49 protein-coding genes and 1 riboswitch (1 of these 50 running past the window's edge) are annotated in these 49,873 nt (G+C 59.5%); of the genes, 24 read left to right on the forward strand and 25 right to left on the reverse strand.

Translation table 11 applies throughout. The features are described 5' to 3' along the window. The 8 genes from N4A58_RS12985 to N4A58_RS13020 form a co-directional block, all read right to left on the reverse strand. Positions 1-280: the 5' portion of a GNAT family N-acetyltransferase gene (locus tag N4A58_RS12985; RefSeq protein WP_293710242.1), read on the reverse strand. It extends 245 nt beyond the left edge of the window; only the first 280 of its 525 coding nucleotides appear in the window; it begins with the start codon at positions 278-280; the stop codon falls past the left edge of the window. Positions 281-314: 34 nt separating this feature from the next. Next, positions 315-902 carry an XRE family transcriptional regulator gene (locus tag N4A58_RS12990; protein WP_293710244.1) on the reverse strand — a complete coding sequence of 196 codons (588 nt, stop codon included), beginning with the start codon at positions 900-902 and terminating at the stop codon, positions 315-317. Positions 903-947: 45 nt separating this feature from the next. Continuing rightward, on the reverse strand, positions 948-1,895 hold the full coding sequence (locus tag N4A58_RS12995) for a D-2-hydroxyacid dehydrogenase family protein (RefSeq protein ID WP_293710245.1): 948 nt from the start codon (positions 1,893-1,895) through the stop codon (positions 948-950). A 141-nt stretch (positions 1,896-2,036) separates the two neighbouring features. Further along, positions 2,037-4,826: a bifunctional aconitate hydratase 2/2-methylisocitrate dehydratase gene (locus N4A58_RS13000; protein ID WP_293710247.1), complete on the reverse strand. Its 2,790-nt coding sequence runs from the start codon at positions 4,824-4,826 to the stop codon at positions 2,037-2,039. A gap of 325 nt (positions 4,827-5,151) precedes the next feature. Then, a complete protein-coding gene (locus N4A58_RS13005) occupies positions 5,152-5,838 on the reverse strand; it encodes a GntR family transcriptional regulator (protein ID WP_293710249.1) in 687 nt (228 codons plus the stop codon). Next, entirely contained in the window at positions 5,835-6,278 is a 444-nt protein-coding gene (locus tag N4A58_RS13010; RefSeq protein WP_293710251.1) for a MaoC family dehydratase, read from the reverse strand. The genes N4A58_RS13005 and N4A58_RS13010 overlap by 4 nt, the downstream gene beginning before the upstream one ends. After that, positions 6,275-7,417, reverse strand: a complete 1,143-nt coding sequence (locus N4A58_RS13015; protein WP_293710253.1) for an acyl-CoA dehydrogenase family protein — start codon at positions 7,415-7,417, stop codon at positions 6,275-6,277. The genes N4A58_RS13010 and N4A58_RS13015 overlap by 4 nt, the downstream gene beginning before the upstream one ends. Positions 7,418-7,482: 65 nt before the next feature. Further along, on the reverse strand, positions 7,483-7,848 hold the full coding sequence (locus N4A58_RS13020; RefSeq protein ID WP_293710255.1) for a hypothetical protein: 366 nt from the start codon (positions 7,846-7,848) through the stop codon (positions 7,483-7,485). Positions 7,849-7,985: 137 nt separating this feature from the next. Here N4A58_RS13020 and dapA point away from each other — a divergent pair, with 137 nt between their 5' ends. The 14 genes from dapA to N4A58_RS13090 all read left to right on the forward strand — a co-directional run bounded on the left by dapA (position 7,986) and on the right by N4A58_RS13090 (position 20,243). After that, positions 7,986-8,858 carry a 4-hydroxy-tetrahydrodipicolinate synthase gene (gene dapA / locus N4A58_RS13025; protein ID WP_293710256.1) on the forward strand — a complete coding sequence of 291 codons (873 nt, stop codon included), beginning with the start codon at positions 7,986-7,988 and terminating at the stop codon, positions 8,856-8,858. A 70-nt stretch (positions 8,859-8,928) separates the two neighbouring features. Beyond that, entirely contained in the window at positions 8,929-9,906 is a 978-nt protein-coding gene (locus tag N4A58_RS13030) for a TRAP transporter substrate-binding protein (RefSeq protein WP_293710257.1), read from the forward strand. 79 nt (positions 9,907-9,985) lie between these two features. Continuing rightward, positions 9,986-10,504: a TRAP transporter small permease gene (locus N4A58_RS13035; RefSeq protein WP_293710259.1), complete on the forward strand. Its 519-nt coding sequence runs from the start codon at positions 9,986-9,988 to the stop codon at positions 10,502-10,504. After that, on the forward strand, positions 10,504-11,790 hold the full coding sequence (locus N4A58_RS13040; RefSeq protein ID WP_293710261.1) for a TRAP transporter large permease: 1,287 nt from the start codon (positions 10,504-10,506) through the stop codon (positions 11,788-11,790). Before N4A58_RS13035 ends, N4A58_RS13040 begins: the two co-directional genes overlap by 1 nt. A gap of 18 nt (positions 11,791-11,808) precedes the next feature. Beyond that, positions 11,809-12,219, forward strand: a complete 411-nt coding sequence (locus tag N4A58_RS13045; RefSeq protein ID WP_293710263.1) for a DUF3830 family protein — start codon at positions 11,809-11,811, stop codon at positions 12,217-12,219. An 18-nt stretch (positions 12,220-12,237) separates the two neighbouring features. Then, the gene (locus tag N4A58_RS13050) at positions 12,238-13,737 is read left to right on the forward strand and encodes a class I adenylate-forming enzyme family protein (RefSeq protein WP_293710265.1); all 1,500 of its coding nucleotides are present in this window, start codon (positions 12,238-12,240) and stop codon (positions 13,735-13,737) included. Positions 13,738-13,912: 175 nt separating this feature from the next. Continuing rightward, entirely contained in the window at positions 13,913-15,115 is a 1,203-nt protein-coding gene (locus N4A58_RS13055) for a CoA transferase (RefSeq protein WP_293710267.1), read from the forward strand. Between the two features lie 27 nt (positions 15,116-15,142). Next, positions 15,143-16,306 (forward strand): acyl-CoA dehydrogenase family protein, encoded by a 1,164-nt coding sequence (locus N4A58_RS13060; protein ID WP_293710269.1) that lies wholly within the window; start codon positions 15,143-15,145, stop codon positions 16,304-16,306. A 15-nt stretch (positions 16,307-16,321) separates the two neighbouring features. Then, positions 16,322-16,717, forward strand: coding sequence for a hypothetical protein (locus N4A58_RS13065; RefSeq protein ID WP_293710271.1), 396 nt, complete (start codon positions 16,322-16,324; stop codon positions 16,715-16,717). 3 nt (positions 16,718-16,720) lie between these two features. Then, the gene (locus N4A58_RS13070) at positions 16,721-17,155 is read left to right on the forward strand and encodes a MaoC/PaaZ C-terminal domain-containing protein (RefSeq protein WP_293710273.1); all 435 of its coding nucleotides are present in this window, start codon (positions 16,721-16,723) and stop codon (positions 17,153-17,155) included. After that, positions 17,152-18,081 carry a dihydrodipicolinate synthase family protein gene (locus tag N4A58_RS13075; RefSeq protein ID WP_293710275.1) on the forward strand — a complete coding sequence of 310 codons (930 nt, stop codon included), beginning with the start codon at positions 17,152-17,154 and terminating at the stop codon, positions 18,079-18,081. Before N4A58_RS13070 ends, N4A58_RS13075 begins: the two co-directional genes overlap by 4 nt. Continuing rightward, positions 18,081-19,004 (forward strand): dihydrodipicolinate synthase family protein, encoded by a 924-nt coding sequence (locus tag N4A58_RS13080; RefSeq protein ID WP_293710277.1) that lies wholly within the window; start codon positions 18,081-18,083, stop codon positions 19,002-19,004. Before N4A58_RS13075 ends, N4A58_RS13080 begins: the two co-directional genes overlap by 1 nt. After that, the gene (locus tag N4A58_RS13085) at positions 19,001-19,288 is read left to right on the forward strand and encodes a DUF4286 family protein (protein WP_177158348.1); all 288 of its coding nucleotides are present in this window, start codon (positions 19,001-19,003) and stop codon (positions 19,286-19,288) included. Before N4A58_RS13080 ends, N4A58_RS13085 begins: the two co-directional genes overlap by 4 nt. A 46-nt stretch (positions 19,289-19,334) precedes the next feature. Continuing rightward, positions 19,335-20,243, forward strand: a complete 909-nt coding sequence (locus tag N4A58_RS13090) for a LysR substrate-binding domain-containing protein (RefSeq protein ID WP_293710280.1) — start codon at positions 19,335-19,337, stop codon at positions 20,241-20,243. On the opposite strand, the gene N4A58_RS13095 is transcribed toward N4A58_RS13090, so the two are convergent. Beyond that, the gene (locus N4A58_RS13095) at positions 20,233-20,937 is read right to left on the reverse strand and encodes an aldolase/citrate lyase family protein (protein WP_293710282.1); all 705 of its coding nucleotides are present in this window, start codon (positions 20,935-20,937) and stop codon (positions 20,233-20,235) included. The genes N4A58_RS13090 and N4A58_RS13095 overlap by 11 nt on opposite strands. 297 nt (positions 20,938-21,234) lie before the next feature. Here N4A58_RS13095 and N4A58_RS13100 point away from each other — a divergent pair, with 297 nt between their 5' ends. The 4 genes from N4A58_RS13100 (at position 21,235) to hydA (ending at position 25,572) form a co-directional block, all read left to right on the forward strand. Beyond that, positions 21,235-21,804 carry a TRAP transporter small permease gene (locus tag N4A58_RS13100; RefSeq protein WP_293710284.1) on the forward strand — a complete coding sequence of 190 codons (570 nt, stop codon included), beginning with the start codon at positions 21,235-21,237 and terminating at the stop codon, positions 21,802-21,804. Continuing rightward, a complete protein-coding gene (locus tag N4A58_RS13105) occupies positions 21,801-23,078 on the forward strand; it encodes a TRAP transporter large permease (protein ID WP_293710286.1) in 1,278 nt (425 codons plus the stop codon). The genes N4A58_RS13100 and N4A58_RS13105 overlap by 4 nt, the downstream gene beginning before the upstream one ends. 50 nt (positions 23,079-23,128) lie before the next feature. Next, on the forward strand, positions 23,129-24,091 hold the full coding sequence (locus N4A58_RS13110; RefSeq protein ID WP_293710288.1) for a TRAP transporter substrate-binding protein: 963 nt from the start codon (positions 23,129-23,131) through the stop codon (positions 24,089-24,091). A 71-nt stretch (positions 24,092-24,162) separates the two neighbouring features. Next, positions 24,163-25,572 (forward strand): dihydropyrimidinase, encoded by a 1,410-nt coding sequence (gene hydA / locus N4A58_RS13115; RefSeq protein WP_293710290.1) that lies wholly within the window; start codon positions 24,163-24,165, stop codon positions 25,570-25,572. Between the two features lie 41 nt (positions 25,573-25,613). On the opposite strand, the gene N4A58_RS13120 is transcribed toward hydA, so the two are convergent. Further along, a complete protein-coding gene (locus N4A58_RS13120) occupies positions 25,614-28,133 on the reverse strand; it encodes a cation:proton antiporter (protein WP_293710292.1) in 2,520 nt (839 codons plus the stop codon). Between the two features lie 210 nt (positions 28,134-28,343). Here N4A58_RS13120 and N4A58_RS13125 point away from each other — a divergent pair, with 210 nt between their 5' ends. Continuing rightward, a complete protein-coding gene (locus tag N4A58_RS13125) occupies positions 28,344-28,694 on the forward strand; it encodes an MbcA/ParS/Xre antitoxin family protein (RefSeq protein ID WP_072703040.1) in 351 nt (116 codons plus the stop codon). Next, positions 28,694-29,197, forward strand: a complete 504-nt coding sequence (locus N4A58_RS13130) for an RES family NAD+ phosphorylase (protein ID WP_293710294.1) — start codon at positions 28,694-28,696, stop codon at positions 29,195-29,197. The genes N4A58_RS13125 and N4A58_RS13130 overlap by 1 nt, the downstream gene beginning before the upstream one ends. A 5-nt stretch (positions 29,198-29,202) precedes the next feature. Here N4A58_RS13130 and N4A58_RS13135 read toward each other — a convergent pair whose 3' ends face one another. The 4 genes from N4A58_RS13135 to N4A58_RS13150 all read right to left on the reverse strand — a co-directional run bounded on the left by N4A58_RS13135 (position 29,203) and on the right by N4A58_RS13150 (position 32,269). Then, positions 29,203-29,625 carry a DUF3299 domain-containing protein gene (locus N4A58_RS13135; protein ID WP_245780485.1) on the reverse strand — a complete coding sequence of 141 codons (423 nt, stop codon included), beginning with the start codon at positions 29,623-29,625 and terminating at the stop codon, positions 29,203-29,205. Between the two features lie 126 nt (positions 29,626-29,751). Further along, positions 29,752-30,999, reverse strand: coding sequence for an ABC transporter permease (locus N4A58_RS13140; RefSeq protein ID WP_293710295.1), 1,248 nt, complete (start codon positions 30,997-30,999; stop codon positions 29,752-29,754). After that, positions 30,996-31,694, reverse strand: a complete 699-nt coding sequence (locus N4A58_RS13145) for an ABC transporter ATP-binding protein (protein WP_092464744.1) — start codon at positions 31,692-31,694, stop codon at positions 30,996-30,998. The genes N4A58_RS13140 and N4A58_RS13145 overlap by 4 nt, the downstream gene beginning before the upstream one ends. Beyond that, complete coding sequence (locus N4A58_RS13150; RefSeq protein ID WP_293710299.1) at positions 31,691-32,269, reverse strand: DUF2796 domain-containing protein; 579 nt, start codon at positions 32,267-32,269, stop codon at positions 31,691-31,693. The genes N4A58_RS13145 and N4A58_RS13150 overlap by 4 nt, the downstream gene beginning before the upstream one ends. Before the next feature lie 293 nt (positions 32,270-32,562). On the opposite strand from N4A58_RS13150, the gene N4A58_RS13155 reads away from it, so the two are divergent. The 4 genes from N4A58_RS13155 to N4A58_RS13170 are packed head-to-tail and all read left to right on the forward strand — an operon-like array spanning position 32,563 to position 36,091. Next, the gene (locus N4A58_RS13155) at positions 32,563-33,456 is read left to right on the forward strand and encodes a metal ABC transporter substrate-binding protein (RefSeq protein ID WP_293710328.1); all 894 of its coding nucleotides are present in this window, start codon (positions 32,563-32,565) and stop codon (positions 33,454-33,456) included. 57 nt (positions 33,457-33,513) lie between these two features. Next, positions 33,514-34,401 (forward strand): manganese/iron ABC transporter ATP-binding protein, encoded by an 888-nt coding sequence (locus N4A58_RS13160; RefSeq protein ID WP_293710330.1) that lies wholly within the window; start codon positions 33,514-33,516, stop codon positions 34,399-34,401. Next, the gene (locus N4A58_RS13165) at positions 34,398-35,258 is read left to right on the forward strand and encodes a metal ABC transporter permease (RefSeq protein WP_293710301.1); all 861 of its coding nucleotides are present in this window, start codon (positions 34,398-34,400) and stop codon (positions 35,256-35,258) included. Before N4A58_RS13160 ends, N4A58_RS13165 begins: the two co-directional genes overlap by 4 nt. After that, complete coding sequence (locus tag N4A58_RS13170) at positions 35,258-36,091, forward strand: metal ABC transporter permease (protein ID WP_293710303.1); 834 nt, start codon at positions 35,258-35,260, stop codon at positions 36,089-36,091. Before N4A58_RS13165 ends, N4A58_RS13170 begins: the two co-directional genes overlap by 1 nt. A gap of 2 nt (positions 36,092-36,093) precedes the next feature. Here N4A58_RS13170 and N4A58_RS13175 read toward each other — a convergent pair whose 3' ends face one another. From N4A58_RS13175 to N4A58_RS13225, 11 genes are all read right to left on the reverse strand, one after another. Next, a complete protein-coding gene (locus N4A58_RS13175; protein ID WP_293710305.1) occupies positions 36,094-36,750 on the reverse strand; it encodes an energy-coupling factor ABC transporter ATP-binding protein in 657 nt (218 codons plus the stop codon). After that, on the reverse strand, positions 36,737-37,528 hold the full coding sequence (gene cbiQ / locus N4A58_RS13180) for a cobalt ECF transporter T component CbiQ (protein WP_293710307.1): 792 nt from the start codon (positions 37,526-37,528) through the stop codon (positions 36,737-36,739). The genes N4A58_RS13175 and cbiQ overlap by 14 nt, the downstream gene beginning before the upstream one ends. Positions 37,529-37,531: 3 nt before the next feature. After that, positions 37,532-38,122 (reverse strand): cobalt ABC transporter permease, encoded by a 591-nt coding sequence (locus tag N4A58_RS13185; protein WP_367177024.1) that lies wholly within the window; start codon positions 38,120-38,122, stop codon positions 37,532-37,534. After that, the gene (gene cbiM / locus N4A58_RS13190) at positions 38,119-38,736 is read right to left on the reverse strand and encodes a cobalt transporter CbiM (protein WP_293710309.1); all 618 of its coding nucleotides are present in this window, start codon (positions 38,734-38,736) and stop codon (positions 38,119-38,121) included. The genes N4A58_RS13185 and cbiM overlap by 4 nt, the downstream gene beginning before the upstream one ends. A gap of 3 nt (positions 38,737-38,739) precedes the next feature. Further along, positions 38,740-39,525, reverse strand: a complete 786-nt coding sequence (locus N4A58_RS13195; RefSeq protein ID WP_293710310.1) for a DUF4198 domain-containing protein — start codon at positions 39,523-39,525, stop codon at positions 38,740-38,742. Between the two features lie 123 nt (positions 39,526-39,648). Beyond that, a riboswitch (cobalamin riboswitch) is annotated at positions 39,649-39,866 on the reverse strand. 177 nt (positions 39,867-40,043) lie between these two features. Further along, a complete protein-coding gene (locus N4A58_RS13200) occupies positions 40,044-40,496 on the reverse strand; it encodes a hypothetical protein (RefSeq protein WP_293710312.1) in 453 nt (150 codons plus the stop codon). A gap of 12 nt (positions 40,497-40,508) precedes the next feature. Beyond that, the gene (locus tag N4A58_RS13205) at positions 40,509-41,474 is read right to left on the reverse strand and encodes a YVTN family beta-propeller repeat protein (RefSeq protein ID WP_293710314.1); all 966 of its coding nucleotides are present in this window, start codon (positions 41,472-41,474) and stop codon (positions 40,509-40,511) included. A gap of 2 nt (positions 41,475-41,476) precedes the next feature. Next, a complete protein-coding gene (locus tag N4A58_RS13210) occupies positions 41,477-42,649 on the reverse strand; it encodes an ABC transporter substrate-binding protein (protein ID WP_293710316.1) in 1,173 nt (390 codons plus the stop codon). Between the two features lie 127 nt (positions 42,650-42,776). Then, the gene (metH, locus tag N4A58_RS13215) at positions 42,777-45,500 is read right to left on the reverse strand and encodes a methionine synthase (RefSeq protein WP_293710318.1); all 2,724 of its coding nucleotides are present in this window, start codon (positions 45,498-45,500) and stop codon (positions 42,777-42,779) included. Continuing rightward, a complete protein-coding gene (locus N4A58_RS13220; RefSeq protein ID WP_293710320.1) occupies positions 45,493-46,551 on the reverse strand; it encodes a homocysteine S-methyltransferase family protein in 1,059 nt (352 codons plus the stop codon). Before N4A58_RS13220 ends, metH begins: the two co-directional genes overlap by 8 nt. 156 nt (positions 46,552-46,707) lie before the next feature. Further along, the coding region (locus tag N4A58_RS13225; protein ID WP_293710322.1) for an SdrD B-like domain-containing protein at positions 46,708-49,873 on the reverse strand (3,166 nt) is incomplete at its 5' end.

Genomic DNA, 49,873 nt, shown 5'->3' on the forward strand with positions numbered 1-49,873 from the left:
GGCCGTGTTGGTCCACACGGACATAAATCGAATGCTCGACTGTGTGGCGAAACCCGTCAAATGCGCGCCAGTCCCCGAAGGACGCGTAGCCCAAAACGTCAGAGCCATTCGTAGCGACGAGGATTGGATAGCCTGCAGCGGCGCGGTCATTGAACCACGTGCGGCGGTTTTCCAGATCGACTTCGCGCTCGTTCCAGATGGCAGTCGTGTGGGCGACGGCATGATTGTAGATGTCCGTAATCCCTTGGAGGTCACTTTCCAAAGCGTCTCTGATCTGCATGGCCCGACTCCTGCTGAGATGAGAAGAGTGTTTACTATTGTGGATTTTGCGTCAATGGCGGTGGGCGGCGCAAAACGATCACGGCGTAGGTGCAGGGCGCTTCACCCGCATTCTCAAAAATGCAATCAGTGGGCGGTCCAAGGTGCAGGCAATCGCCGACTTCTAGGGCGTGACGCACATCGCCTTCGTGGAACACAAGGCTGCCCTCTATGACCCAGATGAGATGCTCTGAAAAAGCATAGGCCGCAGCGGGTATCGGCACGCGAGCGCCAGCGGGCAAGGTCACTTCGACGAGGTCCAGTGGCAGCTGGGTCTGCGGCGACACATGTCGGCGTATATATCCGGTCTCAGGGTCGGTCCAAACGGACTGGTCCTGCCGCCGTAAGAGCTGGCCACCATCAGCCTCGGCGCGTGCCATCAGGGTGGACATGGTCATCTGAAGCGCGCCCGAGAGCTTGCTGAGAAGCTTGGCGGTTGGGCTGCTGCCGCCCCGTTCGATCTTGTGGATCATCGCCCGAGAGACACCGGCCCGCTCCGCCAGATCGGTCAGCGACCAGTTCCGGCTTTCGCGCTCGGTCTTGATCCGCGCGCCAATTTTCTGATCCAGGTCATCTTGCTGCATCGTGATAGTATAGTGGACTGATCCCTCATGCAGCAACCGCTGAAATCAAAGCGTTCGGATCGGGGTGCCTGCCACGAAGTGCTCGATCGCGTCGACAGTGTCTTCGTAGAAGAGGCGCCACGTGGCTTCGGTGACGTAGCCAAGATGCGGGGTTAGCAGCAGTCGTTGGCCGAACTCTGCACTCGCTTTGCGCCACGGGTCATCCGCGCTCAGCGGTTCGTCTTCGAAGACGTCTATGCCCGCCATCGCAGGTTTGCCTTGGCGAAGTCCTTCGAAAAGGGCAGCGCGATCGACGAGCCCTGCGCGCGAAGTGTTCAAAAATATTGCGCCGTCGGGCAAGGCTTCGAACGCGTCGGAGCCGATCAGGCCTTGGGTCGTCTTGGACAGGACCATATGCACAGTTAGTACGTCAGACGTCTGCGCCAGTTCGGGGAGTGTCGCAGCAAAGGTAACCCCTGCCTCTGCTGCGCGCTCAGGGGTCAGGTTCGGGGACCAAGCACTGACTTGCATCCCGAAAGCCTTGCCAATGGTCGCGACCTGCTGACCAATTTTGCCAAGGCCCACAATCCCGAGCGAAAGCCCCGCCAGATCGCGACCGGGTGCGCCTTGCCAACCACCAGAGCTGAGGCGCGCGGTTTCAGGCAGGATGCGGCGGCTGAGCGACAGCATCAGCGCCATGGTCAGCTCAGATGTCGTAGTTTTTCGCGAGCCGGTACCGCAAACATGGATACCTTTTGCCTTGGCGGCGGCGACGTCAATGGACAGGTTTCTGGGGCCCGTGGTGACAATAAGCTTTAGGTCAGGCAGCGCGTCGATCAGTGCCGCAGGGAAGGGTGTGCGTTCGCGCATCAAGCAAATGATGTCAAAGCCCCGCAACTCTGCGGCGGGATCGGGCAGCGCCTCGTGAAAAAATACGATTTCGGCGTCCAGCCGGTCCCAGTCCGCATAGTCTTTCGCCACGCGGGCATAGTCATCCAGAACAGCAATTTTCATCAGGGCGCGCTCCTCTCAGGCTTTGGTTAGGCAACCTCAGCCGCGCGTAATGCGCAAGCCAGCAGCGGTGCTCCTATGCAAAAGAAATGGGCCGCTCTGATAACGAGCGGCCCACTGAATTTTAGCAATCAAGCTACGGTCTTAGAAGTGGACCGAACGCGAGGTTCCGGGAACTTCCTGCGGCGGTGCAAACTTGGTCAGGTTGATGCCTTTTACCGCTGCCTTATACTCGTCCGAGTTGGGCGTGCGGCCAAGGATCGCCGACAGAACAACCACGGGGGTCGAAGCCAGCAGCGATTCACCCTTCTTCTCGGCGCTGTCTTCAACGACGCGGCCTTGGAATAGACGGGTCGAGGTCGCCAGAACGGTGTCGCCTTTGGCGGCCTTTTCCTGGTTACCCATGCAGAGGTTACAGCCGGGACGCTCGAGGTACAGAATGTTTTCGTACTCGGTGCGGGCGTTGGCTTTGGGGAACAGATCGTCGAACTCAAAGCCCGAGTATTTCTGCAGGATGTCCCAGTCGCCTTCTTCTTTCAGTTCGTCGATGATGTTGTAGGTCGGTGCGGCCACAACCAGCGGTGCCTTGAACTCGACCTTGCCGTTGGCTTCTTCGAGGTTCTTGAGCATCTGCGCGACGATCTTGATGTCACCCTTGTGCACCATGCACGAGCCGACAAAGCCCAGATCCACCTTCTTGTCGCCGCCGTAGTAGGAAACGGGGCGAATGGTGTCGTGGGTGTAACGGCGCGACGGATCGGCGTTGTTTACGTCGGGGTCGGCGATCATGGGCTCGTCGATCAGGTCCAGATCAACGACGACTTCGGCAAAGTACTTGGCGTTTGCGTCGGGGGTCAGCGCGGGCTTCTCGCCCGATCGGATTTCCGCGATACGCTTGTCGGCTTTGTCGATCAGACCTTGCAGAGTCTTGGCTTCGTTATCCATGCCCTTGTCGATCATGGTCTGGATGCGGCCTTTGGCCAGTTCCAGCGAGCCAATCAGGGTTTCATCGTTGGAGATACAGATCGAGGCTTTCGCCTTCATCTCTGCGGTCCAGTCGGTGAAGGTAAACGCTTGGTCTGCCAGCAGGGTGCCGATGTGTACTTCGATGATGCGGCCCTGGAACACGTTGTCGCCGCACTGCTTGAGCATCTGCGCCTGAGTTGCGTGTACCACGTCGCGGAAGTCCATGTGGTCCGCCATCTGGCCCTTGAAGGTCACTTTGACCGACTCGGGGATGGGCATGGTGGCTTCGCCGGTGGCCAGTGCCAGAGCAACGGTGCCCGAGTCCGCGCCAAAGGCAACGCCCTTGGACATACGGGTGTGGCTGTCGCCGCCGATGATGATGTCCCAGTCGCTGACGGTGATGTCGTTCAGCACTTTGTGGATCACGTCGGTCATCGCGTGGTATTCGCCCTTGGGGTCGCGCGCGGTGATCAGACCGAAGTCATTCATGAACTTCATCAGGCGAGGGATGTTGGCCTGAGCCTTCTTGTCCCAAACCGAAGCGGTGTGACAGCCTGACTGGTAGGCCGCGTCAACGGTGGGCGAAATGGTGGTCGCCGCCATGGCTTCCAGTTCTTGGCTGGTCATCAGGCCGGTGGTGTCCTGCGAGCCAACGATGTTCACTTTGACGCGCACGTCCGAGCCAGCGTGCAGGACTTTGCCCTTTTCGACGCCAACAGCGTTTGCGTTGAAGATCTTTTCGACGGCGGTCAGGCCCTGATCGGCAACGGTCACTTCTTTCGAAGGTGCGTAGACGGCGGGGGCTTCGACACCCAGAGTTTCAGCGGCAAATGTCTGCAGCTTCTTGCCAAAGACCACAGCATAGGAGCTGCCAGCCTTCATGAACTCGACCTTCTGCGGGGTGAAGGCAGAGGAGACGTCGACCAGCTCTGCACCGGTTTCGTCGTAGAGTTTCTTCTCTTTGGTGTTGATGGTCAGCACCTTGCCGGTCTCGACCGAGTATTTCTGTTCGAGAACAGGGTTGCCTTCGGCGTCCAGAACGGGCTTGCCGTTTTCGTCCAGCTTCTTGACCCAGTTCTTCAGGTCCAAGCCGATGCCGCCGGTGACGCCAACAGTGGTCAGGAAGATCGGCGAAATGCCGTTGGTGCCCGCCACAACGGGGGCAAAGTTCACGAAAGGCACATAGGGGCTGGCTTTCTTACCGGTCCACAGCGCGACGTTATTGACGCCGGACATACGCGACGAACCAACGCCCATGGTGCCTTTTTCAGCGATCAACATGACGCGTGCGTCAGGGTGCTGTTCTTGCAGGTCCTGAATTTCTTTTTGCGCTTCGGGGCTGATCATGCACTTGCCGTGCAGTTCGCGGTCCGAACGAGAGTGCGCCTGGTTGCCGGGCGACAGAAGGTCGGTCGAGATATCGCCTTCGGCAGCGATGTAGGTCACGACTTTGACTTCTTCGTCCACTTCGGGAAGCTTGGTGAAGAACTCGGCCTTCGCGTAGCTGTCCAAAATGTCTTTGGCGATCGCGTTGCCGTCTTTATAGGCAGCGGCCAGGCGCTCCATGTCTGCCTCATAGAGGAAGACCTGAGTTTTCAGCACGTCAGCAGCTTGGCCTGCGATCTCTGCGTCGTCACCCAGCGCCAGATCCAGCAGAACTTCGATCGATGGGCCGCCCTTCATGTGCGACAGCAGTTCGAACGCGAAATCGGGTGTGATTTCTGCGACGGTTGCTTCGCCAAGGATGATCTTTTTCAGGAACGCTGCCTTCACACCTGCGGCGCTCGTGGTGCCGGGCAGGGTGTTGTAGATGAAGAAGTTCAGCGAGTCTTCACGGTGCTCGTTCGCTGTGTCCTCGATCTGCGCGATCAGTTCAGCAACCAGCGCGCCGTCGTCGATCGGCTTGGGGTGCAGGCCCTCGCCTTTGCGGGTTTCGATTTCTTCAAGATAGGCAGTGTACAAGCTCATGGCGATCCCTGCGGTTCAGTGGTGGGGCAAGCTTGGGTGCCGAACGGCAAAATATATGTTGGCGAGCGGCGGCAAGCTTAATTGTATGCGGATGTATACCAAACGTATTTACGTGGCAAGAGGTTGGCGACGGGATTACGGCCCGAACGCCTCTGTGTCGAGCAAAAGCGACGTTTTTCAGCGGCCTGAGGCATTATGCCTGACCTTGGGTCACTCTTTGCGGGGGCTTCTGAGCGGGAAATAGGGGCAGAGTAGGCGAATCCACGTCCTTGGTGTGGTCCGGCAAACGTCAGACGGGGCGCCTTGGCAGGGCCCCGATCTAAGGTCAGGTCTCGATCCGCGAGATCAGGTCGTCCATGACGGCGGCGTTCTGCATGCGCAAGATCGCTTCGGCTGCGGACATATCTTGGCGGCGCATGGCATCAATGAGTAGCGTCATCTCTTCGGCCATTACACTGCGGCGGCCCGAGCCGTAGCCGTAATTGCGGCGGAATGCGAAGATCGTGTCCCACCCGCGCAAGAAGACGCGCAGTGCTTCTTTGTTGCCGCCGAACTCCATGAGTTTCGCGTTGAATCGGCGATTGCTCTCAATCGCCTCGGTGTCGTTGCCGGTTTCCAACTGGGCACGGTAATCCGCAGCCAGCGACTCTAGTGTGCGTATGCGTTCCAGCGTTAGCTTTCGCATTCCGCTGCGCACAGCAAAAATCCGCAATTCAGTGTTCAATTCGAACAGATCGGTGACGTAGCTGCGATCCAACTGCCGCACCGTTGCGCCGCGGTTGGGCTCTATGCTGACCAGCCCTTCGCCCTCAAGCTTGCGCAGAGCCTCGCGCAGGGGCATCGTCGAGAACCCCAGCCGTTTGGCCAGTTCGCTGGTTTTCAGGCGCTCGCCGGGGGTGACCCGACCGGCAAGAATGTCCTCACGGATCAGGTTGGTCACCTGATCCACTGAATTTACGGCACTATCGGCTGGCAAAGTTGCTTCTTCTTCCATGCGCAGAATGTTGATCAACCCGCCTTGCGGATCAAGGAGATATGTTCGGCGTCGATCAGGATGGTCCCGTCCTTGCGGCATAGGCGCACGGCCTCGGTAATGACGCCTGCGGGGCGCGAGCTGCTCTCGCGTTTGCCGGTGAAGTCCATTTCCACATAGACTTCGTCCCCCGCCAGAATCGGCGTTTTAAACCGCACATCGTTCCAGCCAAGCGACGCAATCGAGGTGTCCTCGTAGAGCTTCAGCTCGGTCTTTAGGCCCTCCATCAGCGACAACCCGTACAGGCCGTGCGCGATGATTCCGGGGAAACCAGCCTTCTTGGCGTAGTCCTCGTCCGTGTGCAGGGGGTGGTGATCCCGCGTGAGGCGACAAAAATCAGCAATATCATGCGCTGAAATTTTGTGCGTTTCGGTCGTGTAAGTCGTGCCGACCACCACATCTTCGTAAAACAGGTTCATGTGTAAGCCTTCTGGACCTGACGCGCGATGATCATGCGCTGGATCTGGTTCGTGCCTTCGTAGATCTGGCTGAGTCGCACATCGCGGAACAGGCGCTCGATCCGGAACTCGCGGGAATAGCCGTTGCCGCCATGGATTTGCAGCGCGTTCGAGATGTGAACCTGCGCCATATCGGTGGTGAACAGCTTGGCCTGAGCGGCCTCCATCGCGATGGAGTGGCCTGCGTCATAGAGCTTGGCCGCGTTATGGATCAGCAGGCGCGCTGCCGAGATATCCTTGGCCATATCGGCGATCATGAACTGGATCGCTTGATGTTCAAAGATGGGCTTTCCGAACTGTTTGCGGTCGTTCGCGTAGCTGATGGCGTCTTCCATCGCGGCTTGCGCCATGCCCAACGCCATGGAGGACATCATCAAACGGGCAAAGTTGAAGTTCCCCATTGCCATCTTGAACGCGCCGCCTTCGGGGCCGATCAGGTTGGTGACAGGCACGCGGACCTCGTCAAGGGTGACCATGCACTCGGCCAGACCGTGCATTCCCAGCAGGTCTTCGGACTTGCCTTTGATCACGCCCGCGCGGTCGGTTTCGACAAGGATACAAGAGATGCCTTTGTGGCCCGCCTCGGGGTCTGTTTTCGCGAACACCATGATCACGTCGGCGATCTGGCCAAAGGTCACCCACGCTTTGGTGCCCTTGATCACATACTCGTCGCCGTTACGGATCGCTGTTGTTTTCATAGCCGCGACGTCCGATCCGGTGTCGGGTTCAGTGACCGCGGTGGCTGGAATGACGGAGCCGTCAAGGATGCCGGGGATCCAGCCCTTGGTGGTCTCCGACCCGTGGTGGTCCAGGAAAATCGCGGCCTCAACCGGAATGGCGAATGCGTTGCCCACCGCGCCAGAGCCGCGCGCGATCTCTTCCATCACGATGCAGGCGGCCATGGCATCAAGGCCCACGCCGCCCGCGTCTTCGCTGAGTGCAACGCCGAACAGACCCTGTTCAGCCAGCGCGTTGTAGATTTCGCGGGGGAATTCATCCTCGCGGTCAATGGTGGCGGCCGCAGGGGCGACCACGTTTTCCGAAAGCTTGCGCGCGGTGTCCCGCACCATGCGCTGCTCTTCGTTGTAGAACTGATCCAATGTGATCTCCAAATTCCGAAAACTGATACGATCTGATCAAGAGCTAACTCTGCGACTCGCTTCGGTCAAGCAGAGGCAATGCCTGCGTGAAAGGCATCAGAGGGCTCTCTGTCGAAAAAATAGACGATCACATGCTTTGGATCAGCTTTGTAAGCCGAAACTGCTGCCGCTGTGATTGCGCGCGCGGCCTCTTCTTTCGCCTTCTGGGGTCTCGGAAAGGCGTGAACCTTTATGAAAATGCGGTAAGTTTCAGCGCAACTGCCAAATTTTCCAGCATGTCCGTAGGAATTTTCAGGAGCCGAAAAATAATAGCAAGTCACGATATCGGCGCTGATCCCATAGGCATCACAGAGCCCTTTGGTCATGGATTCCGTCGCAACCTCCCGTATTTCTTGGGAACAGTCGTTGTCGATGATTTCGATGAAAGGCATGCGGGGTCTCCTGTTGGTTGTGCATGCGCCGCATTAGATACGAATAACGGGCGTTGACTTATTATCTGATCAGAAGAAGGCTGAGTGCAACAGATTTGCGAATAGGCCACGTTCGGGCCGCAGAAAGAAAGACAGACATGACGTTCAAGGGCAGTTATACAGTGTGCGTGACCCCCTTCACCGCTGAGGGTGCGGTCGATTTGCAGGCGCTGAAGTCCTATGTCGACTGGCAGATCGAAGAGGGCGTGCACGGCCTGATCCCCCTTGGCAGCACGGGCGAATTCCTGTCTCTGACCCGCGATGAGCGCACCGCCGTCGCCGAAACCGTTATTCGTCAGGCCGATGGCCGCGTGCCTGTCCTGATCGGCACCGCCGCCGAATGGACCGACGAAGCTGTCGATCTGAGCAAAGAGGCGGAGACCCTTGGCGCGGACGGGGTGATGCTGGTGCCGCCATATTACTCGTCGCCCACCGACGCGGAACTGGTGGCCCACTTCACCCGCGTGGCCGAGGCGATTTCGATCCCTGTGATGCTGTACAACAACCCTTTCACCGCGAATGTGGACCTGTCGGCAGACTTGGTCGGGCGTCTGTCCGAAGTGGACAATATCTCTTACATCAAGGACACGTCGAAAAACGTGCACCGCGTCACCGAATTGCTCGAGGCGTGCCAAGGCCGGATGACTGTTTTCGCGGGCTACTACCCGTGGGAAAGCTATCTGGCGGGCGCCGAGGGCTACAGCTCTGTCATGTCCAACATTGCGCCGAAACTGTCGGCTGAAATGTTCGACAAGACCGTCGATGGCTCGGGGCAGGGGCGTGACCTCTATGTCCAGAGCCTGCCGCTGATCAACGCGCTGGCCGGTGACCTGTATGTGTCGGCCACCAAGGCCGCGATGAAAATGATCGGACGCTCGATGGGCGATCCCCGCCCGCCACGTCTGCCCTTGCCTGAGGCTAAGCGCGCGGAGCTTGAAGGAATTCTACGAACACTCGGGTTCATCGCCTGAGCGAACGGCGCCAAGCGCCACAATAATAAAGACCCCCTCCCCAACAGTGAGTTTAACAAGGAAACGCATGATGAAACTGACCAACATTGCACTTTGCGCCGCCATGGCGATCACCGCTGTCGCCGCACCTGCCTTTGCTCAGGACATCACCCTGAAAGCCAGCCACAACGCGAACGCCGAAGAGCCCTATGGCGTCGGTCTGCGCAAGATGGCCGAAGTTTTGGAAGCAAAAACAGACGGTGCGGCCACCATTCAAGTGTTCGATAACGCGACCCTCGGCGACGAGATGGAGAGCATTCAGGGCACCCAGATGGGCACCGTGGACATCGCGGTGACTGCAAACTCGACCCTGTCGAACTTTGTCCGCGATCTGTCGGTCTTCTCGCTGCCCTTCATCTTTGAAAACGCAGAACAGATGGACCGCGCATTGAGCGATCCCGCCGTCCGTGACGCCATTCAGACAGAGCTGGAAAAGCAGGGCTTCCACCTGCTGGCTGTCTTCTCGGCAGGCACTCGTCACATCATGACCAAGAAACCGATTGAAACGCTGGCCGACATGGAAGGCCTGAAGATCCGCACCATGCAGAACCCTGCGCACGTGGACACCTTTAACGCATTCGGTGCAAATGCGACCCCGATCGCCTACACCGAACTCTATGGCGCACTGGAAACCGGCGTTGTTGATGGCGCAGAAGCGGCAAACACCAACTTCTACTCGCAGAAGTTCTACGAAGTTGCGCCCGACTGGGCCGTTGTTGGTTGGCTGGAACTGGTCGCACCCGTGATCATGGGCAAAGCGGCCTATGACGCTCTGCCCGAAGATGTTCAGGCGGCTCTGGATGAAGCGGGCCTCGAGGCCGGCAAGTTCGAGCGTGCCACCTATCTGGCCAGCGACAACGCACGCTTTGCGGATCTGGAAGAGGTCGGCGTGAAAATGACCCGCCCCGACACCACCGCATTCCGCGAAGCGGCAGCCCCCGTTCAGCAGAAGTATCTGGAAACCGAGGGCCAGAAGAAAATCTTCGAACTTCTGAAATCGGTCGAGTAACCCTTCCTTACTAGACCCAACTCACCCGGCCGTGCCGCTTCCCGTGCGGCCGGGGCTTTGCGACCGGAAAGTTTCGCCCATGTTCGCCCTTCTCGAACGCCTGTGTCTGTTTTTGCGCGCAATCGCCTCTGCTGCGGTGGTTATCTTGTTCACCGTGATGATGGTGGCGGTTCTGGTGCAAATCGGTGGGCGATACGTTTTCAATTACTCCATCGCAGCCGCGTCCGAGATCGCGACCTTCAGTCAGATTTGGCTGGTTCTTCTGGGCTCCGGTGTGGCCTTGGCCCGCGGCCAGCACGTGGCGATCGACATGCTTCCGGCCAAGCTGCCACTGCCCTATGCCCGCGTCGCCCTGGTTCTGATCGCCGTGGTCGTCGCGAGTTTCCTGTGGGTTTTGGCCTATGGCACCCAGCCCCTGATCAAAATGGGTGCGTTCCAGCTGTCGCCCGCCCTGCGCGTCCCGATGAAGTACATCTACCTCTGCCTGCCGATAGGCGCCGGATACATGACGCTCGAGCTGCTGCTCGCCGTAATCCAGCGCTGGGACAATCCCTTTCCCCCGCCCGAAGCTGACCCAGACCCCGAGGAGGCCATCTGATGCTGGTTATCGCACTCGCCTTCCTATTCCTTCTCGCTCTCGGCGTCCCTGTTGTCTTCGTTCTTGGGGCCTCGGCGGTGCTGGCGCTGGTCACCACGACCGATGTGCCCGTCGCCATCGTCAGCCAGCGTGTCTTTGCCGGACTGAACTCGTTTACCCTGATGGCGATCCCGTTCTTTGTGTTTGCTGGCGTGATCATGGACGCAGGCGGTATCTCGCGTCGGATCGTGCAGTTCGCCTCGGCTCTGATCGGCTGGGTCGTTGGTAGCCTTTACCAAGTCAGCTGCGTTGCTGCGGCTGGTCTGGCGGCGATCTCCGGCTCTGGCTCGGCGGATACCGCTGCGATCTCGGCGATCATGCAGCCGCAACTGCGCCGCAAAGGGTACGACGTCGACTATGGCGCGGCTTTGATCGCCTGCGCAGGCTCTATCGCGCAGGTCATCCCGCCAAGCCTGACCATGGTCATCCTTGCTGTTGTGTCCAACGTGTCTATTGGTGCGCTGTTCATCTCGGGTATCCTGCCTGGCGCAATGTGCATCCTGATGTTGATGATCATCTCTTACTTCAAAGCCCGCAGTGGAGGTGACGTTTATCGAGACAGCGAGCCCTTTACCCTGCCGCGCCTTGGTCGCACCGCATGGGCCGCGCTGCCCGCTGCTGGTATGCCCTTCCTGATCCTTGGCGGTATTCTTGGCGGCGTGTTCACCCCGACCGAAGCGGCTGCTGTCTCTGGCTTCTATGGTCTGCTGGTGGGTGCGTTCGTTTACCGTGACCTGAAACTCAGCGCACTCCCCGGCCTGATCCTGAAAACCGCGTCCCTGTCTGCCGCTGTCATGCTGATCATCGGCACAGCGAGCGTCTTCTCTTGGCTGATCGCCAACGCAAACGTCCCGCAAATCCTTGGCGAATGGATCAAGAGCGTCTCGTCCAGCCAAGTCGTGTTCCTGATCATCGCTAACCTGCTGTTCCTGTTCGTGGGCATGTTCCTCGAAACCATCGCGGCGATCCTGATCATGGTGCCCGTATTGGCCCCGATCGCCGTAACGATGGGCGTCGACCCGCTGCACTTCTCGCTGCTCGTGATCCTGAACTGCGCGATTGGCACCGTGACCCCGCCCTATGGCGTGTCCCTGTTCGTGGCCTCGTCCGTCGCCGGACGGTCCGTGATGCAGGTGTCCCGCCGCCTTGGTTGGCCGCTGGCGGGCCTATTCATCATGCTGATCGCCGTGACCTTTATTCCCGAACTCACCCTGTTCATGCCGCGCATGTTCGGCCTGATTGATTAACCAGAAAGACCACCCCTCATGACCAAACTCAAAGTCACCATCGCCGGTATCGAATTCGACGCCACGTTCGAAGAAGATGCGCCCAAGACCGTCGCCGCATTCAAAGCGCAGCTGCCCTACAAAAGCAAAGTCGTCCACGTGCGCTGGTCGGGCGAGGGCGTTTGGATCCCCCTTGGCGATACCGATTTCGGCGTCGACTACGAGAACCACACCACCTATCCCGCGCCCGGTCAGTTCGTGCTGTATCCCGGCGGCATTTCGGAGACCGAGATCCTGCTGGCCTATGGCGGCGTGAACTTTGCTTCCAAGATGGGGCAGCTGGCGGGTAACCACTTCATCACCCTGACCTCGAACCTCGACAAGCTGAAAGAGATCGGCCCCAAGGTTCTGTGGGAAGGCGCGCAGGACATCCTGTTCGAAGAAGTTTAAGCGACAGAAAGGCACGCCATGACCGCATCCCCCATCAGCTTTGGCGCCCGTCTGCGCCAGTTGGCCGCCGAGCGCGGCGACCAGACTGCCTTGGTGTTTCTGCCGGGCGTGGGGGAGGCGCAGACCTTTTCATGGCGTGACCTGAACGCGATGGCCGACCGTTTTGCCCGCGCGCTGATCGCGCGCGGCGTGGGGCAGGGGGATGTGGTGGGCTTTGCCCTTGGCAACGTGCCCGCCCACATCGCGCTGGCCGTTGCGGTCTGGCGCGTCGGCGCAACGACGATGGTGCTAGACCCCGGCATCAAGCCCGAAACCGCCGCCGCCATGAAAGAGCGCAGCGGCGCGGCGCTGGTCGTGTCCCAGCGCACGGGCGTCGGCGACATGACCCAGTGCGATTTCGAGGCTTTGGCAAAGAGCCTGCCAGAGACCGAGGTCGCGGACCGCCTCTCGACCCCCGGCAAGATCGTGCTGTCCGGTGGCTCGACCGGTCTGCCCAAGATGATGTGCGACGAGCGTCCGTTCGTCCGCGTGCCCGGTGCAAGCTGGGGCCGCGTAGCCCCACGCTTGGGCTTCCGCTGTGATCAGGTGCAACTGGTGTGCGGGGCGATGTCCCACAACGCGCCGTTCACGTGGGCGCAGAACGGGCTCTTCGAGGGCAACACGCTGGTCCTGATGGAGCGGTTCGATGCCGTCCGCGCCCTGCAAGTCATCGATGAATATCAGGTTGGTTTCGCAATGGTTGTCCCCACCATGATGGTGCGGATGTACGACCGCTTGGCGGCCAGCGGTGCGTCCCTGAGCAGCCTGCACGCCATGTACCACACCGGCGCGCCCTGCGCCGCGTGGCTGAAAGAAGCGTGGATCGAAGTTCTTGGCCCCGACCGTGTGACCGAGATGTACGGGTCGGGTGAAAACACCGGCCAGACCACGATCACAGGGGCCGAATGGCTAACTCATCGTGGTTCTGTCGGGCGCGGCTTTGAAACCGAAATCCGCATCTATGGCCCCGATGGCGCTTTGCTGCCCGCGGGCGAGGCAGGCGAGATCTTTATGCGTCCCGATGACCTTGGTGGGCGCAGCCGCTATGCTGGTCCGAACGCCCCCCAGCCCGAGCGTGACGCCGATGGCTATCAGAGCATCGGTGATGTCGGTTGGTTGGATCAGGACGGCTATCTTTACCTTGGCGGTCGGCGCGATGACGTGATCAACACAGGCGGCGTCAAGGTGCACCCTGAAACCATCGAGGCGGTGCTGCTGCAGTTCCCCGACGTGGCGGATGCGGTGGTGTTTGGCGCCACAGATCGCGAATGGGGGCAGCGCATTGTGGCCTGCCTCGCGCCCAAAGCGGGCGCAGAAATCGACCATGCTGCATTGCGGAAATTTTGCGCTGGAAAGCTGAGCCCGCAAGAGGTGCCCAAAGACATTTCTGTGCAGGATGCGCTGCCTCGCGACGGGTTTGGCAAGATCAGGCGTAAGGCCTGTGCCGCAGAATGGGCAGAGACACGGACCGACGCCTGAACAGCGCGGTCGATACCAAGGAAATCCAGTGAAGCCATTGACGTGAATGAGAAACCTTCTTCGGCTTCGAGTATTTGAAAAACAAATATCAGGCGCATGAATGATTATCGCAGGCTATATTAACAGCCGCTTTTGATTGCCCTAGCCTGGTCTCAGACAACACAAAGGGATCATCATGGGCGCACTCGACGGAATCCGGGTACTCAGCTTTAACCACTTCTTGTCCGGCCCCGCTGCGGCGCAGCATCTGGGCGATATCGGTGCGGATGTCATCACGGTCGAACCCTTGACCGGCGCGTTCCAGCGCAACTGGGCCGTGGCCAATCGGTTCGTGGATGATACCTCGGTCAACCATATCACCACGGGGCGCAACAAACGCTCGATCGCGGTGGATTTGAAGTCCCCACAAGGCATCGCGACGGTCAAGAAACTGATCGAAACTGCTGATGTGGTGATGGAGAATTTCCGCCCTGGCACGCTGGACAAACTGGGTCTGTCCGAAGCCGAGATGCGCGCAGTCAACCCGCGCATTATCATCGCGACCACCACCGGATACGGCGTCGACGGCCCCTACGCCAAACGCCCCGGTCAGGACGTTCTACTGCAGGCGATGTGCGGTCTGGCCGCCCACACCGGCAGCATGGAGAGCGGGCCGGTCGCGGTTGGCTCTGTCCCGATTGACCACCACGCAGCGGCGCTGACTGTCGCGGGGATCATCGCGGCGCTGTTCGAGCGCGAGCGCACCGGTGTTGCGCGCCGCGTGGACGTGAACATGTTGCAAGCCGCTATGGACTTGCAGGGTGAATCCATCACCGCGTGGATGAACGGCGCCGAAAAGGCGGGTCCGCGTGGTCAGGACGGTATGGCCAACTGGTTTAGCCCCGCGCCCTACGGGATTTACGCGGCCAAGGACGGCCACGTGATGATCTCGATGTCCACGCCGCCGCAACTGTCGGGTGCGTTGAACCTGCCGCAACTGGCGGAGCTGAGCGCTGACGAAGGCTTCAGCAAGCGTGGTGAAATCTCGCGCCTCGTGGCGGCGGGCATGGCCACGCTGACCACCGACGAGGCCGTGGAAAAGCTGACCGAAGCAGGCGTCTGGCACGAGGTTGTCCGCGACTATGATGGTCTGCTCGATAACCCGCAGGTCGATCACCTGCAGGCGTTCACCGACACCACCGGCTCGCAAGGCTCGACCTTCAAGATGCTTTCCCACCCTGTCCGCTACGACGGAGAGGTCCCCCCCATCCGCACAATGCCCCCCGCCTTGGGCGAGCAAACCCGAGAGGTTTTGGCCGAGGCTGGCGTGGATGCTGCCGAGATCGATCGCCTGATCGAAGCTGGCGTCGTCGTGCAAACCAACAAGATGCGCAGCTAAGTCTGCGCCCCGAAACTGGAGTAAGTTATGGATTTTACGATTTCCGACGAGATGAAGATGATCACCGAAGCGGTGGGCAAGTTCGTCCGCGAAAAGGTTCAGCCGCTGGAGTGCGAGACCGAAGAAAACGCGGAAATTCCCGCCGATAAACTGGCCGCTGTCCGCGCAGAGGCGCAGGAACTGGGCTTTTACGCCATGAACATGTCCGAAGAGGTCGGCGGTGCTGGCCTTGGCGTGATGGATATGTGTCTGGTCGAAGAGCAATTGGGACAAACCTCTGACGCGCTGATCCGCCGGATTTTTGGGCAGGTCTACCCAATGCTCGAACAGTTCGAGGACGAGGCGCTTCGTCAGAAGTACCTCTACCCCACTGTCAAAGGCGAGAAGATCTGCGCCATGGCAATCACCGAGCCGGGCGCAGGCTCGGACGCGGCGGCGATCAAAACCAACGCGCATTTGGACGGGGACGAGTGGGTTCTGAACGGGACCAAGCACTTTATCTCGGACGGTGACATTGCGGATTACGTGATCGTCATGGCCGTGACTGACGCCGAAAAGGGCGCGCGCGGCGGGATCAGCCTGCTGATCGTCGACAAGGGCACCCCCGGTTTTCAGGTCACCCGCAATCAGCCCATGATGGGTCACCGCGGCTATGGCCACGCGGAGCTGTACTTTGACAACGTGCGTATCCCCAAGGGCAACGTGCTGGGAGAGGTCGGCAACGGCTTCAAGGTGATGATGGCGAACGTGGGCGGCATTCGTTTGGGCCACATTGGTGCCCGTGCGGTCGGCATGGCATCCCGCGTGCTTGAAATGATGCGCGAACACGCAGCTACCCGCAAACAGTTCGGCCAGCCCATCGGTGACTTCCAGATGGTGCAGCAGATGATTGCCGACAGCGCGATGGAAATCTTTGCCACCCGCATGATGGTGCTGAACACCGCGTGGGAAGAAGACAGCGGCATGGACCCGCGGGACAAGGTCTCGATGGTCAAAGTTCAGGCCTCGGAAATGCTGGGTCGCGTGGCGGATCGAGGCATTCAGGTGTTCGGCGGCTACGGCTTCACCAAAGAACTGCCGCTAGAGCGCATTTACCGCGATGCCCGCGTTACCCGGATCTACGACGGCACCTCCGAAGTGCACCGCATGCTGATCGCCCGTTCGGTGATCAAGCGCGGCCTGACCCTGTAATCGAAAGGATTTCCTATGACCACGCTTCCCGCCACCGGCGACAGCATCACCTTTCGCAAGACCATGACCGTGGCCGAGCAGGGGTTCTTTACCGGCATCACCGGCAACATGACCAAGTCCCATGTGGACCGCGCCTATGCCAAATCCGTGGACCTGCCAGACATGTCGGTGTTCGAGCTGGCGGCTGCGGGTCTGCTGACCACCGCGTTGGGCCGCCTGTGCGGCGCGGACTGGCGGATTGGCAATTTCAACGTGGCGTTCGGCGCGTCCTTCCCCGTGGGCTCGTCGCTGGCAGCGACTGCGACCGTGACCGAGGCCACCGATCAGGCCATCGACTGCACCCTGACCATCGCGGTCGAAGGAACAGAGACCATCACCGGCACCGCCCGCATGGTCCCGCTGAAGGGCTAAGCCATGTATGACATCCGCAACATAGACGAGTTGACCGTTGGCGACCGCGTGAGCGTCTCGAAAACCGTGACCGAGGCGGACGGCGCCATGTATATCGCCGCGACCGGCGATTTCGGTCCCGTCCACGTGGACGAAGGCTATGCCAGCACCACCCGCTTCGGCGAACGCCTTGCCCCCGGTATTCTGGTCGCTGGCATCTGCACCTCGGTCCTGACCGCTGAGCTGGTGGGCACCGTGGGCGTGTCAATCCGCGACAGCTTCTGGTTCACCGGCGCGGTGCGCTACGGCGACACGATCACCTTCGACATCTGGATTTCCTCGAAGGACGAGGAAAGCCGCACCGTCGATTGGCAGGCCAGCGCCCGCAACGAAGAGGGCGTCGAAGTCCTTAAGGCCGATGCCACCCTGAAATTCCCGAGAAAACGAGTGACCCAATGACCATTTCCGCCAAAGACCTGCGTGGCATCACCGTCGCGACCGTTCTGCCCTTTGACGAAGCCGGCGCGATTGACTGGGATGGCTATAGCGCCGTTCTGGACCACTGCGCCAAGCCCGAGACCACCGATTGCGTCTTTGTTAACGGTCATGCGGGCGAAGCGACCGCCCTGACCGACGCCGAAAAGATGGAAGTCATCAAGCGCACCCGCGAACAGATTTCCAAGGACCAGCCCCTGCTGGTGGGCGTCGTCCCAACCGGTATTCCAGATGCCCTGCGTCAGGCCGAAATGGTGCGCGAAGCGGGCGCCGATGTGGCCGTGATCTTCCCGCCCGAAGCTTTGGGCGGTGGCAACGCCAACACCATGGCGGCGGTCAAGATGTACGAACTGCTGGCCAAAGAGCTGCAAATGCCCCTGTCGCACTTCCAGTTCCCGATTGCTTCGGGCTTTGGTCTGGCGACCAACGTGCTGGCCGAAATCGCGAAAATCCCCGAGGTTATCGCGGTGAAAGAGGGCTCTGCCACTCTGCTGGCATATGACGAAAACCGCCGCGCGATCAAAGCTGCGGACGATAACACCGCGATCCTGCCCTCGAACTTCCACTGGTTCTTTAGCCAAGTGGCGTTGGGTGGCGACGGTATTCTGTCGGGGTTGGCCAGCCTTGTCCCTGGCCTGCTCAAAGACCTGTGGGATGCGTCGGAAAACATGGATCTGGCGGCGATGCGCGCGGCGAATGATCGTCTGTATCCCGTGGTTCGCGCGATCTATGGCCCCGCGCCCGTGGTCGACATGCACACCCGCATGAAAGACGGCTTGCAGATGATGGGCGTGATCAAGAACGCGGCGCCCCGTCTGCCCTTGCTGCCCCAGTCCGACGTGGTTCGCGACGGTGTCCGTCAGGCACTGATCAAAGCTGAGGTGATGTGATGAGTGCGGCGCTGAACGGCGGGCTCTATGCGGCCACAATCTGCCCGATGCACGATACGGGTGGTCTGGATTTTACGGGGCTGGAGCACCACTTCGCTCAAGTTCTGTCCGATCCCGGGCAAGCGGGCCTCTTGCTGAATGGCCACGCGGGCGAGGGCATCCACATGTCCCGTTCTGAGCAGGCTGATGTCGTTCGGATTGCCCGCGAGGTTGCCGGTAAACGCCGTATCCTTGCCGCCGTCAGCGCCGAAAATACCGAATTCGCCGCGGCCGATGCACAGGCCGCTCTGAAGGCTGGCGCCGATGCGATCATGGTCTTTGCGCCATTTTCGTGGGGTTTGGGCGTGGATCCGCGTGCTGTCGTTGCGCATCATCGCGGTATTGCCGAAGCCATCGACGCACCGATCTACCTGTTTCAAGGCTCTGTCGCCTCTGGCGGTCTGCACTACGACACGGACCTCTTGAAACAGCTGCTCGAAATAGATGCCGTCGCAGGTATCAAAGAGGGCAGTTGGGAGGTCAAAGCCTATGAGACCACCCTGCGCACCGCCCGCGAGGTGCGCCCTGATGTGGCGGTCATGGCGTCGGGCGACGAGCATCTGTTCGGCTGCTACATGCTGGGAAGCGACGGTTCTGCTGTTAGCCTGTCCGCGCTGGTGCCCGACCTGATCACGGCGCTGGATACTTATGTCCGCGCTGACCGCATCGCGGATGCCCTGAAAATCCACACCGCGCTCTATGATCTGGCGCGTCTGGTCTATGCCCGCCCCAGCAATCTGGCCGCCGCACGGCTCAAGGCCTGCCTTGCTGCGATGGGCCGTATCGACAGCCCCGCCTGCCGCGCCCCCCCCCCTCGAATTTCTGACGCAGAGCTTGACGCCCTTATGGCCGCCCTGCGCCCCTGTTTGGAGCTTTCGGCATGACCGCCCTGCAAACCCATATCGTGTTCGTTGATGTCGCCCCCGAGGACGAAGCCGCCTTTGACGACTGGTACGAAAACACCCATCTGCCCGACATTCTGGCCTGCCCCGGTTGGCTGGATGCTCGCCGTGAGAAATGCCTAGAGGGCGGGCCGCGTCACGTGGCGATTTACACGATTACTGGCCCCGAAGCCTATGAAACCCCCGAATTCGAGGCTATCAAAGGCTTTGGTCCGTTCACGGACAAGGTCAAAAATTTCAAGCGTATCCGCCTGACAAAGTCCTGAAAACAAAAGGATCAGAGCCATTCCCGATATCCTGAACCTTCGCCAGTTGGAAATCCTGCGCGCCGTTGTGACCTATCGCACCACGGTCGGCGCGGCCGAGCGGCTGGGGATGTCTCAGCCCTCGATCTCTAACACAATCCGGCATATTGAAACGGTTCTGGGTTTCCCCCTTTTCGAGCGGGTCAGCAATCGGCTGTCCCCGACCGAAGAGGCTCTGATCCTACTCGAAGAAGCCGAGCCCCTGTTCCACCTGCGCGATGCAGTGAACCAAAGGGCTGGCGATCTGCGGGGTGGAAAAATTGGACGCATCCGTATCGCGGCAACCGCGGAGTTAAGTGAGTCCGTTCTACCCCGCGTGATTGCCGACTACGCTCGTGATTATCCCCGCATTCAATTGTCTCTCGAAACGCGCCCCTTGGACAGCGTGTTGCAGGTGGTGGAGAATGGCGTAGCGGATGTGGCTTTTGCCATGTCGCCCTATGAGCGGCAGGCGATGAACTATGAGCAGATCGCGGATCTGCGTCCAGTGTGTTTGCTGCAAGACAGCGATCCGCTGGCCAGACTCGACGTGATTACGGCCAAGGATCTTATAGGCGCCGCATTGATCGGACCCCAAGTTTCGACGCGGATCGGCTTGATGTTGGCTGACAGTTTTCGCGCGCAGGGGCTGGAGTATCGCCCTTCGATTGAGACGCGCTTTATGAACGCCGCCGTGCGAATTGTGCGCGATGGCTGGGGCGTGGCCTTGGTCGACGAGCTGTCAGCCCATACCGAATTGCGCCCCGGTCTGGTGATCCGGCCTTATGGATCAGAGCAGAGCTTCGATTTGTGCGCCGCCATGCAGAAAACCAAAGTACCCTCGCGCCAGACCCGCCGCTTTATCGAGGTCTTCCGCGAACGAGTCGCCTTGCGGCTCGAAGAGGTGCGGGCTGAAAGCCAGCGGCCTATCGCCTGACTTTGGCTAGAGCCGATGCGCCGCCTTCAACAATCAGGTTTGTGTCGTTGGTCACCACGATTGCCGCCGCGCCAAGGTCGAGCGCATAAGGCGCAACCAATTCGGGCGGTAGGCCCATCACACCGAAATCACAGTTGTTCTTTTGCGCCGCTTTGACGATCCGTCCAAAGGCCTGCCTGACATCCTCGTGGTTTAGGTCGCCGCGCCGTCCAATCCCGTCTGCCAGATCGTTTGAGCCTATCATCAGCATGTCGATGCCTGGTGTCGCGGCGATCTGATCGACATTTTCCAGTGCTTGCGCACTTTCGATCATTGCGATGACCTGCGTACCAGTCTCTGCACGCGCGCAAAGCTCTGCGGCGGGGACGATCCCGTAGTCCAATGCGGGCAAAGGGCCGGGTAGGGCGCGGCGCCCGTTGGGGGCAAAGCGGCAGAGCGCCGCGATGTTTTGCGCCTGCTCGGACGTGTCCACATGTGGGACGATCACGCCGCTGGCCCCGCAATCGAGAACCCGTGCGATATCCCCAGAATTTGGACCCGTCACACGCCCGTAGACGGGCAGTCCCGCTGCGATACCCGTGCTGGCCACCTGTCCCAGATCGCTCAGTCCGAGTGGGCCGTGCTCCATATCGACAACAACGAAGTCAAAGCCTGCCCCGCGCGCGAGCAGGATCGATTCTGCGCGCGCGGCCAAGCAGAGAGCGAGCCCAAAATGTGATCTACCCTGAGATGAATCTGGAAAATTGATGATCCAATTTTCATTTTGAGCATCCTTTCTGATCTGAATATGCCTAAATACTGATAACTCTGGATCACAAAATTCAAGTAAATCACACTTTCGATGGCATTAAATACTCTGGCTCGCGATATTAATAGTCGCTGGCCTTTACTGCGCACCGCGCACTGCGCAGCATCGAGAAAAGGCAACAAAATACCAGTTGATCCAAGGTTTTGCACCATTGGATTGTGCCGAGTGAACGAGAGGTCCGCTATGCCATCCCCTGAAACCCCCACGACGGATAGGTCCGGCCAAGCGCAATCTGGCGCGTTTCAAAATGTGATCAGATTGGGTGCTGGCGCTATGATGGTCTTGCGCCGTGTCGTGGACAGCGTTGCGCTCTTGCTCTTGGCGTACATGGCGGGAGCTATCCTGATCCAGATCATCGGTCGCTACTTCTTTAACTATTCGATCGCGTGGAGCGAAGAGACCGCCACATTTGCCCAAGTCTGGCTGACCTTGCTCGGAGCTGGGATTGCCATGCGGTACAACCAGCACGTCGGCGTTGACGTGCTGATCCGCAAGGCGCCGCTGCCTGTTCAGCGGATTTGTAATGCGGCTGGTTTGGCCTTGGGGGTCTGGTTTTTGGCGGTCGTGGTCGTTGGGTCGTTCTCGATGGTGGCGATTGGCTTGATCGTCAAATCACCCGCTCTGCGTATTCCGATGGCCTGGCCTTATATGGCTCTGCCGGTCGGCTTTGGCTACTTTCTGATCGAATTTGCCGTGACCTTCGCGCCCAAGGTTCTGCGCCCTGAAACTGACAATTCTGAGGTGCCCGCATGATTTTCGCTGGCGGAGGTTTCCTTCTTCTTCTTGTGTCGGGTGTTCCGATTTTTCTGGCCCTTGGGATCGCGGCTCTGGTTGCGATTGAACTGACCACCACAGTGCCCCTGTCAATCGTGGCGCAACGGGTCTATGGCGGGATCAGTTCATTTACCTTGATGGCCATTCCATTCTTCGTCGCCTCGGGTCTTCTGATGGAGGCTGGCGGCATCGCGCGCCGGTTTGTGAACCTTGCCAGTGCATTGGTGGGCTGGATCACCGGCTCGCTCTATCTGGTGGCGATCGTGACGGGAACAGGTCTCGCGGCGATTTCCGGCTCTGGCTCGGCGGATACCGCGGCCATCAGCGCGGTTATGACTCCCGAGATGCGCAAGCGTCGGTACAACATTGATCTGGCTTCGGCCGTGATTGCAGCGTCAGGCTCGTTGGCGTCGATCATCCCGCCGTCGATCGTCATGATCGTGATCGCGATCACCGCGAACCAATCGATTGGTGCCATGTTCCTTGGCGGCATCGTGCCTGGTTTGCTAGTCGTCGCAGGCCTCATGGGCGGTTGCTGGCTGCATGCCCGTCAGGACGAAGCTGTCCAGACCGACCGCGAAGATTTCAGCTTCGATAAACTGATCAAAGCCTTTGTCGCGGCGCTGCCTGGTATGATCGTTCCGGTCGTGATCATTGGCGGGATCATCGGTGGTGTCTTTACCGCGACCGAAGCGGCCTGTGTGGCACTGTTCACCACGCTGCTGGTGACCATGGGCATTTACCGCGAGATCACTTTCAAAGACCTGCCGCGCATCTGCCTCAAGGCGATCAGCCTGTCCGCTACTGTTCTGATCATCGTTGCCACAGCTTCGGTCTTTACCTGGTTTATCGCGACCCAAGGTCTGCCTGCCCTCTTGCGCGACTGGTTGACCGGCGTGACTGACAGCCCCTTTGTTTTCTTGCTGATCGTGAACGTCCTGTTGCTGATTGTCGGCATGTTCATGGAAAGCATTTCGGCCGTCCTGATCCTGCTCCCGATCCTGCTGCCCATTGCGCGCAGCTACGGTATCGACCCCGTTCAGTTCGGCGTCATCACCGCGCTGAACCTGTCCATCGGCCTGATCACACCGCCCTATGGCATCTGTCTGTACGTCGCCGCGACCGTTGCGGGCCGTCGGATCGAACAGGTCTCTCGCAAGGTGTGGCTGCCCCTTTTGTGCATGCTGGTTGCGCTCGTGCTCGTGACCTTTGTGCCTGCTGTTTCTCTCTGGTTGCCGTCGGTCCTGATGTGATCGGCGGACGCCAACTCCTCCTCCAACCAAAACATCAACAGGGAACTACCATGAAAACCGTATTCACCACTTTTGCCGCCGTCGCCGCTCTGGCAGCTGCCGTGCCTGCCTTCGCTGCAGACTACACCTTCAAGGCCGCGCACACCAACGCTGCGAACGAAGTGCAGGACATGGGTCTGCAAAAGATGAAAGACCTGCTCGAAGAAAAAACCGACGGCGCTGCGACCATTGAAATCTACGCAGGTGGCCAGCTGGGTGACGAACAGCAAACCGTCGAAGGCGTGATGATGGGCACCGTCGATATCGCCATGACCTCGAACGCGATGCTGTCGAACTACGTCGAAGACTACAAAGTGTTCGACCTGCCCTTCCTGTTCCCCTCGATCCCCGCGCTTGGTGAGAAGGTCGACGCGAACTGGGGCATGATGGAAGAGGCGGCAAACGAGTCCGGTTTCGAATTGCTGGCAGTCTTTTCGTCGGGCATCCGCCACCTGATGACCGCGAACCCCGTGAACTCGATCGAAGATCTCGAGGGCATGAAAATCCGCACCATGCAGAATCCCGTGCACGTCAGCGCCTTCCGTGAATACGACGCGAACCCCACCCCGATGTCCTACTCGGAGCTTTACGGCGCGCTGCAGTCGGGCGTTGTTGACGGCGCCGAAGGTGCCTCGACCGGTTATGATGGCATGAAGTTCTACGAAGTTGCGCCCAACTTCGCGCTGGTTGGCTGGCTGAACATGACCGCCCCGATCACCATGCAGAAGTCCAAGTTCGACGCACTGCCCGAGGATATCCAGTCCGCTCTGCTCGAGGCTGGCTCCGAAGCCGCAACTTGGCAGCGTCAGTACGTAGTGGATCAGGAACAGCCCCTGCTGGATAGCTTCCGCGAAAAAGGTGTGAACATCACCGAACCCGATACCGCTCCGTTCATCGAGGCGTCGAAGCCACTCTATGAATCCGAGCTGACCACCGATGGCCAGAAGGCGCTGTTCGAAGCGCTGACCAACTAAGTTACCCCCAGTCGGGGCCTGCACCCCCTCCGTTCGTCAGCAGGCCCCGACGTTTTTTGAAAGATTACCCAATGCTCGATATCGCTATCCGCAACGCCGAAATCGTTACCGCCGGTGACCGCATCCGTGCCGAAATCGGCATCCGCCAAGGGCGCATCGTCGCGATCGCCGAAAATGTCGGACTGGCGCGGCAGGATATCGACGCCAAAGGCCTGCTGGTTTTGCCGGGCGGGATCGACGCGCATGTGCACCTTGAACAGTCTCAGGGCGGTGGCGTGGTCATGGCCGACGGTTTCGAGAGTGGCACGCGCTCTGCCGCAGCGGGCGGGAATACCACCGTCATGCCCTTTGCCCTACAGCAAAAGGGTCAGTCCCTGCGCGAGGCTGTCGATGCCTACCATGCTGCGGCCAAGGACAAGTGCTATGTGGACACCTCGTTCCACCTGATCATCACCGACCCCACCCCGCAGGTTCTGGGGCAGGAACTGCCCGCGCTGGTCAAGGCTGGCTACACGTCCTTCAAGGTCTTTATGACCTATGACGACATGGTTCTGAACGACCGCGAGCTGATCGAAGTTTTCGACGTGGCCCGCCGTGAAAAGGCGATGGTCATGGTTCACGCCGAAGGCTACGACGCGATCAAATACATGGCCCGCCGTCTGGAAGAGGCCGGTAAAACCGCGCCCTACTACCACGCTGAAAGCCGTCCCCAGAGTGTCGAGCGTGAAGCCACCCACCGCGCCATCTCCCATGCAGAATTGACTGATGTGCCGATCACGATTGTCCACGTATCGGGACGCGACCCGATGGAGCAAATCCAGTGGGCCAAGAAGCGCGGAATGAACGTTTATGCCGAAACCTGCCCGCAATACATCGCACTGACCGCCGATGACCTGAAAGGTCTGAACATGGACTTTGAAGGCGCGAAATACGTATGCTCGCCGCCGCCCCGTGACCTGGATAGTCAGAGGGCCATCTGGGAAGGCCTGCGCGACGGGACCTTTGACATCTTTTCTTCCGACCACTGCCCGTTCCGGTTCGAAGACGAAAAGGGCAAGGATGTCCCCGGCGCGCGCACCAATTTCAAATGGGTGCCGAATGGTATTCCGGGCGTCGAAACGCGCTTGCCGATCCTGTTCTCCGAAGGCGTCAGCAAGGGCCGCATTTCGATTGAGCGGTTTGTCGAACTTACTGCGACCAATCCCGCGAAACTCTTTGGCCTGTACCCAAGAAAGGGAACTATCGCCGTGGGCGCGGATGCAGACCTAACCTTCTGGGACCCGGAGCGCGAAGTCACGATTTCCCAATCCCTGATGCACCACGACTGTGATTACACGCCGTACGAAGGGCTTGCGGTCAAAGGTTGGCCTGTCCGCACTATTTTGCGAGGCGAGACAATTGCCCAAGAAGGTGACGTTTTAGGGGCGCCGACCGATGGCGAATATCTGGAGCGTGGCACCAGCCGCGCTTTTGGAAACTAAAGAAAGCCCAATCGACGGCTGTAGGCCTCCGGCGCTTCGCGTCAGGAGGCCTTTTTCTTGTTTGGCGCCGGCAGGAGCGTTTCCGGATCAATCCCGCGTTTGACGGCGATGTCCCGTACGGCAGCTTGGATCGCTTTGCTGCGTTTCAGGAGTCTGCGGAATGGCATTTCGTCCAGCGCGAGCAGGGTCGAAGGGGCGATCGCCTTGACCTCGGCGCGGGTGGCTTTGTTGGCCAACAGCGCCATCTGCCCGAACATCTCGCCGCGGCCAAGGCGGCGGGTCTGGCCGCCGACCTCGACTTCGACGGCGCCAGATTCAATGAAGTAGACGGTCTTGGCTGGCCGGTTCTTGCGTGTCACGGTCTCGCCAGCGTCCACGTAGGTGGTGCGCAGCGCGCGACCGAGGCGTTTGAGCGTTGCTGCATCGAGATCGGCAAACAATGGCAGCCGGCGCACCAGATCAGTGCGGCGCAGAGCGATGTCGAGCTTTGGACGCTTTTCTTCGGCGGCGCGGCGGGCTGCGAGATCTTGCATCAATGTGGTAAAGACTTCGGCACCAATCAGCCCGTCATCGCGCATCGCGGTGTATTCCCGCTCTTCGAGGCGCAAGGCAGTGCGGCGGATAAAGCGGCGTTCTAGCTCCTCGGCGTAGCCAGGATATTGCAGGCGAAGACCGTCGAGCGCGGTTTCGACCAGATCAATCCGGCGGTTCAGCATTTCTTGCAGCAGATCCGCTACGCGCCGCCCGTGGATGCGCCGGATGCGGCCGTCGATGAACTTGCCCAAATCGCGCAGGATCAGCTGCTGAGACAATAGGAATTCGAACCGGTCCGCCGTCATTCGCGCGAGGAAACCTGACATGCCGAGCCTGTTGTTCATCATCACGCTCAGGCGGAATGACGCGCCATAGGCGACGCTGCGGCGGGCGGCGCGCTGATAGCCACTGCGACCTTGGGCGCGTGCGACCTCGAGCAGGCGGTCGGCCAGAAACAGGACTTGTTCTGCCATACGCGCAGAGATGGTGCGTTCGTGGACACGGGCCAGAATAGTGTCGCGCTCGTGGCCTGCCAGCGAAATCAGACCCAGTGTAATGCGGTCGCGGTCCAGAATGTTGGCGCTGGCCTCGGCATTTTTGACTGCGTTATCGAGACGCGAACCGAAATGCTTGGCCTCGGACCGGACGATGTCGCGGCTGAGTTCGTAGTTCTCGGTCGTGCGAGAGACCTCTTCGCGGACGGTCTGTAGCGCGACCGCAACCACTTGACGGGACAGCGCCTCGTCAATCGGTGAAAGACGGTCGAGACCGAGCCGACCGATGATCCAACGCAGCGTTGTACCTTGCGCGATCAAGGTAAACAGCGCGAACCCCGTCGCAAGAATGCCGACAAGGCGCTTGGTCTCGTCGGGAACGCGGAAACTTTCGGTTACGGCCAGAGCCAGTGCTAGCGTGACTGCTCCGCGCAGACCGCCCCACAGGATGGCGACGCGGTAGGGCCGCTCGACCGCCGGTGACGCGCGCATCAAAGTCAGCAGGGGAAGCAGGCCGAACAGGATCACAGCACGCGCCGCAATCGCCGCGAGCACCACAACTCCGATCAGTGCAACATCGGTGAGATGTATCCCGCCGAGGAGCCGCGGGATTAACAAAGCGGCAAGGATAAAGATGAGCGCGCCGGCCCAATGGGCGAGCACGTCCCAAAGCTCTCGCATGTTGGTCCATGTTCGGGGCTGCAGGCGCCCTGGTGCGGTCAGGTTCAGGGTCAGACCTGCCGCCACGACCGCAATCACACCCGAGGCTCCAACCGATTGCTCAGCGCCGATGTAGGCCAGATAGGGCAGAGCGACAGAGATCGACAATTGCGCCAACTCATGCTGGTTGAACAGGGCCATCACACGCACCGCGAGTCGTGCCAGTACCCATCCGGTAAAGGCCCCCCCCGCGATCAACATGGGGAAGCGGGCCACGGCTTCGCCAAGTTGGGGGTCGGGCACGCCGAGCATGACAAAGCCCATGAACAGACCGAACAAGGCAATGGCGGCGGCGTCATTCAGTAGGCTTTCGCCTTCGATGATGCGGGCCAGTCTTTGGGGTGCTGAAATCGAGCGAAAGATCGAGACAACCGCCGACGGGTCGGTGGTCGAGACGATCGAGCCGATCAGCAGACACGCCGCCAACGGCAGGCCGCTGACATAGGACAGGGCGTAGCCAACGCTCAGGGTGGCGACAACGACAGCGACCACGGCCAGCAATAGGATGGGCACCCAATCGTCCATCATGCGCCGTAGGTTCATGCCCAAGGTGGCTTGGAACAGCAGCGTTGGCAGGAAAACATAGAGGAAGACGTTGGACCGGATCGGCAGGCCAAGGATCGCCTCTGCCACTGGATTCAGCGCGTCTGTCAGTTCCGTCTGTAGAAAAAAGATCGCGCCGACACCAATAAGAGTTCCGACGACCGCCAGAATGACGCTGAACGGCAGTCGGAGCCGCGCGGCGAGCGGTTCAGCCGCGCCGATCACCAGAAAAAGAGATGCTATGATCGTGGTAATGATAACAATGTCCATGCGCTGCCAATTACCATGAGTTTCACAATCAGGAAGAGCCTATACGTTCACGTATGTGTTTGTTCTGAGACTATTGTCGGAAATGCCACGCGAGCAGAGTAACGTGCGGCTCGTGTGGGGCTCCGCATAGGTGCGCCTTGGGTGAAGACCTTGACATTCGGTGATAGTGACGCTATGTAGTGTCATAATATCTGATAATGGATGGCTATTATGACGATCCTGCAATATGCCGAGGGCGGGCTGTTTGAGCCCAAGAAGATCGCCTCCGTCCTGCGCACCTCGAGCGAGGAGGTCGCGCAAACCGTTGGGCTGGGCAAAGATGCGCTTCAGCGCCGTGCTCGCATCCAGTCAGACAAAACCCAGCGCCGGCTGCGTGAACTCGTTGAGGTTTTGAATAAGGTGCAGCCGCGTTTTGGGTCGGACTTGATGGCATACGCATGGTATCGGTCAGAGCCTTTGGCGGGTTTCGACGGGCGCACGGCGATGCAGCTGGTCCAAGAGGGCAAAGCGCAGCAGGTTCTTGAGTATATCGATGCAGTCGACGCGGGTGTCTACGCCTGATGCCCTTGGAAAATGGGCGGTATGAGGGGCCGCTTTATCGGGCTCTTAACCCTGTCTATGCGCGCGATCCATTGTCCGGTCGGGGCGCGGGGCTCTATGGCGGGCGGTTCAACCCCAAAGGTTGCGATACTCTTTACACCGCACTGGATCCGGCCACAGCCTTGCGAGAGGCCAATCAGGTTGGCGATCTGCAGCCGACAACCCTTGTCCAGTATCGCGCCGATCTTGGACCAGTTTTCGACACACGAGAGACAGCCGCTCTGCACGCCTATGGGATGACGGAGGATGGGCTCGCGGACCGCGGGTGGCGCAGTGCGATGTTGGACGGGCGGGCCGTTCCGACGCAAGATTTTGCACGGGCGCTCATGGCCGATGGCTTTGTCGCTCTGTTGGTGCGCAGTTACGCGCCAGGTGCAGCTGAGGCGAACCTGAACCTAGTCCTGTGGAAGTGGGAGGACGGACTGTCTGTTGTTGATGAGGAGAACCGATTGGGACGCATCTGAGCGCCTTAGCCTTCGTAGGGTTCGATCGCGTCGGCAGACAGAGCGTATCCCACATCCGCCAATTGGGTCGCGACAGAGGCGGTCCCAAACATGCCGGTGACTGTGACCGGCTCGAACAAGCCTTTGCTTTCGTATGGGGTTTCGGTTGAAACCAACACCAGCTGGTTCGCGGGCGGAGGCGGAACGTGCACACAGGCCCCGACATAGGGGACCAGAAGAAAAGCCGTCACACCTGTTCCTGAATAGTCGATCGGCACTACAAAACCGGACATCCGCACGATTTGACCGTTCCAGTCGGTTTTCACGCCAGAAGACACCGGTTGGCTGGCGGCGGGACCAGCCTCGTCATGGGGCATCACTCCGCGCAAAGGGTTTCGAGCGGTGGCATCATCTGCGGGGACGAGATCGGTCCACTCTAAGTCAAACACAGCTTCTGCTCGAAGTGCCGTCGCGGTTAGCGCTACAGCGGCTAGACTTGTGCAAAAGGTTCTGCGTGTCAGGAGCATCGTGCCATCCAAAGATTGCGTGTCGGTTACCCCTATATGGTGGACCGATTATATCCGCACAACCATGCCATCGGCCAAAGACAAACGATAAGCCCGCAATGCTGGTAGCAGGCTGGCTACTGCCGCCGCGACAACAACCCCGAACAACACCAACGCCTCTTGGGTGGTGGGGGGCTCAATCGGCAACCAGAGCCCGAATGCGGCATCGATATATGGTCGCGCGAATGCAAGCCCGCCATAGAGTAGCACAATCCCCAAGCAGGCCCCGATTGCCGTCATAAGCATCGCTTCCAGCACTAACATGCTTAGGATCGTCACAGGGCTTGCCCCCATCGCGCGCCAGATCGCCATCTCGCGCCTGCGTTCGTTCAGGGAGGCAAAGATCATCGCCATCATTCCCAGCAGCGCGGTCACGACCACCATACCTGACACGGCGATAAGCGCCGTCTCGGCCACGCCAACGATTTGCCACAACTCCTGTAGGGCAACGCCGGGCATTACTGCGAGCAGTGGCTCTTCGGCGTACTCGTTCACCCAGCGTTGCAGGCCAAAGATTTGCAGACGGGACTTCGTGCCAACCAGCGCGGCGGTGATTGCGGTTGGGGTCAGGTCCATAGCTCGGATCGCCTCGACCGGTGTGGTGTTGCGCGTCTTCGCGCCACTCTGCCAGTCCACATGGATCGCCTCGATTGCGTTCAGACCGACAATGACGGTGCGGTCCACGGGGGTGCCGGTCTTGGCAACGATGCCCGCAACGCGAAAGGGCTGATCCTCGTGCTGGGTAAACGATGCGATGCCGTGCGAGACGACAATCGGGTCCCCGACCCGATAGCCGAGCGTTGCCGCCACATCCGCGCCGATGACAGCGTCATACAGGTCACTCAGGCCATGGCCTGACGCGAAATCCAGCGCACGGCCACCGCGATACTGGTAGCGGTCAAAGAATTGTGGCGTCGTGCCCATGACCCGAAACTGGCGATGACTGTCACCCAAAGAGATGGGCACGATCCAGTCCACCTCGGGCCGTGCAGCGATGTCTTGATAGCTCTGCCAACTGACGTTGTTCGTGGCGTTTCCGATCCTGAAGACAGAATACAGCAGCAGTTGTACTGATCCAGATCGTGCGCCAACGATTAAGTCGGTCCCCGATATCGTATCAGCAAAACTGGCGCGCGCGCCTGTGCGAACCTTTTCCACCCCCATAAACAGCGTAACAGACAGCGCAATCGCAAGGATCGTCATCCCGACGGTCAATGCGCGCGCCAGCAGAGAGCCAAAAGCCAATCGCAGGATCATGCCGCGCTCCTCTGGGTTGTCACGATATCGCTCAGGTCAATTACACGATCAAAATGGGTCGCGAGGCGGGCGTCGTGGCTCACCATCAAGACTGACGCGTGGGACTGCCTCGCCTGATTGAACATGAGTTTCAAAAAGCTCTCTTGGGTCGCTGCGTCCAGCGCCGATGTGGGCTCGTCCGCAACAATCAGGGGCGGGTGCCCAATCAGCGCCCGCGCTACGGCAACCCGTTGCTGTTGGCCCACACTAAGCTGCCCTGCTTTGAGATGCGGTGCGTCCTCTGGCAATCCTAGATCACGGCAAAGGGTCGTAGTGGTCGCGGGGATGTCCCCTGCACGCTTGCGCCTGCTCGGTGCGAACCGCAGAGGGAGCGCGATATTATCGGCGACGCTAGCATAAGGCAGCAGATTGAATTGTTGGAAGATTACGCCAATCTGCTCGGCTCTGAACCGATCGCGTTGTCCTGCACGCAAGGGGCCTAGATCATGGCCTGCCACGGCGACGGTGCCGGAACGCGCGGTGATGATCCCGCAAATCAGCGACAGCAGTGTCGATTTCCCAGATCCGCTCTCGCCCAACAAGAGCACGCTCTCTCCTTGGGCGACTTCGAACGATGGGCACGACAAAGTAAACCCGCCTCGGCTTTGCCAGCCGAACTGTACGTTTGTCAGAGCCAAAGCGGGTGTCTGGGTCATTTCAGGCGGATGCTCGGGGTTGCGCGCGTGGCTTCGGCTGTGCCTGCGCCTTGGTCAGTGACATAGACGACTTCGATTTCTTGGGCGTTTTCGAACTGATCGAAGTAGGGGAATGTCACTTCGGTCACAGCCTCTGGTGCCGCGCAGGTAAAGCCGTAGTGCGCGTGGAACTCGGTATGGCCGTCGCCATCATCGTGCTCATGCTCGTGGCTGTGTTCGTCTTCATGCGCGCGCTCTTCGCCCCCATGCTCTTCGTCGTGGTGATCCGCGAGATGCGCCTCGGCTTCGGTCATCGTGCACTCAGCGGTTTCGGGCATCTGAATCACGTTCGCAGGCTCTGCCAGCAGCTTTAACGCGCTGTCGATGGCAGCCTTGTCCGCATTTGTTTCGGCCTCATATTCGAAACCAACCAGATCCATTCCAGGGGCCGTCAGAGACATGGAGACAGATTGCCCTTCGATTGCGATCTCTAGCGTGCTGACGCCGTGTTGGTGGGCGTCCATGTCACGTGTGACTTGTGCGGCCATGGGTGTCGCAAGCGTGGATGCCAGAAGGGCTGCGGAAATTGATTTCATGGGTATGTCGTCCTTGTCGCGCAAAAGGGTTATGACCGCGCGCGTCGCGTGTTTCAACTGATAGAGTTGTTATGTGATAAGATAACATAACGCAACCGGTCATGCGATGTAAAATCGGGCAAATGTCTATGCAATGCGCAGAAAGTTGCGAATGCATTAACACTGAAGGTGTTTTTGCGAGTGATTTGCAATTGCAATGCTAACGCTCTGCGTTATCTCTTTGCCAAGAGAATGAAGCGCGGCTGTGGGCACCTGTCCAAGCGTGCTGATGGAAAGTAGGGTAAATGAGCATGATGAAACTGAAGAGCCTGATGTGTGTCACCGCGATCGGGGCACTTGCAGGTGGGGCCGCACAGGCCGATCAGATGAAGGTGGTCACGACCTTTACCGTCCTTGCGGATATGGCGAGCCGCGTGGCGGGTGACACGGCCGAGGTCGTGTCCGTCACGAAACCGGGTGCAGAGATTCACGGCTATGCGCCCACCCCGCGCGATATTGTCCGCGCCTACGACGCGGACCTGATCTTGTGGAACGGCCTGAATCTGGAGCTTTGGTTCGAACAGTTTCTCAGCAACCTTGGCGATATCCCCTCGGCGACGTTGAGCGAAGGTATTGACCCGATCCCGATTGCGGCGGGCGCCTACGAAGGGCAGCCCAACCCACATGCGTGGATGGGCCTAGAGAATGCTCTGATCTACATCGATAACATCACGAAGGCCTTTGCCGAGCATGACCCCGAAAACGCGGAGACCTATGCTGCCAATGCTGATGCCTACAAGACTGAACTGCGCGAGACGCTAGAGCCCCTAAGGCAAGCGATTGCCTCGGTTCCCGAGGAGCAGCGCTGGCTGGTGACTTGTGAAGGGGCATTCAGTTACCTGGCTCGCGATTTCGGGATGAAGGAGCTGTACCTCTGGCCGATGAACGCGGACCAGATGGGCACTCCTCAACAGGTGCGCTCGGTGATCGACGGCGTGACGTCGAACAACATCCCAGTGGTGTTCTGCGAGAGCACCGTGAACACCTCGCCCGCAGAACAAGTGGCCAGAGAGACTGGCGCGGCCTATGGCGGCGTGCTTTACGTGGACAGTTTATCGCCAGAAGGCGGGCCGGTGCCCACTTATCTCGACCTGTTGAAGGTGACAGCGCAAACGGTTGTTGACGGGCTGACCGCGGACACCAACTGATGATGCGGCATGAGCATTGCCTGCATGGGCGACACGAGTTTTGATGGAATGGTCCAAATGAAGCACGACATTAAAATGTCCGGCGAGACGCATCTCGGAGACGGGATTGACGCTCAGGATCTGACTGTCACCTACCGCAACGGGCATACGGCGTTGCGGGACGCCAGTTTCCAGATTCCGCGAGGGACTGTCACCGCGCTGGTCGGAGTCAATGGCGCGGGCAAATCGACCTTGTTCAAGGCGATCATGGGCTTCGTCCCTGTGGCGCGCGGCGATATCCGGTTGCTCGGGCTTAGCGTCAAGGAGGCCCTCAAGCGCAATCTGGTGTCGTATGTTCCCCAGTCCGAGGAGGTCGACTGGACCTTTCCCGTGTTGGTTGAGGATGTGGTTATGATGGGCCGCTACGGCCACATGGGGTTCCTGCGCCGACCGTCCAAAGCGGATCACGAGGCCGTCGATGCGGCGCTGACTCGGGTGAACATGCAGGACTATCGCCATCGCCAGATCGGTGAGCTTTCGGGCGGTCAGAAGAAGCGTGTCTTCCTTGCCCGCGCCTTGGCGCAGGATGGTCAGGTGATTTTGCTGGACGAACCCTTTACCGGTGTAGACGTAAAGACCGAAGATCAGATCATCGCTCTTTTGCGTGAATTGCGCGAAGAGGGGCGCGTGATGTTGGTCTCGACCCACAATCTGGGATCTGTGCCCGAGTTTTGTGACCGCACGGTGCTGGTCAAGGGGACGGTGTTGGCATACGGCCCCACAGACACCACCTTCAATCGCAAGAACCTTGAGGCGGCGTTTGGCGGCGTCCTACGGCACTTCACTCTGGGCGGCACTGACCTGCACGATGACGAAGACGCACGGCATGTCTCGATCTTTAGCGATGACGAACGCCCGCTTGTGCAATACGGCGATCGGACCCGAAAGGCGAAACGCAAGTCATGAGTGTCCTGCTAGAACCATTCAGCTACGGATATATGATGAATGCCATGTGGGTGTCGGCGCTGGTTGGCGGGGTCTGCGCTTTCCTGTCGTCCTACTTGATGCTCAAGGGCTGGTCGTTGATCGGTGACGCCCTGTCTCACTCGGTCGTGCCTGGCGTTGCTGGGGCCTACATGCTGGGACTGCCATTTGCTTTGGGCGCGTTCTTTTCCGGCGGTCTGGCGGCAGCGGCCATGCTGTTTTTGGCGGATCGGTCGGGGCTCAAGGCTGATGTGATCATCGGCATTATCTTTACCTCTTTCTTTGGGCTGGGCCTGTTCATGGCTTCTGTCAGTCCGATCTCGGTGTCGATCCAGACGATCACGATGGGCAATATACTGGCGATCACGCCCGAAGATACGCTCCAATTGGCGTTGATCGGGTTCATCTCGCTGGCGGTGTTGCTGGCCAAGTGGAAAGACTTGATGGTCACGTTTTTTGACGAAAGCCACGCGCGGTCAATTGGCCTGCGGCCTGGACTGCTCAAAGGGGTCTTTTTTACCTTGCTGTCGGCGTGCGTGGTGGCCGCGATGCAGACCGTCGGCGCGTTCCTCGTGATCGCGATGGTGGTGACTCCGGGCGCGACGGCGTACCTGCTCTGTGATCGCTTCCCGCGTCTGATTGTGACATCTGTGCTGATTGGCGCGATCACCAGTTTCGCGGGTGCCTACATCAGCTATTTCCTGAACGGCGCGACGGGTGGAGTGATCGTGGTGCTCCAAACACTGATCTTCCTTGCGGTCTTTGTTTGGGCCCCAAAACATGGCGTCTTGGCCGCGCGACGTCAGGCCGCCGCAGCCCTGCAGCAGGAGCAAACTTAATGCTCGATACGCTGCTCATGCCTTTCATCTTTCCGTTCATGCAAAATGCATTCTGGATTGCTTTGATTGTGTCGGTGCCGACAGCGCTTCTGTCCTGCTTTTTGGTGCTAAAGGGCTGGGCTTTGATGGGCGACGCGGTCAGTCACGCGACCTTACCTGGGATCGTTTTGGCTTATATCTTGGGGCTTTCGCTGATCATCGGCGCCTTTGCGGCGGGTATGGTTACCGCGCTTGCGACGGGCTACCTGACCGAAAACAGTCGGATCAAGCAGGACACCGTGCTCGGCGTCGTGTTCTCTGGTATGTTTGCTTTGGGTATCGTGATGTATGTCGCGATCAACACCAACGTACACCTCGATCACATCCTCTTTGGGAACATGCTGGGGGTCGGGGAGCAGGACCTGTGGACGGCAGGCGCGATATCGCTGCCTGTAGCCGCTGTGCTCATCCTGAAATGGAAGGACTTTATGCTGCATGCCTTTGATCCGGCGCAGGCGCGGGTGTCGGGGTTGCCCGTCGGCTGGCTGCACCATGGCTTGCTGGCGATCCTATCGCTGACCGTGGTGTCCACGCTGTCCGCAACGGGGCTGATCTTGGCCATCGGACTTCTGGTCGCGCCGGGCGCGATCGCATTCTTGCTTGTGCGCAGCCTCAAGCACATGCTGATCGTCTCGGTGGTGGTATGCGCGGTGTCGATGGTCAGCGGGGTCTACTTGAGCTTCTTTATCGACAGCGCTCCTGCGCCGACCATCATCTTGGTGCTCACGGCGCTGTTCATCGTGGCGTTCGTACGCAAGTCGATCCAGACACGCCGCGCTTCTGCGGCGGTCTAACCTTAGCCAGCCAGCCGTTCCAACTTGCCCGCTCTCAGTCCGTAGCCTTGGGGAGCGATCTTGGCGCTGAATTCGGGGTTGTGGCTGATCAGCAGAATAGCCTGGGGCAGGTTCTGCAAGATCTCGATCAAGCGCGCCTCGTTCTCCACGTCCAGTGCATTTGTCGGTTCGTCCAGCAGCAGCATTTCGGGCTCCATCGCAAGGACGGTAGCCAGCGTCACCAAGCGTTTTTCCCCGCCTGACAGGCGATGGGTGATCCGGTCCCGCAGGTGTGTCAGATGCAGTTGTTGCAGGATATCATCGACGATGGCCAAAGCTTCGTCGCGCGATTTGCCCAAATTCAACGGGCCAAAGGCGATATCCTCGGCCACCGTTGGACAAAAGAGTTGATCGTCCGGATCTTGGAACACGTAGCCGATGCGGCGGCGCACTTCGGCGAATTCGGTTTCTGTCCGGCGCTCTTGGCCAAAGGCCAGAACCTGACCACTGCTAGGTCGCAGCAGGCCGACCGCAATCTTCAGAAGTGTAGATTTTCCCACGCCGTTTGGTCCAACGATGGACAGCCGTTCGCCTGCGTGAATGGTCAGGTTTGCGCCCTCGAGCACAGGCGCGTGGGCCGGATAGGCAAAGGCGATGTCGCGAAGTTCAAGCAAAGGCATGGCGGAATTGGACCACAAGCAGAAAGACGGATGCGGCCGTCATCAGCGCAGCAAACAGCCAATCCCGATCCGTCATCCGGAATTGTTCTAGCAGCACGAACCGCCCCGTAAAGCCCCTGCATTTCATGGCACCAAGAACGCGCTCGGACCGCTCTAGCGCGCGGACCAGCATCATCCCGACCAGATAGCCAAAGCTGCGGTAGGTGTGCCAATTGGTGCCAGGGCGGAAACCGCGCATCTTCATCGCGGCGCGCAGGCGCATGTACTCTTCGCGCAGGGTCTCGATGTAGCGTGTGGTGAACATTAACAGTTGCACCAGTTGTTCAGGCATCCGCAGGGCGTGCAAGGCATGCCCCATAGTGACAGGCTCCATCGAGCCGACCAGACACATGAGTGCGAGGATGACAGCATTCGCGGTCAGCGCGATTTCGACCGCTTGGCGCAGCCCCTCCCACGAGGCATCAAAGCCGAGAAAGGTGAACATCGGTGTTCCCGGCACGGAAAACGGCAGTAGGATCAGGGTAAAGATAATGAAACCGTCCATAGCTGCCATGCGCTTGAACGTGCGTTTTGCAGGCAAACCAGACAAGGGTAGCAGTGTGACTGCGACGAGCACGGCCAGACACAAGGCGATCAGGTCGGACAGGGATACAACAACCACAGCGAAGAGGGCGGCCAAGACGATCCGCATGCGCGGGTCGAGATCCGGAATGTGCCCCATTGTCATCATGGGGCCTATCCGAAGTGTTTTCTCGGGGTTGGTCAACCGATCGCTCATCCCTTAACCCTCCATCCGGCGGCGCGCCGCGATGTAGAAATACAGGCCGAACAGACCGAAGATGTAGCCTAGTCCGCCTAGAATTGTTTGAAGGTCATTCTTTTCGCGGTAGGCCGCTAGTTCGCGGCGCAGTGGGCGCATCTCGTCGCGCACGGCCTCGGCAATCGCCAAACGCTCTTCGCTGGACAAGGACGCAACGGTGACCCCGCCTGTTGTGGTTGGCGATGCGGGGGTGGTGCTTTTGGCAACGGTTTCTTCTGCAGCGGCCACGCCGAGGATATCTGCGATGTCATCTGCGGTCATTTCGGCCTGGGCCACATGACCTGCGCCCATATCAGCCTTGAAGATATGGGTGATCTCTTGTGTCGGAGCGTAAACAAAGAACCCGTCTGCGTCCGTGATGGCCTCGCCGATTTTGTTGCCTGCGCTGTCGAATGCCTCAATCACAGCGCCAGATGACATGTCGCCGTTGGAAAACCCGAGTTCCCCTTCGACAACATCGCCGGATTTGAAGATCGCAAAGATCACCTTGTGTGCGGCTGCGGGCAGGGGCATCGCAAGGAGTGCAAAGATCAGAGCGAGCCCGCGGATCATGGGGCGACCCCCTTGACCGCGGTAAAGAGATCGGGCCGCACTTGACGCACCAGATAGACCGCTGCGCCGGTCAGCAGGGCCTCGATCACCATGACGGGGATGTGGGCCAGCAGCACCAACTTGGCCGCAGGAATGAACTCGTCCCCCGTTAAAGCCAACGAAAACGCGACAAAGATCGTAGTCGCAGCGATGGAAAACGCACCACCGACACCGGCCCAAATCGCGCCGGACATCGGGGTTCCGCGTTCCACCAGTCGCCCAAAGAGCAGCCAAGCCAGTACCGCGGGCGCTGCAATGTTCAACAGATTGACGCCGATGACCGTCAGCCCGCCAAAGCCAAAGAAAACCGTTTGAAGCAAGAGCCCAACGAAGAGCGCCGGAAACGCCGCCCATCCTAGGATCAGCCCCGCCAGCCCGTTCAGCACCAGATGGACCGAGGAAGGGCCGATCGGCACATGGATGAGCGCGGCGACAAAGAAGCTGGCCGACAGGATGCCAGTCGCGGGGATACGCTCTAGGGTCAATTGCTTGAGCCCCATCGCGATACCGCCAATGGCCATGGCCGTTCCGGCGATAACAACAGGGTTCGAAAGCGCTCCGTCAACGATATGCATGGTTCACTCCATATCGTAGGCGTTGATCCAGAGCACGGCATCTTGGCTGAGCTCTTTGCCATCATGTTCGGTTGCGGGGCCAGAGCCGAGCGCGGCAAAGCCCCACCAGCCTGCCTTAGGCACACCAAAGGTGAAGTATCCGTTTTCGTCCGAAATCGCGACCAAAGAGCCACCCGGCATGGGCTGCACAGTCGGCGCCGACGCGGCAAAGCTGTCAATATCAGGCGCTGCGGCGACGTATTCGATTTCGATCTCGATCCCTGCCGCGGGCTGGCCTTCGGACAGGACCTGACCGGTGAATGATGAGCCTGCGATCACGTTATAGGGTTTGACCAGAGGCACGATCTCGGTAGATAGACCGACCGGTGCCATCCAGTCAGTAGGCAGTTGGTTGCGGTTGAACACCACCTTGGTCAACTGCTGAATATATTTGTCTTCGCTGGGTTCGTAATAGGGGACCGGCTCGGTCACCAGCACATAGTCGCCAGAGCGTTTGACGGGGACAGAGGCTCTGAAGGCCGCACCTGTGTTCTCGGCGCCTTGGAAATTGGTTGGCTCGAGACGGTTCATCAGGTCGGTTCTTTCGCCGTGATGGATCATATAGAACGCTTGCGGCGTCTCCATGTCCATGACGTGACCGTTGTCAAAAGGGTGCCAGAAGACCAGTGCCACTGGCACATCGCCGGGCCGCGCGATCTGGGTGTCATCTGCATAGGGCAGGACGAAATGCGCCTGCGCGGTATAGGGGAGCAATGCCGTCATCGCTGCCGCTGTAAGTTTCAAAGTCATATCATACCTTTCAGGCGTGCGGGCAAAGCCCACGGATGAAAGGACAGAAGGGAAGCTGGACACGGTAGATGTTTAAACCTGCCGAGCCAGACGCTCACCCCGGCGTCCGGTTGGGTAAGGCCGGTTTCCCGACCCTGTGACGGCAGGTCTCCTGGCTCGCGGGTCGATGTGCTGTCCTGCCTTCCCGAGGATGATCCTCAGTGGCCCCTTGGACGCACTCTCCGCTTACAGTTGCGGGGGCAGCCACGGTTTTGGTCCCTGATGGGTACGCCGCACCGTGTTCCCTTTTACTTCTGCTGCGCCGTGTCGCGCGTTGCAGAACCGTTCACACGTTTGTAATGGGCAATTGGACCCCTTGAGTCAATTGCCAAGATTGTCCCTTCGGACGTAGATATTGCGCGCAAGTCATGGGGTGCCGTCTTTGACGCAGCAAGTGTCGGTCGGCATCTTTGGACAGGCAATTTATGCGGGTGCACCTGTGATGCACCCAGCTAAAAATTCCGCAATTTGGACACGGTTTATTCGATGGTGATGTCGAGACGCTGGGTCTCGCCCGTGCTGCCGGGAATCTTGATGTAGTAAGAGCCGGGCTTCAGCGCGATAAAGCCGATTTCCATCTCGCCGGCCTCGTCAAACTCGATGGAATCAAGTCCGAGGGGGCGGATTTCCAGACCTTCGACCACGATCTCGTCGATCCAGATCGCGCGGAAGAATTCGTGGCCGACCAGCGCCAATTCCTGACTGCCGTCGCCCTGAATTTCGAACTCGTAATAGCTGCCGGATTTCAGCACCCAAGGTTCCGAAGTCAGCGGCATGCCCGCGCTGAGTTGGATCGGTTCGAGGTCATGCTTGTTTTTGGCGGACAACAGACCGGCCATGCCGAACTTCATGTCATCATCGTCGTCGTCATCTGCCATCGTAGCCATGGGCAAGGTGGCCGCGATCGCTAGCATCGTGATGAATTTTCTCATAGGTCTGCTCCGTTAGTTGGTCGGGCGGAAGGCGGCACCCCACGGGAAGCGACCAACCTTGATTGTTTTCAGCGCTTTGCGTTTGGCTACGTCCACGACCGTAACATCGCCAGAAATCCCGTTAGTGGTGAACAGGCGCGACTTGTCGGCGTTGAACGCCATGTGCCAAACGCGGCGACCGACCAGAATGTAGTCTTCGACCTCGTAGGTCTCGGCATTTACGACGGCCAAATGGTTCGATGGCCCCAGCGCGACATAGGCGAACTTGTCCCCTTCGCCGAGTTCAAAGCCCACGGGCTGGATGCGATCGGGATGGATGTTCGGCAGTTCGAAGCGGATCTTGGCTTTTTCCGTCTGTGTCGCGGTGTCAAAGACCGAAATGCTGCCGCCGATCTCTGCACTGACCCACATCTCGGCGCCGTCTTTCACGAATTCGGCGTGGCGCGGGCGCGAGTCCACCAGCGTATTGGCAAACAGTTCCTGCGTTTCTGTATCGATCCAATGCGCCATATTCGTGGTTTCAGAGGTCGTGATCGCGATCTTACCGTCGGGCGAGACAGCCATGCCTTCGGGTTCTATGCCAACGTCAATCTGGGCAATCACCTTGCGAGTCTCGACGTCCACAACCGTGGTGATCGCATCGTCTTCGTTGGCAATATAAAGGTGCTTGTTATCGGGATGCAGGACGAATTGCTCGGGATCTTCGCCCGATGGCAGGTCATGCAGAATCTCGCCAGTGGCGGGGTCCATCACCTGTACTGCGTCGCTGTCGGATGCACAGATGTAGACGTATTTGTAGTCGTGACTAAAGGTAATCCCGCGCGGGCGCTCGCCGGTTTCGTAGGTGTGGCTGACCTCCATCGTTTCGATGTCAATCACGCTGACTGTATCGTCTTTTTCGTTCGTAACCCAGATTTCATCGGCCAAGGCAGGGTGTGCGGCCATCGCGGCTATCACAGCAAGTGTCGAGATACGCATGATTATTCCTTGAAAGCGGTGCAGGAGCTTTCGGGCGCGTCCACGCCCAAGGTGTCGAGTTCGTTGGTTTGGTGCATGAAGCCGGGCAGGGGGGCCTGCATCACCATAGCGCGGCTGGTGACCAGCGGCACGGGTTGGCGCATCTGGCCGTTCCAATCGCGAAAGGTTTGCGGCGTTCCCTTGAATCCCGCCAGCGCGAAATCAGGCGAAAGCATATAATTGCGCAGGGTCGGCGCATCGGCGGCGTTCGTGCGGGTCACGGCCTCTCCGATGCTGCGGATGGCAGCCCATGCGCCGTAATCTTCGGGCTCCATGCTGCGGCCCGCAAGCTCTTCGAAGCGGGAATGCAGCTGCGCGGCGCCCCACTGTTCGACCACAGGTGCCCAAACTTGGGGAGAGATTCCTTCGCTGCCCGCCACCGGACGGGGGAGCCACGTGTTATAGGCCACATAACGCCCGAAATCCTCGGCCTCGTCCGCAATCAGAAGGACGTCATAGTCGCGCAAGTCTTGGGTAAAGAGCGGCACTTCGGCCGCCGCGTTCCGGCGCATATCCGCATCAAAGGCCCAGATTTTGGTTTCGCCGAACTTGAGACCGAATTTGGTGGCCGAATATCGCAAAGCCTCGGCATAGGCGGTGTCCTGAGGGTAGGTGCCTTCGATCATCGCCAGTTTTCCCCAGCGCTTGAACAGAAAGTACTGCATCAGCGCATCGGTCCGCATGGCCAGCGCCGGCGCGGTGTGCAGCACGTTTGCGCGGCAGGCCTCATCGCGCAAAGCGCTATCTTCGGCTGTGGCGTTCAGGATCAAGGCGTTTTCAGCCTCGGGTAGGTCTGCAATCTTGAGCAAAAGATCCGACGACACATCAGTGACCAACAGGTCAGAGGTCTGCAGGGCCGTCTTGGCGGCAGCGACGACATCATCGCCCACGGGCACGTCATGCAGGGTCAAGCTATACCCGTGTTTCAGGAATTTTCCGGTGGTCGCGTTGTCTTTGATCGCAAGTTCGGCGCCCTGAATGCTCAGGTCTTCGGGGCGAGGGTCGAGATTCGAGAGCGTCGCGATCTCTTCGGTCTGCTCGCGCAGAAAGTGGACATTGATGTCCAAGCCTTGGGCGTGCCCCGACAACGGGATGAGCCCCGCAAGCCACACAGCCGCGACGGTTCTGAAACGCATGAATTTTCCTCCCTGATCGCAGGCTATGGAGACTCGATCAGGGACGAAATTAGACCATGGTCTGATGGCGGTCAGCCCCGTCCGGACGTGTGGGCCGCCGTGCGGGGCTATGGGCCGAAATGTGCCGTTACTCTGCCGCGACTTGGGACGCTACGGGGCTGCTCCGATAATTCAGGATTGGGGCGAGCCAGCGCTCGGCTTCGGCCACTTCCATGCCTTTGCGGGCGGCGTAATCTTCGACCTGATCGCGCTCTACCTTGGCCACGCCAAAATAATAAGCGTCCGGATGCCCGATATAGAGGCCGCTGACCGACGCGCCGGGCCACATGGCCATGCTTTCTGTTAGCGCGACGCCGGTGTTGGCCTCTGCATCCAGCAGTTTGAAAAGTGTTACCTTTTCAGTGTGATCGGGCTGAGCAGGATAGCCGGGTGCGGGACGGATGCCGCAATACGGCTCTTTGATCAGCTCGTCTGGCGTGAAGGTTTCATCCTTGGCGTAGCCCCAGTAATCGCGGCGTACACGCTGATGCAGCATCTCGGCCATGGCTTCGGCAAAGCGGTCGGCCAATGCCTTGACCATGATCGCGCTGTAATCGTCACCAGCGTCTTCGAATTTTTTGGCAATCGTATCCTCTTGGGGGCCCGCAGTGACCACGAAACCGCCCACATAGTCAGGCGTGCCCTCGGGCGCGACGAAATCGGCCAGCGCAAGATTAGGGCTGTCTTTCCTCTTTGAGGTCTGCTGACGCAGGGTGTGCAGCACATCAAGCGGCTGGGTCCGAGCGTCGTCGGTATACAGCTGGATGTCGTCACCCGTACGGTTCGCGGGCCAGAAGCCGACCACGGCGCGGGGCTTGAACCACGTCTCTTCGATAATCCGCTGAAGCATCGCCTGCGCGTCGGCAAAAAGGTTGCGCGCCGCCTCGCCGTATTTCTCATGCTCTAGTATGCGGGGGTAGACGCCCTTGAGCTCCCAAGTCTGGAAAAACGGCGTCCAGTCGATGTAGCGCGCGATCTCCGCCAGATCCCAGTCGTCGATGACTTGCTGACCCGTGAACTTTGGAGCCTGAACAGTGTAATCTGTCCAATCGATTTGCATGGCGTTCGCGCGGGCTGCGGCCAAGGGCAATCGCTGCTTGGCCAATTCCGCCCGTTCATGACGCTCGGCGACCTCAGTGTAGTCCGAGCGGATGCCCGCGACGTATTCATCACGCTGCGTATCGCTCAGCAAGGCAGACACCACGCCCACCGCACGGCTTGCGTCGGTTACATAGATCGCTTGATTGCGTTGGTACTGCGGGGCGATTTTTACTGCCGTATGCACCTTCGACGTAGTTGCGCCGCCGATCAGAAGGGGCACGTCGAAGCCTTCTTTTTCGAGCTCGGTCGCCAGATGCACCATTTCGTCCAAGGACGGCGTGATCAGACCCGAAAGCCCGATGATATCGACGTTATGCTTGCGGGCCTCTTCCAGAATTTTCTGGGGTGGGACCATAACGCCAAGGTCGATGATTTCGTAGTTGTTACAGGCCAGAACCACGCCGACGATGTTCTTACCGATATCGTGGACGTCTCCCTTGACCGTGGCCATCAGGACTTTGCCCGCCGCCTCGCGGCCATCGCCACCGTTTTGGCGCTTCTCTTCTTCCATATAGGGCAGGAGCACGGCCACGGCCTGCTTCATGACGCGGGCGGATTTTACCACTTGCGGCAGAAACATTTTGCCTGCGCCAAACAGATCCCCGACCACGTTCATGCCGGCCATCAACGGGCCTTCGATCACATGTAAGGGGCGCTCTGCCTGTTGGCGGGCCTCTTCGGTGTCTGCGTCAATGAATTCCGTGATCCCGTTGACCAAGGCATGTTCCAACCGCTTGTCGATGGGCCACTCGCGCCAGGACATGTCCTTTTCGCGGGTTTTGCCACCGCCCGCGCCGCGATAGCGTTCTGCGATCTCCAGCAAGTTTTCTGTCGCGTCTGGGGTGCGGTTCAGAACCACATCTTCGCAGGCCTCGCGCAGGTCGGGGTCGATCTGGTCATACACCGCCAGCTGACCGGCATTGACGATGCCCATATCCATGCCCGCCTGAATGGCATGATAGAGGAAGACCGCGTGCATTGCCTCGCGCACAGGCTCGTTGCCGCGGAAGCTGAACGACAAGTTCGACACGCCGCCCGACACATGGGCGTGGGGCAGGTTCTGGCGGATCCAGCGGGTGGCCTCGATGAAATCGACGCCGTAGTTGTTGTGCTCTTCGATGCCGGTGGCGACCGCAAAGACGTTGGGGTCAAAGATGATGTCTTCGGGCGGGAAGCCGACCTTTTCGGTCAGCACCTTATAGGCGCGTTCGCAAATCTCGATCTTGCGCTGAAGGGTGTCGGCCTGGCCTGCCTCATCGAAGGCCATGACCACGACCGCTGCACCATAGGCAAGGCAGAGGCTTGCGTGGTGAATGAACGCTTCTTCGCCTTCTTTCAGCGAAATCGAGTTCACCACCGGCTTGCCCTGCACGCATTTCAGGCCGGCCTCGATCACCTCCCATTTGGAACTGTCGATCATGATCGGCACGCGGGCGATATCGGGCTCGGCGGCGATTAGGTTCAGAAAGTCGATCATCGCCTGTTTGCTGTCGATCAGACCTTCATCCATGTTCACGTCGATGATCTGCGCGCCGTTTTCCACCTGATCGCGGGCCACGTCCAAAGCGGTGGCATAGTCGCGGTTGGTGATCAGCTTGCGGAACTTGGCCGAGCCGGTGACGTTCGTCCGTTCGCCCACGTTGACGAAGGGAATGTCGGGGGTCAGGACAAAGGGCTCCAGACCGGAAAGACGCAGAAGAGGTTTAGACATCGGCGGTCTCCTTGATCTGGCGGGGGGCGTAGGGGGCGACATGTTCCGCGATGGCGCGGATGTGGTCAGGCGTGGTGCCGCAGCAGCCGCCCGCCACGTTGATCAGACCTTCGCGGGCGAAGACCTCAACCAGTTTGGCGGTTTGTTCGGGCGTTTCATCGTATTGGCCAAAGGCGTTGGGCAGGCCCGCGTTGGGGTAGGCGCATATGCGGGTGTCTGCAACACCCGCCAGTTCCGCCAGATGGGGCCGCATGGCGTCTGCGCCAAGGGCGCAGTTCAGACCCACCGTGAAGGGCCGCGCATGACGGACCGAGTGCCAGAAGGCCGTGGGCGTTTGCCCCGAAAGCGTCCGCCCCGATGCATCGGTAATGGTGCCCGAGATCATAATGGGCAGTTGCCGACCCACTTTGGCAAAGCTTTCAAAGGCTGCGAAAATTGCGGCTTTGGCGTTCAGCGTGTCGAAAATCGTCTCGATCAGGATCAGGTCAGAGCCGCCCGCGATCAGCCCGTCGATCTGCTGGCCGTAGGCGCTACGCAGATCATCAAAGGTCACGGCGCGGTAACCGGGGTCATTCACGTCAGGGCTGATGGAGGCTGTGCGGTTGGTCGGTCCCACTGCGCCCGCCACCCAGCGGGGTTTGCCGTCCTGCGCGGTGGCGCGGTCTGCGGCGCGGCGGGCCACCTGCGCACCTGCGACGTTCAGATCATGCACTGCGTTTTCCAAACCGTAGTCGGCCTGCGCGACGGTGGTCGAAGAAAACGTATTGGTTTCGAGGATATCAGCGCCGGCCAGAGCAAAATCTAGTTGCAGATCTTCGACGGCCTGAGGCTGGGTCAGGACAAGCAGGTCGTTGTTGCCCTTCTGAGGTTGGTCCGAATGGTGCCTGCATTTGGGTCCGTGAATGTGACCGTTCGCGGTAAAATCCTCTTCGGTCATATTCAGGGTCTGGATCATCGTTCCCATGGCTCCGTCAAGGATCAAGATCCGCTCGTCGGCGGCTTGGATGAGGGCATCATAGGAGGGGCTGCGCGGCAGCGAGGGAGAGTTCATAAGGGCACCTGCTTTCTACGCAGGGGCCTAACATGCGGGCAGTCCAAAGCATAATTCATGCTTTTCGACTTTGTTATGAGCTGGCCTCATGATCCCAAACGCAAAATGGCCCGCGCATTGGCGGGCCATTCTCGGAAAAATAGGGTTAGAACGTCGTTAGAAGTCCAGGGTCACCGCATATTCGACTGTTGGATTGCCCATCTGATCGGCGCGCATGTTCAGGCTGCTGGTTCCAGCACCTTTGGCAAACTGGCGCTCGAGCCCAAATCCGATGCGAGCGATCACATGATCGCCTGACTTATCAACGTTCAGCATCAGCTTCTGCAGGTGCGTTTTGTCCTCGTTTTCTTTGACAAAATCGAAGCCCGCGCCGGCTCCGCAGCGGGTGTCCATGTCGTCAAAGGCATCGCAGAACGCCCGCAAGGTAAACGCCGTTTCTGCATCCAACCCATCCCACAGGCCTTGGCCGTCATGCGCTTGGGTCAGGTCATTGCTGAACCGTGCCTCGACAAAGAGGCGTCCGCTCGAAACGCTGCCGATGTCCAAGCTGGCATCTTCGGTGAAGGGGCCGCTGGTGGCCGTCACGTCGGTACTTGTTTCGGGCGTATAGAACCCGTCCAGACCAATACGCGGTTCGATAATCGTGTCTCCGGCCTTCATTTCGCCCGACAGGGCAACACCGCCGGTCACGCCAAAGTAGGTGAAGTCTCCTGTGGCGTTGATGGTCTGATCGCGTGCGAAGTCCAGGTCGTAGCTATGTTTGCCCGCAACCGCCCCAAGGTGATAATCGAAGAACAGCTGCTGATAAGGGCGGCTCGCGCCGTAGAGACCCGCATTCAGGCCAAAGCCGTTGATTTCGCCCTCTGCCAGAGTATCGACCGTGGTGCGCGTGACATAGCCGCCGATGTAGCGGCCCGATAGACGATCGCTGTCGTGCAGCTTTTCACGGCGGTGGTTGAAGGTCAGCATCAGCTGCGTTCCCAGCGCTTCGTCTTGGCTAAAGACCAGATCCGCCGCGTTAATCGTCCACGTCAGGCTTTCCGCATCGAAACGTTCGCTTTCGTACGTGGTGTCCAAGGCAAAGGCGCCAGCCGATGCTTCGATGCTTCCGCTGAGTGGGTCCTTGGTCTCATAGGATCGCAGCGCGGAGCGATCTTCGATGGCCGTTTTCATCCGCTCGAGCGCACTTGCCCGCCAGCCAGAGACCATTTCGGTTTGGCGCTGCATCGTCACGCGGATGTCGTCCTCGATTACGGCGATCAGGTCGTCCTTGATCTGGTCGATCAGGCCGGCGCTCAGCTTCGTGACCGTTGCGGTGCCATTGCCTGTGCCTTCGCTTGTGTTCCCAGTTGGTGCGCTCTCGTATACATACGTGCCGCCCAAGTCGGTGCCCGTCGGGGTCGCGCCGGTGACAGCGTTCGAACCCGCAATCAGATCCGCCGACAGAGTGGCAAGGTTTTCGACTTTGCCGCGCCGCAGATCCGACGAGGTCAGCGCATAACTCGCCGTATAAGTCCATGTCTCGCCAGCGTTTAGCACGGTATCATCGGTGACGCCTGCCACAGCGGTCAACGTCTCGTTCGAGGTCAGCGGATCGTCCAGAACCACTGTGTCGTAGTCCAGATCGCCCGTGTTCTCGACCGTGATGGTGTAGTTGATCACTTCGCCAACTGCGGGCCTCTCGGACAGGGCGCTGTCATCGGCCACCTTGGTGACACGCAGACCGGTCGAGAAACTGGCTGGGTCCATAGCGATGTGGTTATGGATCACACCCTTGGACAGGGTTGCCTGATCGGTCCAGTCACCAAAGGTGAAGTCGAAGGCCAAATAGTAGGTTTCGTCTCCGGTTGCTGCGTCCGGTGCATCGACCGAGGCAACGATTTCTTCAACTCCGAAGCCGAGCGACGTGGTCAAGGACCCTGCCTGAGGCGGAATGATCTGGGAGATGAAGCTATAGCTCGGGTGGCTGACCTCTAACGAGTAGGTGCCGGTTTGGGCGGGTGACTGCAACAGGAACGAATACATTCCATCTGCGCCTGTCACGACGTTGTTCGCGTCGCCCGCCACGGTGTTCAGCCAGCTGTCAGGCACGGCGCTGCCATTGTGCAGCAGGGTGACGGTGGCCCCTTGGATCGGTGCGCGGCTGATCGCATCGTAGATAACACCACTGGGGTCGACCACGATTGCGTCCACGTCATTGACAACACGGTCTGCGCCAGCGGCGACCTCAATGCCTTCGACCAAGTCGCCGTTTGCGGCCCCTTTGCTCGAATGCGAGTGGACGGCCGCGCCTTCGGGCGGGACAAAACAAATCGCGTAGGTCCCTTGCTCAAGCTGGATAAAGGCATAAGCGCCATCACTACCGGTCTCGGTGGTTGCAACCTCTTGCCCCGTACTCGAGTCGATCAGGATCACAGTCACACCGGCTTTGGCATTCTGCCCATCCGTCACGTGGCCTGAAATCGACCCAAGGAAGGTGATGATTTCTTTGTCCGTGTCAAAGGTCGGGCCGGACTGATCACTGACCACGGCTGCGGCCGCAGTTCCGCTTGCGGTAGCCAGGTTGGACACATAGCCGCGGTCCAGATCGGGGATCGACACGTCGTAGGTCAGCTCGAATGTGACGCTATCGACAGCACCTGGTGCGAGCGACGCAATGGTTTGCGGCACAGTCCCACCAAACAGCGGATCATTGACCTGCACATTGGTCAAAGTGACGTCGCCGGTGTTCTTCACCTCTAGAAGATAGGTGATTGTGTCGCCCAAAGAGGTGCCAAGCACGCCATCGTCATCGTTCAAAACGCCTGATTTGCGGAGCGCAATGGCAGGGGTGCCGAAGATCGGAGTGTCGATGGCTTGGTCCACGGTGTCAGAAATATCTTCGCTGCCATTCTTGCGGCGTTTTGCATTTTGGTCTGCGTCGTGCCACGCGGTCGCCGTCGCGCTGTTCGTCACGCCGCCCGCGTCTACATCTTCCTGCGTCACCACGTGGGCAAAGGACAGGACGCCCTCTGCGCCGGGAAGCAGGGAATCCATATCCGACCCGCTGGTAAAGGTCAGCGCAGGCAATGCAGGCGATAGGGGCGTGCCGTCCTGACGTGCAAAGTCCTCTTCTACAGCGACGCCTTTGAGCGTGACGTTGCCGGTATTCTCGGCGGTGACGGTGTAGGTGAGCGTATCGCCAAGGCTCACTGCGCCGTCGCTGTCGCTATCGGTGTGGGCGACGGATTTGCTCACAGTGATCGCAGGGGCGCGGGTCAGGGGTGTGACGGTCGCGCTGTCACCGGTGCCGGTCGCGCTAGAGGTGTCCGTGACGTCGTCG

The sequence above is a fragment of the Donghicola sp. genome, assembly GCF_025210255.1.
Classification (GTDB): Bacteria; Pseudomonadota; Alphaproteobacteria; order Rhodobacterales; family Rhodobacteraceae; genus Donghicola; species Donghicola eburneus.

Excerpts from the sequence above, each read along its gene's own strand:
- N4A58_RS13125 (WP_072703040.1), top strand. The coding sequence starts at position 28,344 with ATGACGATCCTGCAATATGCCGAGGGCGGGCTGTTTGAGCCCAAGAAG.
- N4A58_RS13065 (WP_293710271.1), top strand. The coding sequence starts at position 16,322 with ATGACCACGCTTCCCGCCACCGGCGACAGCATCACCTTTCGCAAGACC.
- N4A58_RS13140 (WP_293710295.1), bottom strand. The coding sequence starts at position 30,999 with ATGATCCTGCGATTGGCTTTTGGCTCTCTGCTGGCGCGCGCATTGACC.
- N4A58_RS13175 (WP_293710305.1), bottom strand. The coding sequence starts at position 36,750 with ATGCCTTTGCTTGAACTTCGCGACATCGCCTTTGCCTATCCGGCCCAC.
- N4A58_RS13050 (WP_293710265.1), top strand. The coding sequence starts at position 12,238 with ATGACCGCATCCCCCATCAGCTTTGGCGCCCGTCTGCGCCAGTTGGCC.
- N4A58_RS13070 (WP_293710273.1), top strand. The coding sequence starts at position 16,721 with ATGTATGACATCCGCAACATAGACGAGTTGACCGTTGGCGACCGCGTG.
- N4A58_RS13165 (WP_293710301.1), top strand. The coding sequence starts at position 34,398 with ATGAGTGTCCTGCTAGAACCATTCAGCTACGGATATATGATGAATGCC.
- N4A58_RS13055 (WP_293710267.1), top strand. The coding sequence starts at position 13,913 with ATGGGCGCACTCGACGGAATCCGGGTACTCAGCTTTAACCACTTCTTG.
- N4A58_RS13150 (WP_293710299.1), bottom strand. The coding sequence starts at position 32,269 with ATGAAATCAATTTCCGCAGCCCTTCTGGCATCCACGCTTGCGACACCC.
- N4A58_RS13020 (WP_293710255.1), bottom strand. The coding sequence starts at position 7,848 with ATGCCTTTCATCGAAATCATCGACAACGACTGTTCCCAAGAAATACGG.
- N4A58_RS13120 (WP_293710292.1), bottom strand. The coding sequence starts at position 28,133 with ATGGACATTGTTATCATTACCACGATCATAGCATCTCTTTTTCTGGTG.
- N4A58_RS13200 (WP_293710312.1), bottom strand. The coding sequence starts at position 40,496 with ATGAGAAAATTCATCACGATGCTAGCGATCGCGGCCACCTTGCCCATG.
- N4A58_RS13145 (WP_092464744.1), bottom strand. The coding sequence starts at position 31,694 with ATGACCCAGACACCCGCTTTGGCTCTGACAAACGTACAGTTCGGCTGG.
- N4A58_RS13220 (WP_293710320.1), bottom strand. The coding sequence starts at position 46,551 with ATGAACTCTCCCTCGCTGCCGCGCAGCCCCTCCTATGATGCCCTCATC.
- N4A58_RS13110 (WP_293710288.1), top strand. The coding sequence starts at position 23,129 with ATGAAAACCGTATTCACCACTTTTGCCGCCGTCGCCGCTCTGGCAGCT.
- N4A58_RS13030 (WP_293710257.1), top strand. The coding sequence starts at position 8,929 with ATGAAACTGACCAACATTGCACTTTGCGCCGCCATGGCGATCACCGCT.
- N4A58_RS13205 (WP_293710314.1), bottom strand. The coding sequence starts at position 41,474 with ATGCGTATCTCGACACTTGCTGTGATAGCCGCGATGGCCGCACACCCT.
- N4A58_RS13185 (WP_367177024.1), bottom strand. The coding sequence starts at position 38,122 with ATGATCCGCGGGCTCGCTCTGATCTTTGCACTCCTTGCGATGCCCCTG.
- N4A58_RS12990 (WP_293710244.1), bottom strand. The coding sequence starts at position 902 with ATGCAGCAAGATGACCTGGATCAGAAAATTGGCGCGCGGATCAAGACC.
- cbiM (WP_293710309.1), bottom strand. The coding sequence starts at position 38,736 with ATGCATATCGTTGACGGAGCGCTTTCGAACCCTGTTGTTATCGCCGGA.
- N4A58_RS13045 (WP_293710263.1), top strand. The coding sequence starts at position 11,809 with ATGACCAAACTCAAAGTCACCATCGCCGGTATCGAATTCGACGCCACG.
- N4A58_RS13060 (WP_293710269.1), top strand. The coding sequence starts at position 15,143 with ATGGATTTTACGATTTCCGACGAGATGAAGATGATCACCGAAGCGGTG.
- N4A58_RS13100 (WP_293710284.1), top strand. The coding sequence starts at position 21,235 with ATGCCATCCCCTGAAACCCCCACGACGGATAGGTCCGGCCAAGCGCAA.
- N4A58_RS13035 (WP_293710259.1), top strand. The coding sequence starts at position 9,986 with ATGTTCGCCCTTCTCGAACGCCTGTGTCTGTTTTTGCGCGCAATCGCC.
- N4A58_RS13080 (WP_293710277.1), top strand. The coding sequence starts at position 18,081 with ATGAGTGCGGCGCTGAACGGCGGGCTCTATGCGGCCACAATCTGCCCG.
- hydA (WP_293710290.1), top strand. The coding sequence starts at position 24,163 with ATGCTCGATATCGCTATCCGCAACGCCGAAATCGTTACCGCCGGTGAC.
- N4A58_RS13040 (WP_293710261.1), top strand. The coding sequence starts at position 10,504 with ATGCTGGTTATCGCACTCGCCTTCCTATTCCTTCTCGCTCTCGGCGTC.
- metH (WP_293710318.1), bottom strand. The coding sequence starts at position 45,500 with ATGTCTAAACCTCTTCTGCGTCTTTCCGGTCTGGAGCCCTTTGTCCTG.
- N4A58_RS13010 (WP_293710251.1), bottom strand. The coding sequence starts at position 6,278 with ATGAACCTGTTTTACGAAGATGTGGTGGTCGGCACGACTTACACGACC.
- N4A58_RS13195 (WP_293710310.1), bottom strand. The coding sequence starts at position 39,525 with ATGACTTTGAAACTTACAGCGGCAGCGATGACGGCATTGCTCCCCTAT.
- N4A58_RS13085 (WP_177158348.1), top strand. The coding sequence starts at position 19,001 with ATGACCGCCCTGCAAACCCATATCGTGTTCGTTGATGTCGCCCCCGAG.
- cbiQ (WP_293710307.1), bottom strand. The coding sequence starts at position 37,528 with ATGAGCGATCGGTTGACCAACCCCGAGAAAACACTTCGGATAGGCCCC.
- N4A58_RS13075 (WP_293710275.1), top strand. The coding sequence starts at position 17,152 with ATGACCATTTCCGCCAAAGACCTGCGTGGCATCACCGTCGCGACCGTT.
- N4A58_RS13000 (WP_293710247.1), bottom strand. The coding sequence starts at position 4,826 with ATGAGCTTGTACACTGCCTATCTTGAAGAAATCGAAACCCGCAAAGGC.
- dapA (WP_293710256.1), top strand. The coding sequence starts at position 7,986 with ATGACGTTCAAGGGCAGTTATACAGTGTGCGTGACCCCCTTCACCGCT.
- N4A58_RS13170 (WP_293710303.1), top strand. The coding sequence starts at position 35,258 with ATGCTCGATACGCTGCTCATGCCTTTCATCTTTCCGTTCATGCAAAAT.
- N4A58_RS13155 (WP_293710328.1), top strand. The coding sequence starts at position 32,563 with ATGAAACTGAAGAGCCTGATGTGTGTCACCGCGATCGGGGCACTTGCA.
- N4A58_RS13160 (WP_293710330.1), top strand. The coding sequence starts at position 33,514 with ATGAAGCACGACATTAAAATGTCCGGCGAGACGCATCTCGGAGACGGG.
- N4A58_RS13210 (WP_293710316.1), bottom strand. The coding sequence starts at position 42,649 with ATGCGTTTCAGAACCGTCGCGGCTGTGTGGCTTGCGGGGCTCATCCCG.
- N4A58_RS12995 (WP_293710245.1), bottom strand. The coding sequence starts at position 1,895 with ATGAAAATTGCTGTTCTGGATGACTATGCCCGCGTGGCGAAAGACTAT.
- N4A58_RS13130 (WP_293710294.1), top strand. The coding sequence starts at position 28,694 with ATGCCCTTGGAAAATGGGCGGTATGAGGGGCCGCTTTATCGGGCTCTT.
- N4A58_RS13105 (WP_293710286.1), top strand. The coding sequence starts at position 21,801 with ATGATTTTCGCTGGCGGAGGTTTCCTTCTTCTTCTTGTGTCGGGTGTT.